Annotated in this window: 52 protein-coding genes and 3 tRNA genes (1 of these 55 running past the window's edge); 22 read left to right on the forward strand and 33 right to left on the reverse strand. The window is 63.5% G+C overall.

The genetic code is table 11. From position 1 onward, the window contains the following. The 5 genes from AB4Y77_RS03370 to AB4Y77_RS03390 all read right to left on the reverse strand — a co-directional run. A protein-coding gene (locus AB4Y77_RS03370; protein ID WP_442012944.1) for an aldo/keto reductase crosses the window boundary here: on the reverse strand, positions 1 to 316 show its 5' portion. 644 nt of this gene lie to the left of the window's left edge; the window shows 316 of its 960 coding nt (coding positions 1-316); it begins with the start codon at positions 314 to 316; the stop codon falls past the left edge of the window. A 24-nt stretch (positions 317 to 340) separates the two neighbouring features. Beyond that, complete coding sequence (locus tag AB4Y77_RS03375; RefSeq protein WP_442012945.1) at positions 341 to 2095, reverse strand: glycoside hydrolase family 13 protein; 1755 nt, start codon at positions 2093 to 2095, stop codon at positions 341 to 343. Between the two features lie 76 nt (positions 2096 to 2171). Beyond that, positions 2172 to 3032: a carbohydrate ABC transporter permease gene (locus AB4Y77_RS03380; protein ID WP_311213729.1), complete on the reverse strand. Its 861-nt coding sequence runs from the start codon at positions 3030 to 3032 to the stop codon at positions 2172 to 2174. Continuing rightward, entirely contained in the window at positions 3032 to 4003 is a 972-nt protein-coding gene (locus AB4Y77_RS03385; protein ID WP_442012946.1) for a carbohydrate ABC transporter permease, read from the reverse strand. The genes AB4Y77_RS03380 and AB4Y77_RS03385 overlap by 1 nt, the downstream gene beginning before the upstream one ends. 23 nt (positions 4004 to 4026) lie before the next feature. Then, the gene (locus AB4Y77_RS03390; protein WP_442012947.1) at positions 4027 to 5292 is read right to left on the reverse strand and encodes an ABC transporter substrate-binding protein; all 1266 of its coding nucleotides are present in this window, start codon (positions 5290 to 5292) and stop codon (positions 4027 to 4029) included. Positions 5293 to 5533: 241 nt separating this feature from the next. On the opposite strand from AB4Y77_RS03390, the gene AB4Y77_RS03395 reads away from it, so the two are divergent. Next, on the forward strand, positions 5534 to 6760 hold the full coding sequence (locus AB4Y77_RS03395; protein WP_442012948.1) for an ROK family protein: 1227 nt from the start codon (positions 5534 to 5536) through the stop codon (positions 6758 to 6760). Here the strand turns inward: AB4Y77_RS03395 and AB4Y77_RS03400 are convergent. From AB4Y77_RS03400 to AB4Y77_RS03440, 9 genes are all read right to left on the reverse strand, one after another. Continuing rightward, the gene (locus AB4Y77_RS03400) at positions 6757 to 8328 is read right to left on the reverse strand and encodes a Na+/H+ antiporter (protein WP_311213733.1); all 1572 of its coding nucleotides are present in this window, start codon (positions 8326 to 8328) and stop codon (positions 6757 to 6759) included. The two genes, AB4Y77_RS03395 and AB4Y77_RS03400, sit on opposite strands and share 4 nt — an antisense overlap. 141 nt (positions 8329 to 8469) lie before the next feature. Continuing rightward, a complete protein-coding gene (locus tag AB4Y77_RS03405) occupies positions 8470 to 9126 on the reverse strand; it encodes an NAD(P)-binding oxidoreductase (protein ID WP_442012949.1) in 657 nt (218 codons plus the stop codon). A 65-nt stretch (positions 9127 to 9191) separates the two neighbouring features. Next, a tRNA-Met gene (locus tag AB4Y77_RS03410) sits at positions 9192 to 9265 on the reverse strand. Between the two features lie 62 nt (positions 9266 to 9327). After that, a tRNA-Thr gene (locus AB4Y77_RS03415) sits at positions 9328 to 9399 on the reverse strand. Between the two features lie 151 nt (positions 9400 to 9550). Continuing rightward, a complete protein-coding gene (locus AB4Y77_RS03420) occupies positions 9551 to 10096 on the reverse strand; it encodes a LysM peptidoglycan-binding domain-containing protein (protein WP_442012950.1) in 546 nt (181 codons plus the stop codon). Positions 10097 to 10275: 179 nt separating this feature from the next. Next, positions 10276 to 12483 carry a DEAD/DEAH box helicase gene (locus AB4Y77_RS03425; protein ID WP_442012951.1) on the reverse strand — a complete coding sequence of 736 codons (2208 nt, stop codon included), beginning with the start codon at positions 12481 to 12483 and terminating at the stop codon, positions 10276 to 10278. A 391-nt stretch (positions 12484 to 12874) separates the two neighbouring features. Then, a complete protein-coding gene (locus AB4Y77_RS03430; protein ID WP_311213737.1) occupies positions 12875 to 13528 on the reverse strand; it encodes an MOSC domain-containing protein in 654 nt (217 codons plus the stop codon). Between the two features lie 39 nt (positions 13529 to 13567). Continuing rightward, complete coding sequence (locus tag AB4Y77_RS03435) at positions 13568 to 14242, reverse strand: response regulator (RefSeq protein ID WP_311213738.1); 675 nt, start codon at positions 14240 to 14242, stop codon at positions 13568 to 13570. Next, complete coding sequence (locus tag AB4Y77_RS03440) at positions 14239 to 15753, reverse strand: sensor histidine kinase (RefSeq protein WP_311213739.1); 1515 nt, start codon at positions 15751 to 15753, stop codon at positions 14239 to 14241. Before AB4Y77_RS03440 ends, AB4Y77_RS03435 begins: the two co-directional genes overlap by 4 nt. Before the next feature lie 151 nt (positions 15754 to 15904). Between AB4Y77_RS03440 and AB4Y77_RS03445 the strand changes: the two genes are divergently transcribed. The 3 genes from AB4Y77_RS03445 to AB4Y77_RS03455 are packed head-to-tail and all read left to right on the forward strand — an operon-like array spanning position 15905 to position 19361. Then, the gene (locus tag AB4Y77_RS03445; protein WP_442012952.1) at positions 15905 to 16630 is read left to right on the forward strand and encodes a Tat pathway signal protein; all 726 of its coding nucleotides are present in this window, start codon (positions 15905 to 15907) and stop codon (positions 16628 to 16630) included. Positions 16631 to 16632: 2 nt separating this feature from the next. Further along, positions 16633 to 17838 (forward strand): glutathionylspermidine synthase family protein, encoded by a 1206-nt coding sequence (locus AB4Y77_RS03450; RefSeq protein ID WP_311213741.1) that lies wholly within the window; start codon positions 16633 to 16635, stop codon positions 17836 to 17838. Continuing rightward, on the forward strand, positions 17835 to 19361 hold the full coding sequence (locus AB4Y77_RS03455) for an APC family permease (protein WP_442012953.1): 1527 nt from the start codon (positions 17835 to 17837) through the stop codon (positions 19359 to 19361). Before AB4Y77_RS03450 ends, AB4Y77_RS03455 begins: the two co-directional genes overlap by 4 nt. A 24-nt stretch (positions 19362 to 19385) precedes the next feature. Here the strand turns inward: AB4Y77_RS03455 and AB4Y77_RS03460 are convergent, their stop codons facing one another. Further along, positions 19386 to 20741: a glycosyltransferase 87 family protein gene (locus AB4Y77_RS03460; RefSeq protein ID WP_442012954.1), complete on the reverse strand. Its 1356-nt coding sequence runs from the start codon at positions 20739 to 20741 to the stop codon at positions 19386 to 19388. 132 nt (positions 20742 to 20873) lie between these two features. Here AB4Y77_RS03460 and AB4Y77_RS03465 point away from each other — a divergent pair, with 132 nt between their 5' ends. Beyond that, a complete protein-coding gene (locus tag AB4Y77_RS03465; RefSeq protein ID WP_442012955.1) occupies positions 20874 to 22049 on the forward strand; it encodes an acyl-CoA dehydrogenase family protein in 1176 nt (391 codons plus the stop codon). A 70-nt stretch (positions 22050 to 22119) separates the two neighbouring features. Here AB4Y77_RS03465 and AB4Y77_RS03470 read toward each other — a convergent pair whose 3' ends face one another. Beyond that, positions 22120 to 22731, reverse strand: coding sequence for a TetR/AcrR family transcriptional regulator (locus AB4Y77_RS03470; protein WP_442012956.1), 612 nt, complete (start codon positions 22729 to 22731; stop codon positions 22120 to 22122). Positions 22732 to 22878: 147 nt separating this feature from the next. On the opposite strand from AB4Y77_RS03470, the gene AB4Y77_RS03475 reads away from it, so the two are divergent. The 4 genes from AB4Y77_RS03475 to AB4Y77_RS03490 are packed head-to-tail and all read left to right on the forward strand — an operon-like array spanning position 22879 to position 29163. Then, the gene (locus tag AB4Y77_RS03475) at positions 22879 to 24213 is read left to right on the forward strand and encodes an ABC transporter substrate-binding protein (RefSeq protein ID WP_442012957.1); all 1335 of its coding nucleotides are present in this window, start codon (positions 22879 to 22881) and stop codon (positions 24211 to 24213) included. Continuing rightward, positions 24210 to 25157, forward strand: a complete 948-nt coding sequence (locus AB4Y77_RS03480; protein ID WP_311213747.1) for a carbohydrate ABC transporter permease — start codon at positions 24210 to 24212, stop codon at positions 25155 to 25157. Before AB4Y77_RS03475 ends, AB4Y77_RS03480 begins: the two co-directional genes overlap by 4 nt. Then, a complete protein-coding gene (locus AB4Y77_RS03485) occupies positions 25154 to 26068 on the forward strand; it encodes a carbohydrate ABC transporter permease (protein WP_442012958.1) in 915 nt (304 codons plus the stop codon). Before AB4Y77_RS03480 ends, AB4Y77_RS03485 begins: the two co-directional genes overlap by 4 nt. Next, on the forward strand, positions 26068 to 29163 hold the full coding sequence (locus AB4Y77_RS03490; protein ID WP_442012959.1) for a glycoside hydrolase family 2 TIM barrel-domain containing protein: 3096 nt from the start codon (positions 26068 to 26070) through the stop codon (positions 29161 to 29163). The genes AB4Y77_RS03485 and AB4Y77_RS03490 overlap by 1 nt, the downstream gene beginning before the upstream one ends. A gap of 159 nt (positions 29164 to 29322) precedes the next feature. On the opposite strand, the gene AB4Y77_RS03495 is transcribed toward AB4Y77_RS03490, so the two are convergent. Further along, the gene (locus AB4Y77_RS03495; RefSeq protein WP_442012960.1) at positions 29323 to 30738 is read right to left on the reverse strand and encodes an MFS transporter; all 1416 of its coding nucleotides are present in this window, start codon (positions 30736 to 30738) and stop codon (positions 29323 to 29325) included. After that, positions 30735 to 31265: a winged helix-turn-helix transcriptional regulator gene (locus tag AB4Y77_RS03500; protein WP_442012961.1), complete on the reverse strand. Its 531-nt coding sequence runs from the start codon at positions 31263 to 31265 to the stop codon at positions 30735 to 30737. The genes AB4Y77_RS03495 and AB4Y77_RS03500 overlap by 4 nt, the downstream gene beginning before the upstream one ends. Positions 31266 to 31465: 200 nt before the next feature. Here AB4Y77_RS03500 and AB4Y77_RS03505 point away from each other — a divergent pair, with 200 nt between their 5' ends. Beyond that, positions 31466 to 32146, forward strand: a complete 681-nt coding sequence (locus AB4Y77_RS03505; protein ID WP_442012962.1) for a hypothetical protein — start codon at positions 31466 to 31468, stop codon at positions 32144 to 32146. A gap of 127 nt (positions 32147 to 32273) precedes the next feature. After that, complete coding sequence (locus AB4Y77_RS03510; protein ID WP_442012963.1) at positions 32274 to 34439, forward strand: phosphocholine-specific phospholipase C; 2166 nt, start codon at positions 32274 to 32276, stop codon at positions 34437 to 34439. 99 nt (positions 34440 to 34538) lie between these two features. Here the strand turns inward: AB4Y77_RS03510 and AB4Y77_RS03515 are convergent, their stop codons facing one another. From AB4Y77_RS03515 to AB4Y77_RS03530, 4 genes are all read right to left on the reverse strand, one after another. Then, the gene (locus AB4Y77_RS03515; protein WP_311214616.1) at positions 34539 to 35792 is read right to left on the reverse strand and encodes a glycosyltransferase 87 family protein; all 1254 of its coding nucleotides are present in this window, start codon (positions 35790 to 35792) and stop codon (positions 34539 to 34541) included. A gap of 4 nt (positions 35793 to 35796) precedes the next feature. Continuing rightward, complete coding sequence (locus AB4Y77_RS03520) at positions 35797 to 36966, reverse strand: cystathionine gamma-synthase (protein WP_311214617.1); 1170 nt, start codon at positions 36964 to 36966, stop codon at positions 35797 to 35799. Positions 36967 to 37028: 62 nt separating this feature from the next. After that, entirely contained in the window at positions 37029 to 38414 is a 1386-nt protein-coding gene (locus AB4Y77_RS03525; protein WP_311214618.1) for a cystathionine beta-synthase, read from the reverse strand. A 50-nt stretch (positions 38415 to 38464) separates the two neighbouring features. Continuing rightward, positions 38465 to 38857, reverse strand: a complete 393-nt coding sequence (locus tag AB4Y77_RS03530) for a VOC family protein (protein WP_442012964.1) — start codon at positions 38855 to 38857, stop codon at positions 38465 to 38467. Between the two features lie 130 nt (positions 38858 to 38987). On the opposite strand from AB4Y77_RS03530, the gene AB4Y77_RS03535 reads away from it, so the two are divergent. From AB4Y77_RS03535 to AB4Y77_RS03545, 3 genes are all read left to right on the forward strand, one after another. After that, a complete protein-coding gene (locus AB4Y77_RS03535) occupies positions 38988 to 39959 on the forward strand; it encodes a DNA-3-methyladenine glycosylase family protein (RefSeq protein ID WP_442012965.1) in 972 nt (323 codons plus the stop codon). Between the two features lie 103 nt (positions 39960 to 40062). Continuing rightward, the gene (locus tag AB4Y77_RS03540; protein WP_442012966.1) at positions 40063 to 41031 is read left to right on the forward strand and encodes an ATP-binding cassette domain-containing protein; all 969 of its coding nucleotides are present in this window, start codon (positions 40063 to 40065) and stop codon (positions 41029 to 41031) included. Then, positions 41031 to 41843 carry an ABC transporter permease gene (locus tag AB4Y77_RS03545; protein ID WP_311214621.1) on the forward strand — a complete coding sequence of 271 codons (813 nt, stop codon included), beginning with the start codon at positions 41031 to 41033 and terminating at the stop codon, positions 41841 to 41843. The genes AB4Y77_RS03540 and AB4Y77_RS03545 overlap by 1 nt, the downstream gene beginning before the upstream one ends. A 35-nt stretch (positions 41844 to 41878) precedes the next feature. On the opposite strand, the gene AB4Y77_RS03550 is transcribed toward AB4Y77_RS03545, so the two are convergent. Continuing rightward, entirely contained in the window at positions 41879 to 43555 is a 1677-nt protein-coding gene (locus AB4Y77_RS03550) for an AMP-binding protein (protein WP_442012967.1), read from the reverse strand. Positions 43556 to 43638: 83 nt separating this feature from the next. Between AB4Y77_RS03550 and AB4Y77_RS03555 the strand changes: the two genes are divergently transcribed. Further along, a complete protein-coding gene (locus AB4Y77_RS03555; protein WP_062073318.1) occupies positions 43639 to 43917 on the forward strand; it encodes a putative quinol monooxygenase in 279 nt (92 codons plus the stop codon). 106 nt (positions 43918 to 44023) lie between these two features. Here the strand turns inward: AB4Y77_RS03555 and AB4Y77_RS03560 are convergent, their stop codons facing one another. Together AB4Y77_RS03560 and AB4Y77_RS03565 are read right to left on the reverse strand one after the other, a co-directional pair. Next, entirely contained in the window at positions 44024 to 44401 is a 378-nt protein-coding gene (locus AB4Y77_RS03560; RefSeq protein WP_442012968.1) for a thioredoxin family protein, read from the reverse strand. A 90-nt stretch (positions 44402 to 44491) separates the two neighbouring features. Then, positions 44492 to 46372 carry a GDSL-type esterase/lipase family protein gene (locus tag AB4Y77_RS03565; protein WP_442012969.1) on the reverse strand — a complete coding sequence of 627 codons (1881 nt, stop codon included), beginning with the start codon at positions 46370 to 46372 and terminating at the stop codon, positions 44492 to 44494. A gap of 124 nt (positions 46373 to 46496) precedes the next feature. Here AB4Y77_RS03565 and AB4Y77_RS03570 point away from each other — a divergent pair, with 124 nt between their 5' ends. The 3 genes from AB4Y77_RS03570 to AB4Y77_RS03580 are packed head-to-tail and all read left to right on the forward strand — an operon-like array spanning position 46497 to position 49010. Further along, complete coding sequence (locus tag AB4Y77_RS03570) at positions 46497 to 47174, forward strand: TetR family transcriptional regulator (RefSeq protein ID WP_442012970.1); 678 nt, start codon at positions 46497 to 46499, stop codon at positions 47172 to 47174. Continuing rightward, positions 47171 to 48217 carry an ABC transporter ATP-binding protein gene (locus tag AB4Y77_RS03575; RefSeq protein WP_442012971.1) on the forward strand — a complete coding sequence of 349 codons (1047 nt, stop codon included), beginning with the start codon at positions 47171 to 47173 and terminating at the stop codon, positions 48215 to 48217. Before AB4Y77_RS03570 ends, AB4Y77_RS03575 begins: the two co-directional genes overlap by 4 nt. Beyond that, a complete protein-coding gene (locus AB4Y77_RS03580; protein WP_442012972.1) occupies positions 48210 to 49010 on the forward strand; it encodes an ABC transporter permease subunit in 801 nt (266 codons plus the stop codon). Before AB4Y77_RS03575 ends, AB4Y77_RS03580 begins: the two co-directional genes overlap by 8 nt. On the opposite strand, the gene AB4Y77_RS03585 is transcribed toward AB4Y77_RS03580, so the two are convergent. Further along, positions 49007 to 49552: an acyl-CoA thioesterase gene (locus AB4Y77_RS03585; protein ID WP_442012973.1), complete on the reverse strand. Its 546-nt coding sequence runs from the start codon at positions 49550 to 49552 to the stop codon at positions 49007 to 49009. The two genes, AB4Y77_RS03580 and AB4Y77_RS03585, sit on opposite strands and share 4 nt — an antisense overlap. Before the next feature lie 178 nt (positions 49553 to 49730). On the opposite strand from AB4Y77_RS03585, the gene AB4Y77_RS03590 reads away from it, so the two are divergent. Further along, positions 49731 to 49952: a hypothetical protein gene (locus tag AB4Y77_RS03590; protein WP_089595880.1), complete on the forward strand. Its 222-nt coding sequence runs from the start codon at positions 49731 to 49733 to the stop codon at positions 49950 to 49952. Positions 49953 to 50038: 86 nt separating this feature from the next. Then, entirely contained in the window at positions 50039 to 50830 is a 792-nt protein-coding gene (locus AB4Y77_RS03595) for a potassium channel family protein (RefSeq protein WP_442012974.1), read from the forward strand. A 485-nt stretch (positions 50831 to 51315) separates the two neighbouring features. Here the strand turns inward: AB4Y77_RS03595 and AB4Y77_RS03600 are convergent, their stop codons facing one another. The 5 genes from AB4Y77_RS03600 to AB4Y77_RS03620 form a co-directional block, all read right to left on the reverse strand. Then, on the reverse strand, positions 51316 to 51699 hold the full coding sequence (locus tag AB4Y77_RS03600; RefSeq protein ID WP_442012975.1) for a hypothetical protein: 384 nt from the start codon (positions 51697 to 51699) through the stop codon (positions 51316 to 51318). Further along, a complete protein-coding gene (locus tag AB4Y77_RS03605; protein ID WP_442012976.1) occupies positions 51663 to 52070 on the reverse strand; it encodes a hypothetical protein in 408 nt (135 codons plus the stop codon). Before AB4Y77_RS03605 ends, AB4Y77_RS03600 begins: the two co-directional genes overlap by 37 nt. Then, positions 52067 to 52771 (reverse strand): hypothetical protein, encoded by a 705-nt coding sequence (locus AB4Y77_RS03610; RefSeq protein WP_442012977.1) that lies wholly within the window; start codon positions 52769 to 52771, stop codon positions 52067 to 52069. The genes AB4Y77_RS03605 and AB4Y77_RS03610 overlap by 4 nt, the downstream gene beginning before the upstream one ends. Continuing rightward, on the reverse strand, positions 52771 to 53019 hold the full coding sequence (locus AB4Y77_RS03615; RefSeq protein ID WP_442012978.1) for a hypothetical protein: 249 nt from the start codon (positions 53017 to 53019) through the stop codon (positions 52771 to 52773). The genes AB4Y77_RS03610 and AB4Y77_RS03615 overlap by 1 nt, the downstream gene beginning before the upstream one ends. Positions 53020 to 53239: 220 nt before the next feature. After that, a complete protein-coding gene (locus AB4Y77_RS03620; RefSeq protein ID WP_442012979.1) occupies positions 53240 to 53527 on the reverse strand; it encodes a hypothetical protein in 288 nt (95 codons plus the stop codon). 409 nt (positions 53528 to 53936) lie between these two features. On the opposite strand from AB4Y77_RS03620, the gene AB4Y77_RS03625 reads away from it, so the two are divergent. Next, positions 53937 to 54581, forward strand: coding sequence for a hypothetical protein (locus tag AB4Y77_RS03625; protein WP_442012980.1), 645 nt, complete (start codon positions 53937 to 53939; stop codon positions 54579 to 54581). A 25-nt stretch (positions 54582 to 54606) separates the two neighbouring features. Further along, on the forward strand, positions 54607 to 55821 hold the full coding sequence (locus AB4Y77_RS03630) for a tyrosine-type recombinase/integrase (RefSeq protein ID WP_442012981.1): 1215 nt from the start codon (positions 54607 to 54609) through the stop codon (positions 55819 to 55821). Positions 55822 to 55917: 96 nt separating this feature from the next. Here AB4Y77_RS03630 and AB4Y77_RS03635 read toward each other — a convergent pair. Continuing rightward, positions 55918 to 55999 (reverse strand) — tRNA-Tyr (locus AB4Y77_RS03635). 128 nt (positions 56000 to 56127) lie between these two features. After that, the gene (locus AB4Y77_RS03640) at positions 56128 to 56394 is read right to left on the reverse strand and encodes a hypothetical protein (protein WP_442012982.1); all 267 of its coding nucleotides are present in this window, start codon (positions 56392 to 56394) and stop codon (positions 56128 to 56130) included. Between the last annotated feature and the right edge of the window lie 77 nt (positions 56395 to 56471).

Here is a 56471-nt window from a genome sequence, read left to right on the forward strand (position 1 = left end):
CAAGGATGGCTTCCCGGCTGAGGTCGTAATGCGTTTCCAGCCCACGCTCCCCCAGCCTGATGCCGCACTTGGTTTGCAGCTGGATCTTCTCACGCAGGCCCCGCGAACGGGCAAGGACTTCACCGAAAACGGCCTCGGACTTTCCACTGCGGTAGATATCCGCATGATCGAAGAGCTCAATTCCGATGCCCAAGGCGGCGTCGACCACCGCGCCGGCCTGATCGATTTCAGCTGCGCCATAGGACGTGCCGTCCCACGGGCCGCCGAGTCCCATGCAGCCATAGATGAGGCGTCCCCGCCCGTTCGCATTCGTCATAACTTCAGTATTCTGCCGCAGCGCTTACGCGTTGCTGACAACCCAGGCAGTGGTGTCGGACGGCAGCTTGCCGTTCTCCAACGGACCGCTGGCTACCACCACGTCGCCTTCAGGCAGCTCAACAGGTTCGCCGCCGAAGTTGGTGACGGTGTGCCAGCCACCGGGGCGGCTGAAGTGCAGCAGGTCCTGGTTGCCGGTCTCAACCCATTCAAGCTCCTCGTCCGTCTGGAGTTCGCTGCGCAGGCCCAACGCCTTGCGGTAAAGCTCCAGCGTGGAACCGTCCACGCCGTCCAGGGTGGATACTGCGTAATCCTTGAACCACTCCGGCTGCGGAAGGTGCGCCATACCCGCACCGAAGCCGAACGACGGGCCTTCCGCTGTCCACGGCAGCGGCACGCGGCAACCGTCGCGCCCGATTTCCACGCCCGGGTTGCGGAAGAAGGACGGGTCCTGGCGTTCGGAGTCAGGAATTTCCGAGACTTCACGCAGCCCGAGCTCTTCACCCTGGTAAAGGTAGGCCGAGCCGGGAAGCGCAAGCAGCAACAGCGTCGCGGCGCGGGCACGACGCAAGCCAAGTTCGACGTCGAGCTCTTCAGCCGGTGCGCCGGCCAACAACCAGCCCTTGCCATCCTGGCCCTTTGGCTTGCCGCCGGTAATGTCCTGTGCCGCATTGGTCCCCTGCGCAACGGAGCCGCCCTTGGGCAGGCCGTACCGCGTGGCGTGGCGGACGACGTCGTGATTGGAGAAAACCCACGTGGACGAAGCGCCCGATTCCTTGGCTGCCACCAAGTTGTCCGTGATGATTTTCCGGAAGGATGCAGCGTCGAAGTCGGACTGCAGGAGATCGAAATTAAACGCCTGCCCCAGTCCTTCGGGGCTGGCATAGCGGGCGCGGCGGGACTCGTGGACCCAGGCCTCGGCGACAGCCGTACGGGGCGGGTTGTACTCGTTGAAGAGCTTGCGCCACTCCGCGTAGACCTCGTGGACCTCATCGCGGTCCCAGAACGGGTGGGAACCATCGGTGAAGCCATCGGTTCCGTGGGCCTTGGCTTCGAGGTCAGCCTTCATGGGCAGCGGCTCGGACAGATCCTTGGCCATGCCGTGGGCTACATCGATCCTGAAACCATCAACGCCGCGGTCCGACCAGAAACGCAGGGTCTTCAGGAAGTCCTCACGGATTTCCGGGTTGTCCCAGTTGAAGTCCGGCTGCTCCTTGGCAAAGATGTGCAGGTACCACTGGCCGGGAGTGCCATCCGGCTCGGTGATGCGATCCCAGATGGGGCCGCCAAAGACGGAATCCCAGTCCGACGGCGGCAGCTCGCCGTTCTCGCCCCGGCCGTCACGGAAGATGTAGCGCTCGCGGGCAGCGGAGCCCTTGGGTGAAGCCAAAGCTTCCTTGAACCACTCATGGCGGTCGGAGGAATGGTTGGGGACGATGTCCGCCACGATCTTGATGCCGGCGGCGTGCAGGGCTTCAACCATCTCGTCGAAGTCCTCCAGCGTGCCCAGCTTCGGATCAACATTGCGGTAGTCATCTACGTCGTAGCCGCCGTCAGCGAGCGCTGAGGGGTAGAAGGGGCTCAGCCAGACGGCGTCAATACCCAGTTCCTTGAGGTAGGGAACCTTGGCGGTGATGCCCTTGATGTCGCCGAGTCCGTCGCCGTTGGCGTCGTGGAAGCTGCGGGGATAGATCTGATAGACAGCCGCTTGGCGCCACCAGTTGGGGTCGGCCATGCGATCTACATCGGTACGGTGTGCCTGAGTGGCGGAAGTGCTCACGAAACTCCTTTGATTTAGTATCTAAATTTATATCCCGGACCAGTATGAAACGGCCGGACGTCGCAGGTCAACAGGCCTAACCCTTTACGGCCCCCTGGGTAACCCCTGCCATGACCCACCGCTGCGTAAACAGGTAGGCGATAATCGCCGGGGCCATCGCCATCAGGTAGGACGCGAAGGACACGTGGTAGTTGTTGCTGAACTGGGTCTGGAACAGGTTTTGCCGCACTGGAAGTGTCTGCAGGGAAGGGTCTGAAATGATCAGCGACGGCATCATGAAGTCATTCCACGCATAAAGGAAGGCAAAGATTCCCACGGTGGCGCTCATCGGTGCCAGGAGCGGGAAGATCAGCTTCCAGAAGGTCTGCCAAGTGGTAGCGCCGTCGATCCTTGCACTCTCTTCCAATTCCATCGGGATGGAACGGAGAAATGCGGTGAACAGGAGGACGCTGAAGCTCAGCTGGAACATGGTGGCCAACAGGATCACACCGAAAGGATTATCCAGTCCCAAGCGACCCGTGAGCTGGATTTGTGGCAGGGCCACCACCGGGAAGGGAATGAACATTGCCCCCAGCAGGTAGAAGAACGAGTACCGGAACAGACGGCGCTCCCAGTTGCGCACGATCGCATACGAAGCAAAGGCCGCCAGGATGATGGTGGCCACCACGGTTCCCGCAGTCACCAGCAAGGACATCGCGGCGCCCACAGGGAAGTTCGTCAGCGTCCAGGCCTGGACAAAGCCGTCAAGGCTGAAGGGGGCAGGGAAGGAGAAGGCGTTGCCATCCACCGCCTGGCCCTGGGTCTTGAACGCCATGGAGACAGTGACATACAGGGGAAGGAGAACGGTCACCGCGCACAGGACCAGGATGGTGGTGGCGGGCCAATTCACCCGTTCGACTGTGGAGCTGGATTTTTTGGTCATCGATTCGTTGGTCATCAGAGTGCATTCCGTCCGCGGGTCAGCGAAAGCTGTACGAGAGAGATCACGATGGCCACCACGAAGAAGATCGTCGCGTTGGCCATCTGGTAGGCGTAGTCGCCGCCGTTGAAGCCCGAGATAACAGTCATCGCGATGCTTCGGGTTGAGGTTCCCGGACCACCGTTGGTCAGGCCAACGATGATGTCGTACGCATTAAGGAACCCTTTGAAACCGAGAATGATGTTGATGACCACGTAGCCGGAGACCAGGGGAAGCGTGATCTTCACCAGTTGCTGGAACTTGCTGGCGCCGTCGATTTCCGCGGCCTCATACACATCCCCCGGCACTGCCACGAGGCCTGCGATATAGATCAGCAGCGCGCCCGGTACGGCCTGCCAGGCCGTCACCAGCACAATGGCCACCCATGCCAGATCCGGATTGGCCAGCAGGCTGCTTTCCAACCAAGGGATCCCGGCCGCAGCACCCAGCGACGGCAGGGAGTTCGAAAAAAGGAAGTTGAAGACGTAGGCAATGATGATGCCCGAAACCACCATCGGAATCACGAAGATGGTCCGCAGTGCCGACTTCATCCGGATGCGCGACGTCAGCCCGACGGCGAGGAGGAACGCCACGACGTTGACCGCAATCACCGTCACGATGGAGAACCCGAAGGTAAACAGGTAGCTCTGCAGGATCGCGGGATCACTGAAGATGGCGATGTAGTTGGTCAGGCCAACGAACTCCCAGTCACCGATTCCAATGGAGTCAGTGAAGCTGAAGAAGATGCCGATGATGCCCGGAACGGTGATGGCCAAGGTGAACAGAACAAGGCTGGGCACCAGGAAAAGGTAGAAGATCGGCTCAACCCGGCGCCTGTTGCCTCGCTGGTGACCGTTCCGCTGGGGACGGTTTTGCTTCCGGCCGGCATGCTTGGGGTCCCTTTGCGGGCCGCCCTGCCCGGACGTGGTGGGGGTAGTGATGATGGACATGATGTTGACTCCCTGGTTCGGCACTACTGGCGGAACGCCAGGCGCGCCCAATCTGCGTCGAGCGTGCTGAGGGTGGATTCCGGCTTGGCGCCGAACACGAGTGCTTGGGTGTAGTTCATGATCGGGATGGTGCGGGGTACCAGCACGGACGGACCCTGGTAGACCTGGGATGCGTCGTAATACTGCACCATCCCTTCAATCCGGGGATCCGGGGTAACCGCAGACTCCTTGGTGGGCGTGAACCCCAACTGCGACTTGTTGTAGGCGTCAATCACCTCGGGCTTGTAGAGGTACTCGAGGAAGTCGCGCGCAGCGTCCTTGTGCTTGGACGCCTCAGGTATCCAGGCCGCAAGGTCCACATTGACGCGGACCCGCAGGTCCTGCGGATCGTCTGTCATCGGCAGCGGAAAGGTTCCGAGCTTCAGATCAGGGGCGGTCTTGGCGATCTCACTGAAAGCCCACGGCCCCTGCAGGTACATGGCTGCTTTGCCTTGGGAGAACGCCAGGTTGCCGTCACCGTAGGCCCGGCTCGCAGCGTCCTTATTGACGTAGCTCGTGGCCAGCTTCAGCATCTTGGCCACTGGTTGCTCGAAGTCCTTTTGGAAGGAAACCGACGATTCCGGACCCACTTCCGTGCCTTCAGCGGCGAGTTTGTCGAAGAAGTCCAGGGTGTCCACCTGACCGCCCACAGAGTAGTCGAACCACCCTTGGGCTATGGTCCAGTCATCCTTCCAGGTGGCATAGAAGGGTGTGACTCCAGCCGCCTTGAGCCGCTCGCATGCGGCGATCAATTCGCTCCAGGTAGTGGGCACCTTGATGTTGTTGGCCGCGAAGATCTCCTTGTTGTAGATCACCGACGATGCCATCACCGAATAGGGAAGGGCGCTGGTCCGGTCCTGGTAGGTGCCGTACTGGTCCATGAGCGGTTGGAGATCCTCCCGGATCCTGGACGCGGCGTCCGTGCCGGAGAGGTCGCTCAACGCGCCGCGCTGAACAAAGCGGGACGTCTCCATGTTGTAGTTTGCGAGGGCAATGTCCGGCGGATTTCCACGTACGAAGCTGGCGGACACCACGTCCACGCCCGAAGTGTCCAGGACCACCTCGGTGTCGTTCTGCGAAGCGTTGTAGTCGGCAACGAGCTTGGTCATGAAACCAATGGCTTCACGTTTGCTGAACGTAAACCGGATGGTCTCCTTGCCCTGGTCTCCGGTGCACCCCGTGAGGAGGCCTGCCAGCAGGGCCAGCCCCAGGGTCACCGCCGCCAGGCGTTTCTTGCGCGTAGGTTTCACAGACTCCGTGGTCCTTTCGTCGTGCGGACCTCAGCGGCCGCCGTGCATCGGGCGGCGGTTACTGACCACCAGCCCGAAGTTTAGATAGGAGATAAATTTATGACCTATCGCAAGTTTGAGTGACCGGCGCCACAGGGTCAAGCTTTTAGACGAAATCCGTCGTCATCTAAATTTATGTACTAAATTTAGAGAGATCGTTCTATCATTCCCCGGCTGACTGCCCCAAGAGTTCGGAGTACCCATGGTGACTGGGACTGCACCATCAACACAGCTGGTGCGCCGGGTCAACGCCGGCGCAATGCTGAAGGCAATGCGTGGCGCCGGCGTCCTCACCGGGACGGAACTCATGGATTCCACCGGGCTCTCACGTGCAACGGTCATATCGATCTGCGACGAACTGGTCCGCCTCGGATGGCTGCAGGAACTTGAAAACCAGCGGGGTACGGGCGAATACGTCAAAGGCAGGCCCGCACGCCGCTTTGTTTTCGACGACGGTGCGGCCAGCGTGCTTGGAATCGACATCGGCGCCACCAAGATCACCACGATCGTGGCGAACATGGCCGGAACAGCGTTGTCCCAGGTCACCATGCCATTCCGTACTTACAACGTCCCGGCCGACGAACGCGCCGACGTGCTGGACAGGATCGCCGCAGAGGCCCTGAAGAAAGCCGGCGTTGCTGCTGATTCCGTTCTCGCGGTGTCCGTCGGAGTGGCCGCCCCGGTCAGCCGCGACGGCGAGGTACTCAGGGCGCAGGAATTCTGGAAATCCTTCGATGTCCGCCGGATAGTGTCCGAGCGGCACGGCTGGCACGTCCTCCTGGAAAACGACGCCAACCTCGCGGCCCTTGCTGAACGGTGGCAAGGGACCGCACAGGGAGTGGACAACCTTGTGGTCATGCTGGCCGGTGACCGCCTGGGTTCAGGCATCATGGAATCCGGCCGCCTGCTCCACGGGCAACTGGGTGGCTTTGGTGAATTGGGATATCTCGACCACGTGGACGGGGTGGGCGACACCTACGGCATTGCCCACTACGCTGCGCTGTGGGGACGGGAAGCCATGGACAGCAACCCGACAACGACGCTGCGTACATTGTGCGGCGGGAATCCTGAAGCCTTGACCGCTGAGATGGTTTTCACTGCAGCCGCGGACGGAGACGGGCCCGCCCGTACGGCCCTGGATCGCCTGGCGCAACGCATGGCCCGGGTCATCGGCTCGGTCAGTACGTTGGTCAACCCCGAGCTGGTGGTCATAGCCGGGGCCGTGGCAGCCTCAGCCCACGCGTTGATTCCGGGCATAGAGGAAAAGATGACGGAGTTCACCTTCACTCCCCCGCGACTGGCAACCTCACCTCTGGGAGACGGGATCGTGTCCCTCGGCGCGATCCGGCACGCACTGGATTATGTCGAGGAACATGCTTTGGACCTGTACCCCGCGTCGCTGCCGAAACACGAGACTGCAGTGACCTAGTCCGGCATCGACATGGTGCGCAGGTCCAGCTGCCTCAGCACGCGATCTGCCACTTCCGGGTCGGTACCCAGCTCGTTCCGGGCCGCCACCACTTCCTGCCGTGCAGCATCCAGGGCGATGGTCTGCACCGCGATGGACAACTCCCGTCCACGCTTGCGCTTTTCAGCAACCGTCTCATTCTGCAGTGTGCCATCGAGCAGTTCCGCATGCAGCCGGCGCATCTTTTCCTTGACCAGCGCCACCTTCTCCGCCGGGAGTTCCTTCATCAGGTCGTGGTCCTTCAACGCGGCTACTGCAGCAGACTGGGCGCGCTTGGCCAGGACCTTGGCGGCATCTTGCTCGTGCGTTCCGTCCTCGGTGGCCTTGAGCACCCGCATGAGCCATGGCAAGGTGAGGCCGGGAAGCACCAAGGTTGCCAGGAGGACGGCGCAGGCAATCACCAGGATCTCGTGCCGCGCCGGGAAATCACTGCCATCCGGCAGGGTCAAGGGAAGCGCCAACGCCAAAGCCAACGTAGCCAGGCCTCGCATTCCGCACCACGTCAGGATCAGCACTTCCTTGGGTGAGGTGGGCTGCAGCAGGTTCCTGCGCCTCCGGGCCGTCAGGGCAAGCAAGCCCAGCCACAGGAACCGGACAACGAACACCAGGATGCAGATGACCACGGCCATGCCGATCATCCCAAAGATCGCAGTCCCCTCGTCCCGGATAACGTGACGGATTTCCAGTCCCACCAAGCCGAAGGCCAGCCCCGTGGCAAGCAGTTCCACCACGTCCCAGAACGCCGTCCGCGTGATGCGTTCAGCGGCATCCTGCGGCCGCGTATGGCGCTGCAACTCCAAGGCGGTGACGACGACGGCCACCACACCTGAGGCGTGCAACTCTTCCGCGAGGATGTAAGCCGCGAACGGCACCACCAGGGTGACGGCACTGCGGGCCACCATGGACGTGACCAGCTTGGTGATGAACTTGGTCAGCCAACCCATGGCGATGCCGATCACCACGGCCAGCGCGGCTCCGATGACAAACTGCGGGATGACCTCCGGGCCCACTTCCTTGCCGGACATGGTGGCGGCCACGGCGGCCTGGAAGATCACGATGGCCGCGGCGTCGTTGAAGAGTCCTTCGCTCTGCAGGACCGTGATGAGGCGGCGCGGCATGTGGACGCGGCCGGCTACCGACTCAACGGCAACGGGGTCCGGCGGGGCCACCATGGCACCCAAAGCGATGGCCGCGGGAATACCGATGCCCGGGATCATGAGCCAGGCAGCACCAGCTACAACAGCTGTGGAGACCACCACAAGGGCTACGGCCAGGAGCAGGAGCGTCCGCCACCGCACCCTGAAGACAGCCCAGGAACTCTTCTGGGCCGTGGCAAACAGGAGGGGCGGAAGGAAGATCGGCAGGATCAGCTCAGGGGAGATCTCAAACTCAGGAAAGCCCGGGATGAACGTCAACGCCACAGCCAGCAGCAGCATCAGGACCGGATACGGAAGCCGGAGCCGGTCCCCCAGGCCCACTGCCACCACCGTTGCAAGCAGCAATCCGACAATGAGCGCCAACTGATCCATGTTCCTGCTTCCCCAGACGTTGTAAGGCCCTCCCCCGGGCGAAGCCGAAAAAGTTCCCTACCAACATATCCCGGGAGTGCAAACAGTCCACGCAGTGCAGACAGTCCACGCGGACTAACGGTCAGCGCCTCCGTTTCCGGGTCAGTCCTCCGTCAGGGCGTCCACCACGTCCGCGGTCCCATCCTTGAACGCAATGGTCCGGTGGATGGTGCCGGGCAGTTCCAGGACAGCCGCCGTGACCAACGCAACGTTGGCCCGCGACGTCTGCGTGCCGCTGCCGGGGTTCTCGGGGTCCGTCTGGATCAGGCCCGTAGCAGGCTCGTCGGTCAAGGCTCCCGGGCCCAGGACGGTCCAGTCGAGGTCGGTTGCACGCAGGTAGTCGTCAGCCGCTGCTTTGGCCTCCGCATAGGCGAAGAATGGGTTGTCAGCGGGCACTCCGTGGTCCGTCGCCGCGCCGATGTAGGAAACCATGACGTACCTCTTGATGCCTGCCTCTGCGGCGGCGTCCATCGAGCGGATGGCTGCGTCGCGGTCCACGGCGTAGGTCCGGTCCGGGTTGCCCCCGCCGGCCCCCGCTGACCAGACCACGGCGTCGTGGCCGTCGAGTGCCTGGGCGAGTTCCGCCGTCGTCGAGTTTTCCACATCAAGCACCTGCGCGTTGGCGCCGGTTTCCGTGACATCTGCCACATGATCGGGATTTCGGATGAGAGACGTGACGTCGTGACCTTCGCCACTGAGAATGCGGGACAGATGCAGGGCCACTTTCCCGTGGCCGCCAATGATTGCGATTCGGCTCATGAACCCATTCTGTCCCACGGAACGAAAAAAGACCCCGCAGGCGAAAGCTGCGGGGTCTTGCTCTGTAGCGGTGGGGAGGCTCGATCTCCCGACCTCACGATTATGAGTCGTGCGCTCTAACCAACTGAGCTACACCGCCACGAATGAGAAAAACCTGTGTCAAGCCGGTCAAAAACCGCCTTGACACAGGCCCTCATTCAGAGCCCCCCACCGGAATCGATCCGGTGACCTCGTTCTTACCAAGAACGCGCTCTACCACTGAGCTAGGGGGGCAACGAGTAAATACTCTACCGGACGTTTTCAGAAGCTACAAATCGGCGAAAGAACGCGGAAAATCGGCGTCGACACAATTTGCGAAGACGCATTTTTCCTGATCTATATTTCGCGCCGCCAGCAGTCGCCGCTGCCCCTTTGGCGGTTCACATCAGGGTAGTCGGAGCACCTGTCCCGGGTAGATCTGGTCCGGATTGGGGACGGTGTCAGCGTTGGCGGCAATCAATGCTCCGAGATCCACCCCGAACTGGGCAGCGATCCCACTCATGGTGTCTCCCTGCTCCACCACAACCTCCGTGACCCTTGGGGCCACAGGTCCCGGCTGCCCGGCCCCCGCAGCAGCTTCAGCGGCCGCCTCCTGCGCCTGCGGCTGGACTTCCGGGGCCTCGGGTTCCAGGCCCTCCTGGCGGGCCTCCTGGGCCGCTGCGGCGTCCGCGGCTGCCTGCTGCCGGGCCGCTTGGGCTGCCGCGGCCTCAGCGGCGTCCCGGTCAGCTGCTGAAACCTCGACGGCGGCAGCGTCCTCCGCGGCCTGGGTGCCGGCTGCTGGAGCTACTGGGGCTGCGGCCTCGGCGGGAGCTGCGTCGCTGGCAGCAGACCCAGTGTCATCCCTGTGATCTTTGTCGCCGTGCAGTAGTTGGTCGCCGCGCCCCTTGTCACCAAGGCCCAGGTTCTTCTTCAAGTTGTCCAGCAATCCCATGGAGCACCCTCCTGCGTTCTGCTTGCATGCTGCTTGCGTTCAGCCGTGCCTCGATCCTACGGCGGGGCGGTGGCGCATGTAACCCCGTTAAATGCCGCAGGGGGCCGGCTCGAAAGCCGACCCCCTGACGGGAACTACTGAGTGTCTAACATGCAGCGGTGTTTACCACCAGGAAGTGTTTACCACTTGCCCTTGCGGTTGAAATCGCGGTGTCCGCCTTCGCCGCCACTGCGGGGCTTGCGGGCGCCGTCACCGTGGCCGCCGAAGCGGGAACCGCTGGCCTGGCCGCGGTCGCGGTCGCCGAAGCTGCCCGCGGTGCGCTCGGAGCGGTCGCTGTAGGAGCGGCCACCACGGTCAGCGGAGGTACGCTCGCCGCCCTCGGACTTGCGGAAGTCCTTCTTGAATCCGCCGGCACCCTTGAAGTTTCCGCCGCCACGGTTTTCGCGGTCGCCATAGCCACCGCGTCCGCCGCCGCCACCACCGGAGTAGCTGCCGCGGTCGCCGCTGGGCTTGCGTCCGTTGTCCAGTTCGAGGTGGATCAGCTCGCCACCGATGCGGGTGCGGGACAGTGCGCGCAACTGCTCGGGGCTGAGGTCTGCGGGGAGCTCCACCAGGGAGTGGTCCGAGCGGATGTCGATGCCACCAATCTGTGCGGAGGAAATGCCGCCTTCGTTGGCAATGGCGCCAACGATGGAGCCCGGCATGACGCGCTGACGGCGTCCGACTGCGATCCGGTAGGTGGCGTTGCCCTCGGTGAGCGTACGGGTCGGGCCACGGGAACCGAAGCCATCCTTGGAGCGCTCACGCTTCTGGTACTCGGGAGCTGCAGGCAGTTCCTTGACGAGCAACGGCTGTCCACCCTGGGCCATGACGGCCAAGGCTGCAGCGATCTCGGAAGCCGGAACGTTGTGCTCTTCCTCGTAGGAGGAGATGAGGTCGCGGAACGCTGCAACATCCTCGGACGCGAGGGTCTCGGTGATGCGCTCGGCGAACTTGCCAAGGCGCAGCGTGTTCACGGTCTCGGCGGTGGGCAGGTGCATCTGCTCCACCGGCTGGCGGGTTGCCTTCTCGATGGAACGCAGCAGGTACTTCTCGCGCGGCGTCATGAACAGGATCGCGTCACCGGAACGGCCTGCACGGCCCGTACGGCCAATGCGGTGCACGTAGGACTCGGTGTCGTGCGGGATGTCGTAGTTGATGACGTGGCTGATGCGCTCAACGTCAAGGCCACGGGCAGCGACGTCGGTGGCGACGAGGATGTCGATGCGGCCTTCCTTCAGTGCGTCGACGGTGCGTTCGCGCTGCTGCTGCGGGATGTCACCGTTGATGGCGGCAGCCTGGAAACCGCGGGACTTCAGCTTGTCGGCGAGGTCCTCGGTAGCCATCTTGGTGCGCACGAAGGCAATCACGCCGTCGAACTCTTCAACCTCAAGGATGCGGGTCAGGGCGTCCAGCTTGTGCGGGCCCATGACCTGGAGGTAACGCTGCTTGGTGTTGGCGCCCGTGGTGGTCTTGGACTTCACCGAGATTTCAGCAGGGTTGTTCAGGTACTGCTTGGACATGCGACGGATCTGGCCCGGCATGGTGGCAGAGAACAGCGCAACCTGGCGGGTTTCCGGGGTCTGCTGGAAGATCTGCTCAACGTCATCGGCAAAGCCCATGCGCAGCATCTCGTCAGCTTCGTCCAGCACCAGGTACTGGAGTTCGGAAAGGTCCAGCGAACCCTTGGCGATGTGGTCGATGACACGGCCGGGGGTACCCACAACAACCTGTGCACCGCGGCGCAGTCCGGCGAGCTGCGGGCCGTAGGCCGAGCCACCGTAGACCGGGAGGACAGTGAAGTCGTCAATGTGCTTGGCGTAGGAGGTGAAGGCCTCGGCTACCTGGAGGGCCAATTCACGCGTCGGGGCCAGGACCAGTGCCTGGGTCTTGCGTGAGGGACCGTTGAGGTCGTGGAGTTCAGCCAGGCGGGACAGGGCAGGAACAGCGAAAGCTGCGGTCTTACCGGTACCGGTCTGGGCAAGGCCAACGACGTCGCGGCCTTCCAGAAGCAGCGGAATGGTGGCTGCCTGGATGGGTGACGGCTTCTCGTAGCCGACATCCTGCAGGGCGGCCAGGACGCGGCCGTCGATGCCAAGATCGACGAAGCGGACGCCTTCTTCTTCCTCGTCTTCTGCCTTGGGAGCAGGAGCTTCGGTTTCTTCTGCCTTGGGAGCAGGAGCTTCGGTGAAGGTGGGGGCTGCAGACTCGGCTGCAGCGTTCTCGACGGGGGCAGCGGCAGCGGCCGGTGCTTCAGCTTCGGCGGGCGCGGTGGTCTCTGCTGCTACAGCGGACTCTGCGGACTCAGGGGTCTGGGCGTCGAAGTTTTCGTTGAGATTTTCGGTCATAGGGGGAAATTCCTCATCCATAGGGCAGTCGGCGCGGCCCGGTTGGGCTTGGCCGCAGTACTCGTCGCGAAAACAGGCAAAGTGCCCTGCTCTCGCAAGAAGTCCGGCGCTATCGCAATCCCATGGCAGGACTTCCCGCTGCATCTCTTGGCTGCTATCCCAGCAGTCTGTACAGCGTTTTCTTTAGCCGGCTCTCCCTATGAAAATGCCCGCACACAATTGCGGGCCCCAACACTTACCAGTCCTGCCTCAAGAATTGGGCAGGATAAAGGGATTTCCGGAGTGGGGGATATTTCAAGTGTAGGGCACGGGGCGGCATCACCGCGACTTAAGCCCCCATGATGGCCGGTGAGCTTGTTCACACTCAGCCGCGACCGCTGCCCCGGAGCCCTCAGAGGCCGTGGCGGCGGAGGACGTTGTCGAACTTTGAGTGGTACTCGTCCTGGAGTCGGATCTCGCCGTCTGCCTCCGCGTCCAGCAGTACCTGGACGACGTCCGGCGTCGGCTCACTGAACCACTGGCCCACGGTGATGCCGTGCTTCGGAACGAACGTGCGGTGAATGTGGTCCCCGGCAGAAACGGTCCCTGTCCTGATGACGCGGAGGTAGGTGCCAATGCGGCCGGCCTGCGTGAACCGCTTCACCCACTGCGGCTCTTCGAGGACCCGTTGGAAAGTAGCGCAGGGCACGCGGGGGGACGTCACCTCGACCTCCACGTCCAGGCCGATCTTCCACCGTTCACCAATCACGGCGCCCGTGGTTTCAATGCCGGACACCCGCAGGTTCTCACCAAAGAGTCCTGCCCGCACCTCCCGCTGCAGCTCACCTGCCCAGTAGTCGGCATCCGCCTGCGAATACGCGTACAGGGCCTGGTCTTCTCCGCCGTGATCAATACGGTTTGCCTGCACGTCCCCGTGAAGCCCTAGTTTATGGACCTTGACCGGACCTTCCACCGGACGCTTGTCCATGGCAGTAACCCCCACGTTGCCGGGATCAGGCAACAGTTGGTGGACACGGCAGACGGCAAGGAGGGATGCGGTGTTCATGGGATCAGTCTACGGACGGTCCGGCGCGAATTGACGTTTTTAAGGATCAAAACGGTAGCCCATGCCCGCTTCGGTGTGCAGATGGCGCGGCTCTGCCGGATCCCGCTCCAACTTCCGGCGCAACTGGGCGATGTACACGCGCAGGTACTGGGTTTCCTTGGCATAGGCCTGCCCCCAGACCTGGGTGAGGATCTGCTGCTGGCTCACCAGCTTCCCCTTGTTGCGGACCAGCAGTTCCAGGATGTTCCATTCCGTGGGCGTCAGCCTGACTTCCACGCCATCCTTCACGATCCTCTTGCCGGCCAAGTCCACCAGGAAGTCGGCAGTGGCCAGCGTTGGTTCCTCATGGCCGGTGACCACACGGCGCGAGGCGACCCGAAGCCGGGCAAGCAGCTCATCCAAACCGAAAGGCTTGGTCACGTAGTCGTCCGCACCGGCGTCGAGCGCTTCCACCTTGTCCTCCGACGCATGCCGGGCAGAAAGCACAATGATGGGCATGCTGCTCCAGCCGCGGATGCGTCGGATGATCTCCACTCCGTCCATATCCGGCAGTCCGAGGTCCAGCACCACGATCTCCACGGGTTGCTTGGCAGCGGCCTGCAGGGCGTCGGCGCCGTTGCCCACGGACAATGCCTGGTAGCCGTGGGCCTGGAGGGTAACCTGCATGGCGCGGGCAATCCGGGCTTCGTCCTCGACGATGAGTACCAGCGTCATTGCGGGCCACCGGTCCACAACGGCAGAGTGACCACCATGGTCAAGCCGCCACCCGGCGTCGGTTCAGCATCGAGCCTGCCGCCCATGGCTTCACAGAACCCCTTGGCGACCGCGAGTCCCAACCCGATCCCACCGCCGGCAGTGTGTCCGGGCGCCGGCGAATCACCGAAGCGCTGGAACGGCTGGAACATGGTGAGGACCTCCTCCCGGCCTACTCCCCTGCCGTGATCCACAATCCGCAGTTCGCCGGCCGGCCGGTCCCCCAGGGTGATACCGGCACCGGTCCGCGCCGTCAGGACAACATCCGAGTCCGGCGCATACTTCACCGCGTTCTCCACGATGTTGGCCACCACGCGCTCCAGCATGCCGGCATCGGCCTGCACCGGCGGAAGATTGGGCGGAAGTTCATTGCGGAGATGCCCGGCCGGAACACCCCGGAGCGCCTGCGGCAGCACCTCAGCCCAGCCGATACCGGTCAGCAGCGGATTGACCGCATCAGCCGTAATGCGCGACATGTCCAGGAGGTTGTCCACCAGATGATCCAGGCGGTCCGCATATTCCTCGATGGTCTCCAACAACTCCCGCTCCACGTCCGGAGGAAAACTCACGTCCTCCTGGCGCAGGCTGCTGACAGCAAGCTTGATACCGGCCAACGGCGTCCTCAGGTCATGCGACACGGCGCGCAGGATGGACGTCCGCATCTTATTGCCCTCGGACAGCCGGACATTGTCCCGCCGGCTTTTCACCAACTGCTGCCGTTCGCGCACGGCAACCACGAACGCACCAAAGGCGGCCAGCAGCCGCTGGCGTTGCGGTGTCAGGGGTCCGCCGCGCAGCAGCAGCGTGTACTGCGGATCGACGACGGCGGCATGGTCGGCGGCGGCATGGGTCACCGGCGGGTTGGGGCCGGCGCTCGCCAGGACCTGCGATGCGGGAGCCGCCCCTGGCATGGCTGCCGCCCCCGGGGCCGCGGAGCCCAGCAACGTCACCGCTTCCATGCCCAGGTTCGCGCGGACCTTCTCAAGGAAAGTCTCCAGGCTTCCATCGGAACTCAGTATCCGGAGAGCCAACTCACTCAGGGCAGTGGCTTCGGCTTCGGACCGTGCCGCTTCCTGGGCCCGGCGGCTGGCCAGACCCACAGCGAGCGCCACACCGCAGGCCACTGCCAGGAACACCACCAAGGTGAAAAGCGTGGTGGGATCGGCAATGGACAGGGATCCCACAGGATCGGCCGAGAAATAGTTCAGCAGGAAGCTGCCCAAAACGGCGGCCACCACTGCAGGCCACAACCCGCCGATCGCGGCGACCGCGACCGCCACGGCCAACTGCAGCAGCATGGTCATGGCGAAGTTACGGAAATTCAGGACCGTGACCAAAAGTTCGACGGCGGGCGGCAGCATGAGTGCCAGTACCAGTCCGGTCGCCACACGTCCCCGGCCGATGCCTCGAACCGGCGGGAGCCGCAGCAGCACGCCGTCGTCGCCGTTGCTGTAGGTCTCCGGTGCCGCCATGGCTCCATCCTTACACGCTTCCACAGTGGGGAGTTCTCCCCATTTACCGCAGTCATCCGTGCCTGCACCGCTTGCAAGGACTAGGCTTGCTCTGAGCATTCTGGTCCGGCGTGGCGCCGGACACATCAACGGTCTATCCAGGGGGATATCCATGGGCCCGAAAGACAGCCCTGACGCAGCCGGCAACAACGGCGGCAGCAGGGACAACAACAGCGACTTCGGGGCGGGCAACAATCCGCCCAAACCCCCACCTTGGCAAGTGCCCAAGCCCGAACTCCACCCGGAGCTTTTCACGCCTGTCCAGGACGACCCCCAGCAGGGGAATCCGCAGCAGGGCAACCCTCAACAAGGCAAAGCGACGGGAAAGAACAAGAAGGTGCCTGCGGGGGCATCCCCCGGCGGAGCTCCACGTCCAGGACAACCCCTGCCTGTGGTGGACCCCTTCGCCAGGGAACGCGAACGCGGCGAGGCCGAGGCAGCCAAGAAGAAGAAGCGCTCGCAGCGTCGCACTGTGGTCGTCGGCCTTGGCGTGACCGCGCTGTTGGCCGGAACCATTACGGCAATCGTGGCCAGCAACGAGCAGGAAGCCGACTACGCCCAGGTCTGTTTCAACGAGGAAACCGGCGAGCGCGTTGATGACAACGACTGCAACAACAGCAGTTCGGCGGGCCGAAGCTCCGGTGTCTACGCGTGGTACTTCTACTCCCGCGGCGCCAGCGTGCCTGCTGTGGGCCAGAACCGTTCCGCCTACCCGAGCTACACCAAGAACGTCCCAACAGGAGCCAAGTCCTCCACCGGCTACAGCACCAAGGGCGGGACCGTCAGCCGGGGTGGCTTTGGCAGCAGCTCCAAAAGCGGCGGAAGCTCGGGAGGCTAGGCGTGCGTCGACTGCCCTCCGAGCCCAGGCCGGACTGGAAGCAAAAGATCGAAGAACAGGGCCTGGTTTTCTCCACCACCACCATGCCCAATGGCCGCAAAATCGAATACTGGAACGAATCGGCGTACTACGAATTCACCGAGGACGAGGTGGAGACCCTCGAGAAAACCGCGGAAGACATGCACATCATGTGTTTGGAAGCCGCCAAATACCTGGCAACCGGAGCCATGGGCGACCTCGGCATTGGGCAGCAGGCCCTGGAGCTGGCCGGCGAGTCACTGCTGGCCGCGGATGTGGACGTTTATGGCCGATTCGACTTCATCTATGACGGTAAGGGCGGCCCGGCCAAGATGCTGGAGTACAACGCCGATACCCCTACCGGGCTGATCGAAGCCTCCGTGGCCCAGTGGTTCTGGCTCCAGGACGTCTTCCCGGAGAAGGACCAGTGGAACGGAATCCATGAGGCGCTGATCCGGCAGTGGAAGAAGCTGCAGTTCCGCACCGGCATGAGCACGCTCCACGTAGCCCATTCCGAAGCGGAAGAATCCGGCGAGGACTGGATGACGGCAGCCTACATGCGGGATGTCGCAAGCCAAGGTGGCTGGACCACCATCGGCATCAACATGTCCGACATCGGCTGGGACCCCAACCTGAACCGGTTCGTGGACCTGGACAACTTCATGATCAGCACCATGTTCAAGCTGTACCCATGGGAGCTGATGATGAAGGAGCCGTTCGGACAGCGACTCCTGCAGCGCGCCCACAATCCGCGCTGGGTTGAGCCGGCATGGAAGATGCTGCTGTCCAACAAAGCACTGCTGGCTGCCTTGTGGCATCTTTACCCCAACCACGAAAACCTGCTGCCGGCCTACCTCGGCGATCCGGGTCCCCTCAAGGAATGGGTGGCCAAACCGCTGCATGGACGCGAGGGCGACAACATCCGCATCCATGCCCCCGGCATTGAGATCCAGCAGCCCGGCGGCTACGGCCGCGAAGGCTGGTGCTTCCAGCAGTACCACTCCCTGCCCGACTTCGATGGCAACCATCCGGTCCTGGGTCTGTGGGTGGTGGATGGCGAATCCGTCGGCTGCGGCATCCGCGAATCCGACGGCCCCATCACGGACTACTTCTGCCGCTTTGTCCCCAATACCATCGACGCCCCGGCGCCCATCGCGCCCCCTGCTACTTCCTACGGAGCTGCACTATGAGCACTGAAACCTCGACGCCGGGTGGCGGCTCAGCGGGCGGCGACCCTAACGCCGTCGTACCTTCCAAAGGCCTGCACGCCGGGATCCTTGACCTTGGCGACTCCGTCATGCTGGGCCTGGCATCCACCGCGCCTGTCTATTCGCTCGCGGCGACGCTGGGGCTCATTGTTGCTGTCAACGGCAACTACACCCCGCTGATCCTGATCCTCGGCTTTATCCCGGTCCTGTTCATTGCCTACGCCTTCCGTGAGCTCAACAGCGCCATGCCTGACTGCGGCACCACGTTCTTCTGGGCACGCAAGGCATTCGGCCCGTGGGCCGGCTGGCTGGGCGGCTGGGGCGTGGCCCTTGCAGGAATCGTGGTGCTGGCCAACCTGGCGCAGATTGCCGGCAAGTACCTCTGGCTCCTGATCGGTGATGGTTCCCTGGCCGACAACACGTGGCTGGTGACGGCCACCGGCGTGCTGTTCATCGTGTTCATGACGTACGTGAACCACCGCGGCATCCGGCTGGGCGAGCACGTCCAACGCACCCTGACCTACATCCAGTACATCTCGCTGGGTATCTTCGCGGTGGCCATTGTCTTCCGCATTGCTGGTGGCGCGCCTGAAGGACAGGCCTTCGACTTCGAATGGTTCAACCCGGCCGGCGCCTTTGCCGATCCCGGTGCTGTGGTCCATGGCGTGCTGCTGGCGTTGTTCATCTACTGGGGCTGGGACACGTGCCTGGCCCTCAATGAGGAAACCGAAAACCCTGCCAAGACCCCCGGCCGTGGCGCCGTCATCTCAGCCTCCGTGCTGGTGGCGATCTACGTTTCCGTTGCACTGCTGGTGATGATGTACGCCACGATCGGTACCGACGGCATCGGCCTGGGCAATGAGGCCAACCAGGATGACGTCTTCCTGGCCATGAAGGACGTAGTGCTGGGTCCTTGGGGCTGGCTGATCATCGTGGCTGTGCTGGCGTCCGTCCTGTCCTCCACGCAAACCACCATTCTGCCGACCGCGCGCGGGACGCTGTCCATGGGCGTGCACGGCGCGCTTCCTGCCCGGTTCGGCAAGGTCCACGAGCGCTTCATGACGCCGGGCTTCTCCACCCAGGTCATGGGTGCGGTGGCCGTGGTGTATTACGTGGCCATGAGTTTCCTCAGCGAAAACCTGCTCTCCGATTCGATCAGCGCCATCAGCCTGTTCATCGCGTTCTACTACGCCCTGACCGGCTTCTCCTGTGTGTGGTTCTTCCGCTCCACGCTCAGGGATTCTGCCCGCAACCTGTGGTTCCGCGGCATCCTTCCGTTCCTCGGAGCCCTGTCCCTGACGGCGGCGTTCTTCATCTCAGCAGTGCAGATGTGGGACCTGTCGTACGGGGACACTCAGATCTTCGGCATTGGCGGAGCGTTCGTCAGCGGCGTGCTGCTGCTGGCTTTGGGTGTCGTGCTGGCCGTCGTGTGCCGCTTTGCACCGTCTACCCGCGGCTACTTCACCGGTGAGCGGGCCGAGGCCGGGGTGGTACGCGGCGAATAGCTTCGGAGGCTCGTCGGACGGGGCCTAGCGTTGCCTTGAGGCCCACTGCCGCAGGCGGGTAGGCACATCAGGAACGTCCTCGATCCGAACCGAGTACCGACGCAGCGCAACGAACCAGCACATCAGGATGGCCACGGCACAGAAAACGCCCGCACTGGACGCCATGATCCATAGACCGGGCGTCTGGACATTCAAGTCAGCCGAACCCAGGGCGGTGCCGATGGTCTTGGGCGAGAAAAAGAACACAAGTGTTGAAACGGCCAGTACGGCACTCATCACTACCCGTTGGGCTTTGTGACGGGCCGGCGTTTCCTTGATGGTCCAAGCGAACGCCGGCAGGATGATGGCCATCCAGACCCAGTGGTGGGACCACGAAACCGGGCTGATGAGCAGCATGGCGAGTGCCGTCGTCGAGATGGCAATAACTCGTGCGCCTTGGGCGCTGGCCGCCCTGACAAGCAGAGCCGCCAGGACGACGGTCGCCAGGCTCAATGCGATCCAGGGCAAGGTTACGGTGTCGTGCGGGACACCGAAGTGCAGGAGGGTGCCCTTGATGGAGAGATTGTCCACATAGCCGGCACCGCCGATCCTTGAGGTATCGGGCAGGATTTCCAACCAGAACTGCAGGGACTCCGCAGGCCTCAACAGCCAGCCAAGCAGCACCGTGCCGGCAAAGCCGATTGCCATGTTCGCCAGCCCACGCCAGTCCTTGCGCATCAGGAAGTACAGGCCAAACACCAAGGGGGTCAGCTTGATGCCGGCGGCAACACCCACCAGGAAGCCCGTGCCCCGGAAGCCCCGCCGCTTGGACAGGCCGCCGAGGAGGTCGATGACCATCAGGCCCATGAGGATGATGTTGATCTGCCCGAACGCCAGCGTTTCGCGCCACGGCCCCAGGAACAGGACAGCAAGGAACAACGAAGCGGCTATCCAGCAGTTCCTGGTGGAGGACAGTGCACTCCTAAGATCGGGCTTCGATGACCAGTACCGGACGATCGTGACAGCCACCCAGGCCGCCAAGGCAACGCCTGCAACGTTGAACACCATGAGCGCCGACAGTTGTGGCAACCGCGCCAATAAACCAAAGACGAGGGCCGCGAACGGCGGGTAAGTAAAGGGGAGCTGCGGGCCACCGGCTGAAGCGACAGTGGGGCCGTACAGGTCCGACGGCGACGTCCCTGCCTGGTTCAGGATACTTCCGCCGAACCAGTAGACGCTGAAGTCCAGGCCCTGCTTGGCCCAGTCCGCGAGCATCATCCACACCGGAACCAGTACCACAGCCAGCGGCAGCAAGCGCAGGGCCGGAGAGGATGGTTGTACCGGCGTGCGCGGTGGTGCGGCCTCCGCCTTGGCCCTTAAATCGACGTCAGGCAGTGCCATGCAAAATCCCCCAAGTTAACCAAATCGCAGCGGGGGAAGTGTGCGACCCCCGCCTCCATACTACTGAAGGGGTTTCCCGGGCTTGCGGCCTGCATGGTCCCGGCGGGCGGGCCGGCCACCTAGGATGCTGGAATGAGCGATTCAACGACGAACACCTCCGACGTCCTGGCCCTCGATTCCCTGCTCACGGTGGAGGAGCTGGCTCTCCGCGACAAGGTCCGTGATTTCACGGCCCAGCGCATCCGTCCCGCCATCGCACGCTGGTATGAGGAGGCTCATTTCCCACGGGAGATCGCCCCTGAGCTGGGCGAGCTCGGAGTCCTGGGGATGCATCTGGAGGGGTACGGCTGTCCCGGCAGGTCCGCCGTCGAGTATGGTTTGGCGGCAATGGAATTGGAGGCCGGCGACTCCGGGATCCGCACGTTCGTCTCGGTGCAGGGTTCCCTCGCCATGACGGCAATTCACCGTTGGGGCTCCGAGGCGCAGAAGGAGCAGTGGCTTCCGCGGATGGCGGCCGGCGAGCTGATCGGCTGCTTCGCGCTGACGGAACCAAGCGCGGGTTCGGATCCGTCCTCCATGACCACGTTCGCCCGTGAAACAGCCGATGGCTGGGTACTGGATGGCGCCAAGCGCTGGATTGGGCTCGCGTCCATTGCGGACGTCATGGTGGTGTGGGCCAACACTGAGGATGGTATTCGCGGCTTCCTTGTCCCTGCAGGTTCTTCAGGGGTTACCGCCACGGCTATTGAGCCAAAGCTCTCCATGCGCGCCTCGGTTCAGTGCGATGTAACGTTCGACGACGTGCGGTTGGGTCCTGATGCCATCCTCCCGGGCGCCGCTGGACTTCGCGGACCGTTCACATGCCTGAACGAGGCACGTTACGGCATCGCATGGGGTGCCATGGGAGCTGCGCGCGACTCGTACGAAGCTGCGCTGGAGTATGCGGGCACCAGGCTCCAGTTCGGCCGCCCCCTGGCCGGTTACCAATTGACGCAGGAGAAACTGGTGAACATGCTGGTGGAGATCCAGAAGGGCACCATGCTTGCCCTCCACCTGGGCCGTTTGAAGGACGCCGGCCATCTTCATCCCGAGCAGATTTCCCTGGGCAAGCTGAACAACGTCCGCGAGGCCATCAAGATCGCCCGGGAGGCCCGCACCATCCTGGGCGGGAACGGCGTCACCTTGGACTATTCACCCCTGCGGCATGCCAACAACCTTGAGTCCGTGCGGACCTACGAGGGCACGGATGAGGTCCACACCCTGATCCTGGGCCAGCACATCACGGGCATCGGGGCTTTCCGCGGCTAACACACCAAAGTAGGTAGCAGTTGAGCGCGTTTTGAGGGCTCATAACGCGCTTAGCTGCTACTTAGTTGGGTCAGGGCTCGGGGAGGACCACCAACTTGAAGTAGCCACGCAGGCCCTTCACCACGTCCACCTCGTCGGGGGCCAGCAGCCATTGGGTCTGGAGGCCGTCCCACAGGGCTACCAAAGACATGGCAGCTTCGTCAGGATCAACTCCGGGCCGGAGCCTGCCCTCGGCGGCCAGCTCGGCGAAGCGCCGCGCGTAGCTGGTGCGCAGGCGTTCGAAGCGTTCGGTGAAGTACACCCGCCCGGGATGCGAGTCGGTGACGGACTCAGCGCAAAGAACGGTATACAGCTCAACCACGCCCGGGATGTTCTCGTTGAAGAGCGCCGTCCGGATCACGGAGTCAACCAGGCCTTCTTCCATGTCGTCCGGGAAGGCATCGCCGGTGATTTCGTCGCGGCGCTCCAGAACTGCCATCAGGAGATCGCGTTTGGACGGGAAATAGTGCAGCAGGCTGGTTTGGCTCAGTCCCACCCGGTCAGCAACATCCTGCAGCGATCCGCCGCGGTAGCCGTGGGCAGCAAACACCTCGTGGGCAGCATCCAGGATGGTCCGGCGCCGTTCCTCGGATTTCGCGTAGGGGCCCCGCCGCGCTGCGCGGCCCACGTCCTTTGTGGTCATGGCTAGTCAGTGTACATGCGCGTTACAGGCCGCATATGAAATTCGAGTGACTACTCGAATTTTCTGTTACCGTGGTCACACTTGCCTCTGCGGGACCCATTGATCCCGGCGCGGCATCGTCAACCTGACACGAAGAGGTGAAGGCTCATGACCCCATTCACGCGAAGACAACTCCTGGGCGCAGGCCTGGGAACAGCAGCCATGGGCCTGCTGACCGGGTGCGCTACTCCAGGAACACAGTCCGTCAATGCTGCACCCACCATCCCCGCCGCCGGGGACCCCGTGCGGCTGACCTATTGGGCTTGGCTGAAGGATTTCCAGAAAGTCGCTGACGTCTGGAATGCTGCAAATCCGAACATCCAAGTGGACGTGGTGTGGATCCCGGGCGGCAATGCCGGCGGGTATCAGAAGTTGTACTCGGCCCTGGCAGCCGGCGGTGGACCGGACCTGGCCCAGGTTGAACTGCGGTCCATCCCGGAGTTCATGCTGGTGAACGGGTTGGTGGATCTGACCCGCTACGGCGCCAACGATCACGCCCACCTTTACGATCCCACTCTGTGGAAGCAGGTCAGCTACACCGGGGGCGTTTACGGCATCCCCCAGGACGCCGGCCCCATGGGCATGTTCTACCAACCGGCCATCCTGGACAAGGTGGGCGGCAGCACTCCGAAGACCTGGGACGAGTGGGCTGCCCTGGCCGCCGAACTACGCTCCGTGGACAGTTACTTGGACTGCTTCCCCATCAGTGATGCCTCTCCGTTTGCCTCTTTCGCTGGGCAGGCCGGCGCGCAGTGGCTGCGCCCGGAGGAGGATGGCTGGGTCATCAACATGACCGACGACGCCACGCTCAACACCGCGCGCTTCTTCGATACGGCGATCGACGACGACCTCGTCACCACCGCGTACGGCGCCTTCTCCCCGGGCTGGTTTGCAGCAGCCGGCAAGGGTGGCATCGCCTCAACCATCACCGGTAGTTGGGGCGACGCCCTGGTGCAGGGTGTCAGTGGCTCCGAAGGTAAGTGGCGGGTCGCCCCCATGCCCACGTGGGGCGATACAGGGTTTGGCTCGAGCTACCTGGGCGGCTCAACGGCTGCAGTCCTGGCCAACAGCAAGCACCCCAAGGAAGCACTGGACTTCGCGGTGTGGCTGACCACGTCCACGGAGGGAATCGACGCCGAGATCAAAAACAGCGGCATCGGCTGGTCACCCAACCCTGACTTCATCGGCACCGATCGGCAGCAACCCTCGGCGTTCTTTGGTGGCCAACGCTACAACGAGGAAGTCTTTATCCCTGCCGCCCAACAGCAGAACCCTGACTGGTCCTGGTGGCCGGTGACCCAACAGTCCTTCAACATCCTCAGCGACGGCTTCCGCAAGAAGGCTTTCGGGACCTCATTGGTGGATTCCATCGCGGCTTCCGAGCAGCAGATCATCACCGTTTTCAAGAACAAGGGCCTCAGCATTCGAAAGGAAACGGCATGACGACCACCCGCACCGCACCCACAGCGCAGCGTCCCGCCGCCCCGGCACGTGGAGGCAAGCGGAACAGTGCTGCCACACGCGCCCCGTGGCTGCTGCTTGCACCCTTCCTGGCTCTTTTCGTCCTCACGTTCCTGCTGCCCATTGTGGTAGCCATCCTGTCCAGCTTCACTAAAGTGACCCGCAGCGGACTGTTCGGCGAGGCCGGCGTGAGGAGTGAGTTCGCCGGTTTCAGCAACTACGCCCAGGCCTTGGCCGACGGCAGCTTTGTTGCCTCCATCGGCAGGATGCTCCTGTTCGGCGTTGTCCAAGTGCCCGTCATGATCGTCCTGTGCACGGTATTGGCCCTCATGCTGGAATCGGCCTCGGCAAAGTGGCCAGGCTTCTTCCGGGCCGCCTACTTCCTGCCCTATGGCGTTCCCGGCGTCATCGCCACCATCCTTTGGTCCTTCTTGTATGTCCCCGGCCTGAGCCCCTTGTTCGACGCCGCGAAGATCGTTGGCCTCACCCCGGATTTCCTGGGCGCGAACAGCGTTCTCTGGTCCATCGCGAACATCGTCACGTGGAGCTACACGGGCTACAACATGCTGATCATCGTGGCGCAGCTCAAAGCCATTCCGGTGGAACTCTATGAAGCAGCCAAGGTAGACGGTGCTTCCACCTGGCGCGTGGCCCGGAGCATCCAACTGCCCTTGATCCGTCCTGCACTCATGCTCACCACGGTGTTTTCCATCATCGGAACCCTGCAGCTTTTCGCCGAAGCACAGGTCCTCAAGACCGTCGCCCCCGCCATCGACAGCCAGTACACGCCGAACCTCAGCGCTTACACCACGGCCTTCGCGTACAACGACTACAACGTCGCCGCAGCCCAGTCGGTCATCATCGCCGTGGCCGCGTTCGCCCTTTCCTTCGCCTTCCTCGCACTGACGAACAGGAAGTCCTCATGACCGCCACAGCTACCGAACAACCCACAGCCCCCGTCCGCAGCACACCATCCACGGGTCCGGACCGCTCAGCCGGACGACGGCGGTCATCCACCATCATCGTCACCGCACTTTTAGTGGTGGTGGCCCTGTACTTCCTCATTCCCGTGTACTGGGTGTTCGTGGCCTCCACGAAGTCCACAGAGGACCTTTTCTCCACCAACGGTTTCTGGTTCGCCCCAACGTTCTCCCTCTGGGAAAACATCGGCCGGGTGCTCAGTTACGACAACGGCATTTTTGGCCGCTGGTTCCTGAACTCTGCGATCTATGCCGGAGTCGGCGCCCTCTTGGCCACGTACTTTGCCGCAGCCGGGGGCTATGCCTTGGCCAAATACCAGTTCCGTGGCCGGAACCTGGTGTTCGGCACCATCCTGGGTGGCGTGCTGGTTCCCGGCACGGCCACTGCCCTGCCGCTCTTCCTGCTGTTCAGCCAGATGGGCCTGGCGAACACCTACTGGAGCGTCCTGCTGCCATCGCTGGTCTCCCCCTTCGGCTTGTTCCTCTGCCGCATCTACGCCCAGGCCACCGTGGATACCTCACTGATCGAGGCCGCCAGGATCGACGGCGCCGGTGAGCTCCGCATCTTCCACACGATTGGGCTGAAGGTACTGACGCCTGCCCTGGTCACCGTGTTCCTGTTCCAGTTGGTGGGCATTTGGAACAACTACTTCCTGCCGCTGGTCATGTTGTCCGACTCGGAGCTCTACCCCATCACGCTGGGCTTGAACAACTGGCTGAGCCAGGTTGACCGTTTGCCCGAATTCTACGAACTGACCACCGGTGGAGTACTTCTCTCCATCATTCCGCTCAGCATTGCCATGGTTGTCCTGCAGCGCTTCTGGCGCGGCGGGCTGACAGAAGGAGCCGTTAAGTAATGACCCCGTCACCCGACGTCAACTACATCACCGACACCGGCCCCGGTACCGGCAAGAGAGTCCCGGCCCGGTCCTGGCTGCACACTGACGCCCCCACACTGTCCCTTAACGGCCAGTGGCGGTTCCGGCTTCTCCCCGGCGCTCCCGGTACGCCGGGTGGACGCGGCGTCCTTCCTCCCGCAGAGGACATCGAAGGCATTGCACATGAAGCGTTGGACGACTCCAGCTGGGACACCATCCCGGTTCCGGCCCACTGGGTCTTGGAGGGTGAGGGCCGCTACGGGCGCCCCATCTACACCAACGTCCAGTTTCCCTTCCCTGCCAACGCGCCGCACGTCCCGGATGAGAACCCGACGGGTGACTACCGCCGCTCGTTCGAGGTCCCGGCAACCTGGGACGACGCCGGGAGGACAGTGCTGAGGTTCGACGGCGTCGAGTCCCGCTACAAGGTATGGCTCAACGGCGTCGAAATCGGTGTTGGGACGGGCAGCCGGCTGGCGCAGGAATTTGATGTGTCCGAGGCACTCCGCCCTGGCCATAACGTGCTGGCTGTCCGTGTCCATCAATGGTCGGCCTCGAGCTATGTGGAGGATCAGGACCAGTGGTGGATGCCGGGCATCTTCCGCGACGTCACCATCCAGTCCCGCCCTCAGAAGGGCATCGACGACGTCTGGTTGCGGACCTCCTACACCGCCGGCTCAGGCGTTATCGACCCTGAAATCACCGTGGATGACGCCGCCTACCCGGTTCGGCTGTCAGTTCCGGAACTGGACGTCGACGTCGTCTGGGACTCCCCTGCCGACGTCGCCCCGGTGGCGATCGCCGACGTCGAACCTTGGTCCGCAGAGGTTCCGCGCCTCTATAACGCCACCGTGCAAAGCGAAGGCGAGACCATCTCGCTGCGCCTGGGTTTCCGTACCGTGGAGATCAAGGGTGACCAGTTCCTGGTGAACGGCCGGCGTGTGGTGTTCCACGGAGTCAACCGGCACGAGACACACCCGGACCGCGGCAGGGTCTTCGACGAGGACTTCGCCCGGGCCGACCTTGCCCTGATGAAGCAGTTCAACGTCAACGCGATCCGGACCAGCCACTACCCGCCGCACCCGCGCCTGCTGGACATCGCGGATGAGATGGGTTTCTGGGTGATCCTCGAATGCGATCTGGAGACCCACGGCTTTGAACGGCACGGCTGGGTGGGCAACCCCAGCGACGACCCCGCGTGGCGCGAGGCCTATGTGGACCGGATGGAACGCACGGTGGAGCGGGACAAGAACCACCCCTCAATCGTCATGTGGTCCCTCGGCAACGAGTCCGGCACGGGTTCCAACCTGGCGGCAATGTCGGCGTGGACCCATGCCCGGGACAGCAGCCGGCCCGTCCACTACGAAGGCGATTACACCGGCGCTTACACGGACGTCTACTCGCGGATGTACTCCTCCGTTCCCGAAACTGAAGCGATTGGCCGCGACGATTCCGGCTCGCTCCTGCTGGGTTGCTCCGCGGCGGAGTCCGCCCGGCAGCGGAGCAAACCGTTCATCCTGTGCGAGTACGTGCACGCGATGGGCAACGGTCCGGGCGCGATCGACCAGTACGAGGACCTGGTGGACCGTTTCCCTCGGCTGCACGGCGGCTTCGTTTGGGAATGGCGGGATCACGGCATCCGCACCACCACGGCCGAGGGCACGGAGTTCTTCGCCTACGGCGGCGACTTCGGCGAGGTTGTCCACGACTCCAACTTCGTGATGGACGGCATGGTGCTCTCCGATTCCACGCCCAGCCCTGGCCTCTTCGAGTACAAGCAGATTGTCTCTCCCCTGCGCTTGGCCTTCTCCACGGAAACGTCCGACGGCGGCACGCGCCATTACGTTTCCGTCGCCAATCTGCGGCACACGGCTGACGCCTCCGACGTCGTGCTTCGCTGGCGTACCGAGCTGGATGGTGTCCTTGCTGATTCCGGTGAGCTCGACATCGTAACGCCCGCCGGCGGGCAGCTCGCTGCTGGTGCCACGACGCGGATCGCCCTGCCGGAGCCCGCATCCGTGGGAGCCGGTGAGCACTGGCTGACGGCGGAGGTGGTCCTTCGCAAGGACACCTCGTGGGCCGAGGCCGGCCATGTGATCTCTGCGGCGCAGCTGGAAGTGACCGAAGCCCGTCCCCGCCTGAGCGCCCCGCGCCCTGCGTCATCCTCCGAACGTGCGGCTGCCGTTGCCCAGGGAACGCTGTCGTTGGGCCCTGCTACCTTTGAGGACGGCCGCTTGGTCTCGCTTGCCGGATTGCCGGTCTCCGGTCCGCGGCTGGAGTTGTGGCGCGCACCCACGGACAACGACACCGGTGCGGGCCGCGGCAGCTACGACCTCGCCGATCCATGGCTCAACAACGGCAACGGCACCCCTGCCCCGTCCATGGAAGCTGTGTGGCGCGCTGCTGGCCTGGACCGGATCACAGCCCGCGTGGAGAAAATTTCTGCCGACGAATCCGGAGTTGTGGTCCAGACCCGCTACGCCGCTGCAGATGCTGCCCAGTGGGTGTCGGTAGAGGAAAACTGGCAGCTCTCCGGTGGCGAACTGTTCCTGCGCGTGGACATCGTCCCCAGCACTGGCTGGGACATCATCTGGCCACGGGTAGGAATCCGATTCGACCTGCCCGGGTCGGTGGACCAGGCGTCGTGGTTCGGTGCTGGACCACGGGAATCCTACCCGGACAGCATGCACGCCACGCTGGTGGGACGGTACGCGGCCGGCATCGATGACCTCACGGTGCCCTACGCCAAGCCGCAGGAATCGGGACACCGCAGTGCTGTCCGCTCGCTTGACCTGCAGCAGGCCGGGCATCCCTGGCTGACACTCGAGGCCGTCCCTGACTCCCGTGGCCGTTTACCCGGGTTCACTCTCGCCCGGCACACAGCGCAGGAGATCTCGGCAGCTGGTCACCCGCACGAGTTGCCGGCAAGCAAGGGCAGCTTCCTGTACCTCGATGCTGCCCAGCACGGCCTCGGGTCCAGGGCGTGCGGACCGGACGTTTGGCCGGAGTACGCGTTGCGCCCCGAAGCCCGGACGCTGACGTTCCGGATCACTGACGCGGGCCAGCCGAGCTAGCGGACGCGTTGTGGGGCCTGTTTTGCGTCCTTCCCGGTCGGGTTGGCACGCAGAGCGGGCCCCACAACAGGCTCAACCCCGCGTTGTGGGGCCTGTTTTGCGTGCTTAGTTGAGGAAATAGAGCGCAGAGCGGGCCCCACAACTTTCAGGAATGCAGTGTCAGGCAACCGCCACAGGTTCCTTCTTCACGGCGTCCTTGCGGATGGTGGCACTGATGACCGCAGCCACCGTGCACATGGCAGCCGCACCCAGCCATGCGTAGTTGTAATGACCGGTGGCATCCCGGATGAACCCGGCCAGGAGTGCTGCCACTGCGGCTCCGAGCTGATGGGCAGCGAACACCCAGCCGAACACTACGGAACCGTCCGCGCCGAACACTGACCGGCAAATCGCGGCGGTGGGAGGCACGGTGGCAACCCAGTCGAGCCCATAGACCACCACAAAAATGATCATGCTCGGCTCCACGGACGAACCCAGCAGCAACGGCAGCACCAGCAATCCGATCCCCCGGAATTGGTAGTACACCGCCAGCAAGACCTTGGGGTTGAAACGGTCGGTCAGCCAGCCGGAAGCAATGGTCCCCACGATGTCGAAAATCCCGACGACGGCCAACAAGCCCGCCGCTGTGGTCTCGGGCATGCCGTGATCATGCGCCGAGGGAATAAAGTGCGTGCCGATCAGCCCATTGGTGGTTGCTCCACAGATCGCGAAGCCCGCCGCCAAAGCCCAGAAGGTGCGGACTTTGCTGGCCCGTTTGAGGACCTGCAGGGCACGGACAGCCGCATTGGCGGAATCCCCCGTCGCCGTCACGGTCGAAGCGACCCCAGCGGCAGGCGTGCGGTCCGGCGTCGTGGTTGACCCGGCGTCGGCTGCTTGAGTGTCAGCCTCGGGCGCACGGGGCCCCCGCGCGACGGGTTCCTCGGCGCCGTACGGCAAGACCCCGACGTCTGCGGGAGAGTTTCGCAGCCAGCGCAGCACCAGCGGGACCACGGCGAGCGCACCGGCGGCGATGAGGAGCGAGGCCCCGCGCCACCCCGGGTTCTGGGCGAGGGCGGCGATGAAGGGAAGGAACACCAGCTGCCCGGCGGCGCTGCCGGCGGTCAGTATCCCGATCACCAGTCCACGGCTTTTGGCGAACCAGGTGTTGGCGATGGTGGCTGCGAACACGAGGGCCATGGAGCCTGTGCCCAGACCGATCAGCAGTCCCCAGGTCAGCAGGATCTGCCAGGACTGGTTCACGAACACGGTGAGGGCCGAGCCAAGGCCGATCAGGCACAGCGCCAGTGACGTGACCTTGCGGATGCCGAAGCGTTCCATGAGCGCTGCCGCGAACGGCGCCGTCAGTCCAAACAGGACCAGGTTGATGCTGACGGCAAGCGACAACACCGTGGTTGACCAGCCGAACTCCTTCTGAAGCGGGACCATGAGCACGCCGGGTGCCGCACGGAAGCCGGCTGCCCCCACCAAAGCAAGGAATGCCACGGCTGCCACGATCCAGGCGGGGTGGAGTCGTCGGCGCTTGCCGGTGGGAGCACCCGCTGGCTTGGCCTGGACTGTCTTTTCGGGCGGGGTCATGCGGGGATCTCCGTTTCAAGGGAAGCAGGAATGCGGGTTTCCGGTGCGACGGCCAGTGGCAGCGGATGCTCGCTGCGCGTAAAGCTGTGCCAGCTGGTGTTGGCTGCGGTCAGGTTGGTGCCGCAGTGAGTGCAGGTATCAGCTGAAGATGTGGCCTGACCGCAGTCCGTGTGGACCACCTTCATGTGGGACACCTCGGTGGGTGCGTCCAGGTTCCTCTCGGCCCAAATGATGATGGCGTTCAAGACGGGCAGCGCATCCTCGCCGCTGGGGGTGAGGACGTATTCCTGCCGGGTGCGGGTGCCGTCGTGATAGGGGCGCTGGGTCAGCAGTCCTGCCTCCACCAGCCAGCCAAGCCGTTTGCTCAGGACGTTGTCCGCAACCTCCAGGCGCTGCTTAATGGCCTCGTACCGGCCGTTGCCGAAGAAGATTTCGCGGAGAACCAGGCTCCCCCATGGATCGCCAAGGACGTCGAGGCCACGGGCCAGGCTGCACGTGCGGGAGGACCAGTCAGAGCGAAGAGGCATGGGGCCAAAGTAGCTGACTTTTCTAAAGAAAGCTACGGCGTCAGGCTTTCATGACGCGCAACCAAGTGGTGCACGACGGAAAGACGAGTATCCGCACCCGGTTCATATCGGCCCGGGAGTTCCTACAATCGAAAGTGTCTGGGGATTCCTGAATATCCGTTCCGGCTGTCACAGCGCATCCACTCCCGCTTGGAGTTCCCATGACTCTGCAGGGCGAACCACAACCGCACACCACTCCCCAGCCAGGCCCTGCCCTCCGGTCCCGCGGGACGCTGTTCCGGTCCCATAAGGCACCTCCCTGGTCCCGCAGGGCAGAGCCGGTCGGTACCGTGAAGGCCTTGGTGCTGGCCGGCGCCATGATCGCAGCCATCGCCATGACACCGCCACTCTCCGGTCAAGGAGCACCTTGGAGCCCGGTACGGCCTTCCGGGTTGGCTCTTGGCCCCGACGCCGTAACCTTCCAGCGCCAGGCGGCACCCGCCGTCGTGAATCCTCTGGCTGGGCAGCCCACGCCCGGCAACGAGTCGGTTCTTCACCTGCCCGGCAGCCGCGGCGAATGGACCATAGACGTTGCCGGATCGGGCGGCCAGGAACTGGTGGATGCGTGCATCGGTCCGGTCCACTACACCCCCACCGATGCCTTCGCGGTGTTCATCACTGAGCACGACTACTGCGGTGGACGGGACCGGTTCTCCGGCATCGACGTTGGTCAAACAGTCACACTGGCAGGCTTTGGAACGTACACGGTGCATGCGCGGGGACAGGTACCTCTGGGCGGTACCACCAGTGACGTCGCGGCAGTTTTCGGCGGCTTCCCCAAGGCCGTATTGCAGACCTGCATCCCGGGAACCAGCCAGATGCTGGTGATAGCCCTCAACTAGGCGTGGGCTGAGCTACTGGAGTGTGATCTGCGCGACACACCCCGCCGGTTTGCCCCTGTTTCACCCGAGGTTCATCCGGGCTGCTTAGGCTTACCCGGTCACCTCTGACCACGAAAGGCACCCCTGAATGTCCTCGAATTCCCCTGAAATGGTTAATCGTTCAACCGAAGTGCCGGGGCTCTCCCGCCGCGGCTTTCTCGGCACGGCAGCTGCAGCGACGGCGCTTGCGGCCACCGGGTCCCTCCTGCCGCCATCGGTACAGGCCGCCATGGCCAAACCGGTCCCGCCGGGAAGCCTGCAGTCCATCAAGCACGTGATTGTGCTGATGCAGGAAAACCGCTCCTTCGACCACTACTTCGGATCACTGCGTGGTGTCCGCGGCTACGGAGACAAAGCCGTCGCCCGCCTGCGGAGCGGCAAGTCTATGTTCGAGCAACCGCGTGCCACGGGCGAAACCGTGCTGCCGTTCTCCCTGCGCAAGGCAGCCGAGCTCGCCGGGAGGCCCGGCACTGACATCCAGTACCTGGGCGATCTGGACCACTCCTTCAATGGCACCACCACGGCCTGGAGCAACGGCTGGTGCGATCAGTGGATTCCCGCCAAGAGCGCTTCCACCATGACGTTCTACGAGCGCCAGGACATTCCCCTGCAATACGAACTCGCGGACACTTTCACCATCTGCGACGCCTACCACTGCTCCGTCAATGGCTCCACCAATCCCAACCGCAACTATCTCTGGAGCGGCACCACAGGTAACGAGCCCGTCAGCGCCAAACGTGCGGTCACCAACGCGGCGTACGGCTACGACCACGGCGGCTACGACTGGACCACCTATCCCGAGCGGCTGGAAGAGTCGGGCGTTTCCTGGAAGATCTACCAGGACTGGGACAACTTCACGGACAACGCCGTGGAGTACTTCACCACGTTCAAGGCGATCGGCCGCAAGATGCTTGCTTCCGTGGAAGGAAACCTCCGCACCACCGAAGAGTTCTACGACCACCTTCGGGGCAAAACACCCGCTGAGCAGGACCGTCTCCTTGCCCAATTGGAGCAGGGCCGTGCCGCCCTCACAGAAACCGAACGGGCACTGTTCGACAAAGCCATGTGGCGCGGCCGTCCGGACACCCTCCTTGAACGCCTCAGCACAGACATCACCGGCGGTACCTTGCCGCAGGTCAGCTGGCTTGTGCCGTCAGCGGCCGATTCCGAGCACCCTGGGGCCTCAACACCGGTGGGCAGCGCGAACTTCGTGTACCGCTTGCTGGATACAGTGGCCAGCAACCCGGACACGTGGGACAGCACGGCGATTTTCCTGAACTTCGACGAAAACGATGGCTACTTCGACCACGTCCCGCCGCCCGTCCAGCCGCGTCCGGCGTCGGGCGAGTCCACCGACTGGACCACCGCCAGGCCCATCGGCCTCGGACCGCGTGTGCCCATGACGATCGTTTCACCTTGGACAGTGGGCGGTTACGTCAGCTCGGAAGTGTTCGACCACACCTCCGTGCTGCGCTTCCTGGAGCGCTGGACCGGCGTCGAGGAACCGAATATTTCCCCGTGGCGCCGCGAAGTCTGCGGTGACCTGACCGGCGTCTTCAACTTCACCTCCCCGGGCACGCCGCCCGTCCTTGACCACCCGGGTGCAGTGCCGGCCAAGATCAGCCGCTGGCGCCCGAATCCCCCGGCCGTGCAGGTGGCCCCGATCCAGGAAACCGGCAGCCGCCCGGCCCGCCCGCTCCCCTACCGGCCGCAGGTTTCGGCCGCAGTACAGTCCGGCACAGTACAGTCCGGCACAGGTGCCGCCGCGCTGACGCTGACCCTGACGAACAAAGGAAGCCGGTCCACCCACTTCACGGTGTACGGCTACGCCGGCGAGGTCACCGAACCCCGTCACGTGGACGTGCTCGGAAGCCAGAAGGTGGACTTCCCCGTCAACTCCGGCGCTTTCGACGTCGTCGTCACCGGCCCCAACCGGTACCAGTACGAACTGCAAGGCACGACGACGGGTGCCGCGTCCGGCGTCGACGTCACCGTGACAGGGCGCCGCGGCAGGAAGTCCGTGGAACTGGAAGTGCGCAACAACGGCAAGGCAACAGTGACCGTGCAGCTGGAGTCCCTGCAGTACGCAGAGAACAACCAGACCGTGAAGCTGAAGGCCGGGCACACCAGGAAGATTGGCTGGGACACCCTGGAAGGTTGGTACGATCTCCAGCTCACCTCGGCCGATGATGAGTCGTTCAGGAGGCGCTTGACCGGACGTGAGGAGGACGGCCGGGAGGGTATTTCAGGCTAGGCGCTTATGGAGATCCGGCCCTTGTCCGCCCCACCCACCGTAAAGCGGTGAGGAGGGCGGACAAGGGCTGGATTCATCGGTTCGTGGAGGGCCCGCGGGCTATTTCCGGGTCCGGGAGGGATGGTATGCCACGGCCCAGTAGACCAGCATGGCAATCCCGCACACCACGCCAAGGCTGGAAATCATGAGCTGCCATTGGGTCTGCGGGTCCTTGCCCCACTCGGCCGCGCCGGCCCAGACTGCAAGGTTCTTCGGAGTCATGAAGAAGGCGACGGTGGAACAGGCGACGATCACCCATCCGGCGGTGCGCATCCGGCCGGAACGTGAAGGTACCCGGTGCATGGCGAAGGCCATGCTGGGGAGCGCGACGGCGACCCACACCCAGTGGTGGGACCAGGAGACCGGACTGATCAAGAGCATCAGGATGGCACTGGCCGATACTGCGATGAAGTTCTCGTCAGCTTCCACGGCCCACTTAATGATGAGCCCCGCCAGGACCACCAGCCCCAGGGACAGAACCATCCACACCACATTGGTGAGGGAAGAGTCCGGCATACCGAAATGCAGCAGCAGGCCCTTGAGGGAGAGGTTGTCAACGTACGCCGGTCCGCCAATACGGCCGGTGTCGGGCAGGATCTTGGTCCAGAAGTCCATGGAAGCCTGCGGCAGCACAGCCCAGGCAAACGCAATGGATCCGAAGAAGCCTGCAGCCATCCAACCGAGGGCTTTGAAGTCGCGGCGCACCAGGAAGTACAAACCAAACGCCAGCGGCGTGAGCTTCACCCCGGCAGCCAAGCCAATCAGGAGGCCTGCCGGCCAACGGATTTCGCCTGCACGGACTTTCCCATACAGGGCGAAGTCAGCCAGGATGACGCCCATCAGGATGATGTTGATCTGCCCGAAGACGAAGGTATCCCGCCAAGGCCCGAGCAACAGGATGGCCCCTGCTCCCACCAAGGCTGTGGTCCGGAACCGGTAATCGGCAAACGCTGAGCGCCAGCCCGTCAAGCCGAAGTAGTGCCGTGCCAGCCATGCAGCAACCACTCCTGCACCCACCAAGGCAGCGAGGATGAACACCAGGCTGCTGGCGAAGAAGCCCATGGCCGCCAAGCCCGTAAAGAGGAGCGCGGCGAACGGCGGGTAGGTAAACGGCAGGCCCTCCCGAACAGCGTAGAGATCGCCGCCTTCCAGGACTTTGCCACCGCCGTAGAAGTAGACCTCAAAGTCGTTCAGTGCCGGCTCGTAGTCCGTGTAGAGGAACCACACCGCCACGGCGAGGGTCAGCGCACCCGCCACGGTGAGGATCCAGCCCCGCTGCGTGGTGGAAGCCACCGTGTGTGAAGGAGAAGCCACAGTGTCAGCCGTTACTGATCTTGGCAAAGGCCTGCTCAAGGTCGGCGATCAGGTCCTCGGCTTCCTCGATCCCGCAGGAAAGGCGCAGGAGGTTGACCGGAACCGCCAGTTCGGTACCTTTCACGGAGGCGTGGGTCATCTCCGACGGGTAGTTCATCAGGGACTCGATGCCACCCAGGGATTCCGCCAGCGTGAACACCGACGTGGATTCGGCGACCGTGCGTGCCGCAGACTCGCCACCCTTGAACTGCACGGAGACCATGCCGCCGAACTTCTTCATCTGCTTCGCTGCAAGCTCGTGTCCGGGGTGGTCCGGGAGGCCCGGGTAGAGCACCGCTTCCACCTCGGGACGCTGCAGCAGCCATTCAGCCACTGCCTGGCCGTTGTCGCTGTGACGATCCATGCGAACGCCAAGTGTCTTCAGTCCGCGGGTGGTGAGGAAAGCGTCCATGGGACCGGAAACCGCGCCCACCGCGAACTGGATGAAGCCGATCTTCTCTGCCAGCTCATCGTCCTTGACCACGATCGCGCCACCCACAACGTCGGAGTGGCCGCCGATGTACTTGGTGGTGGAGTGGACCACCACGTCAGCGCCCAAGGCGAGCGGGGTCTGCAAGTAGGGAGACGCAAAGGTGTTGTCCACCACCAGGAGGGCACCGGCGTCGTGCGCTACAGCGGCGAGGGCCTCAATGTCGGTGATCTTCATCATCGGGTTGGACGGCGTCTCCACCCAGACGATCCTGGTGTTGTTCGCGGCGACGGCTGCTGCCACGGCGTCGAGGTCCGACATGTCCACGGGAGTGTTGCCGATACCCCAGTCGCCCAGGACCCGGTTGATCAGGCGGTAGGTGCCACCGTAGGCGTCATTGCCAAGGACGATGTGGTCACCGGGGCGGGCGATCGCACGGATCAGCGAGTCCTCGGCAGCCAGGCCCGAACCGAAGGAAAACGCTGCGGTACCACCTTCGAGGGCGGCCAGCTGCTCCTGGAGGGCGTCGCGGGTCGGGTTGCCGCCGCGACCGTACTCGTACCCGGACCGCAGGTTGCCGATGCCGTCCTGGGCGTAGGTGGAGCTGAAGTGCAGCGGCGGCACCACAGCACCGGTCCGGGGTTCGAAGGCCTGTCCGGCGTGGACGGCGCGCGTGTTGAACCCGGCGTTGTTGGTGGCAGACATGGAAGCTCCTCTTGGGTCGTTGGACGATTGGACAGGGGCCGGGGTTGGACCGGCGCCGGCGCCTAGTTGCTCAGGTACGCCAGAAGGTCGTGGCGCGTCAGGATACCTACCGGGGCGCCCACGAAGGTCACCATGACGGTATCGACGTCGGACAGCAGCTCGCGCGCGGCAGAAATGGTTTCCAGCGAGCCGATCACGGGGAGGCGCTCCCCCATGTGCTCCGAGATCATGTCCGTCAGTTTCGCTTCGCCACGGAACAGTTTGCTGGTGAGGCTTCGCTCATCCACGGCTCCCATGACCTCGCCCATCACTACGGGTGGTTCCTGTGAGAGGACCGGGATGTGGGAGACGCCGAATTCGTTCATGATGTTGATGACATCGCGGACGGTCTCGTTGGGGTGGATGTGGACCAGGTCCGGCATCTCGCCTGTCTTGGACTTGAGGACCTCACCCACGGAGGACTCTTCACCGCCGGAGAGGAAGCCGTAAGAGCGCATCCACTGGTCGTTGAAGATCTTGGCCAGGTAGCCGCGGCCGGAATCCGGGAGGATCACCACCACTACAGCTGACTCATCCAGGTCCTTGGCAGCCTGCAGTGCAGCCACCACGGCCATTCCGGACGAGCCGCCCACCAGGAGGCCCTCCTCGCGGGCAAGGCGGCGTGTCATGGAGAAAGAGTCGGCATCGGAGACGGCAAGGACGGCATCCGGAACGGAGGGGTCGTAGTTGCCGGGCCACATGTCCTCGCCCACACCCTCCACGAAGTAGGGCCGGCCGGTGCCGCCTGAGTACACCGAACCTTCCGGGTCCGCGCCGATGATCTTGACCCGGCCGCCGTCGGACTCTGCACGGTCCGCGGAGACTTCCTTGAGGAAGCGGCCGGTCCCGGTGATGGTGCCGCCTGTTCCGGCGCCGATGACCACATGCGTGACCCGGCCGTCGGTGTCCTGCCAGATTTCCGGGCCCGTGGACTCGTAGTGGCTGCCGGGGGCGGCGGGGTTGGAGAACTGGTCCGGCTTGAAGGCACCCGGGATTTCGCTGACGAGGCGGTCCGAAACGCCGTAGTAGCTTTGCGGGCTGTCAGGGGCCACGGACGTGGGTGTGACCACTACCTCGGCTCCGTACGCCTGCAGGACGGCACGCTTGTCCTCGCCCACCTTGTCCGGCACAACGAAGATGCACTTGTAGCCCTTTTGCTGGGCTACCAGCGCCAAACCCACTCCGGTGTTGCCCGACGTCGGCTCTACGATGGTTCCGCCCGGCTGGAGCCGGCCGTCCTTTTCGGCATCCTCGATCATCTTCACGGCGATCCGGTCCTTGATGGATCCGCCGGGATTAACATATTCGAGCTTCACCAAAACGGTGGCTTTGATGCCCTCCGTGACGTGGTTGAGCTTGATGAGCGGCGTATTGCCGATGAGGTCCAAGACGGACTGGGCGTACTTCATAGGTACAAAGTTACCGCCTGCCACGTGCGGGGCTTGCTTCGGCCATCTGGCTACGTGCCGGCGGAGGTGTCGGTCTGCCACACACCCAGGACGTTGCCCTCAGTGTCCTTGAAATAGGCATACCAGCCCATGGTGGGGACGGCGTCCTTGGCCTGGACCACGCTGCCACCAGCGGACTCCACCTGCGCGAGGGCAGCATCGATGTCCTCCACATCCAGAGTGAGGATGGGTGTCTTCAGCGCGTCCGTCCGCGGGAACAGGGCCCCGTTGATGGCTCCGGGCTCCTTCGGCGTGCCGGTCTGTTCGTCGGAGGGTGCCGTGATGGCAATGGTGTAGTCCATCCCTTGCATGGGGCTGAGGTTCCAGCCGAAGGCGCTTTCGTAGAAGGTGTTGGCACGGTCTTTGTCGTCCGTAGGAATCTCGAAATGCACTATTGCGGCCACGATTCGCGCTCCTTGTTCCTGGGATGTGGCGCGGCCCACCCACGCCACATCAGGGAGTCTAGACCCGGGCGGCCGCTGCCGTAAGGGGTTCGGCCAGCAGATTGTCAGCCGGACGTGGGACCATGAAAACATGACCATCGCAGACGCCCCGCCCGTTGTTGCGGCCGCGGCAGACGCAGCCGTCAGGTGGCATCCGGGCGGTTCCTTCCGCTTGGACCAGACCATGTTTCCGCTGATGCGCGGCAACGCCGATCCGTCGTTCGCCAGCCACACCAACGGTTTCTGGATGGCCTTCACCGCAGCTTCGGGTCCGGTCACGGTGAGGCTTTCCGCAGGCGGTTTGGGCGCTGATTCGTTTGTGGACGCCCAGGCTTGGGGGCCCGGGGCCCAGGACGGAATCGCTGGAGTGCCGCGCTTGCTGGGCGCCCATGACGATTGGTCGGCCTTCGACGAGCCCGCTTTCCATGCCACGCTCCCGCGGCGTGTCACAGAAGCACGACGCCGGAACCTGGCCCTGCGGCTGCCCTCCACCGGGCGCGTGGTTGACTCCCTGGTGCCCACCATTTTGGAGCAAAAGGTCACCACCTTGGAGGCACGTCGAGGGTACCGGTACTTGATGTACCGCTACGGAACACCCGCCCCGGGCAGGGCCCCAACGGGGCTGTTGGTTCCTCCTACCGCCAGGGAATGGCTGGCCATCCCGTCGTGGGAGTGGCACAAAGCCGGGGTTGGACCACAGCGCTCGGCGACGGTGATGCGGGCGCTGCAGTCCGCCGTCGCGCTTGAACGGCTGGCCGGCTTGGACTCAGCGCAGGCGAGCGCCAGGATGCAAACCATCCCGGGGATCGGGATCTGGACGGCGTCCGAGGTGGTCCAACGGACGCACGGCTGCCCGGACTCGATTTCCGTGGGCGACTACCACTTGGCCTCGTACGTGGGCTACGCCCTGACGGGGCAGAAAACGGATGACGCCGGCATGCTGAAACTGCTGGAACCGTGGCGCGGGCAGAGGCAGCGGCTGGTCAGGATGCTCTATGCGAGCGGCTTCCGCAAACCCACTTTCGGGCCACGGATGACCGTTCAGGATCATCGCCGGCACTGACTTTTCATTGCGGACGGGAGCTGTCCGCAGAGTCGTGGACTGGCCGAAGGCGCGGGTATAGCGTGACGTCTACGAGCCATCACCAGCCCTCCTTGGAGCCACCGTGATCCACACCAAAAAACTCAACAAGACTTTCACCGTGAAGAAGGAAACCGTAGAGGCCGTCAAGGGCGTGGACATTGACGTCGGGCCGGGAGAACTGGTCGCCTTCCTTGGTCCCAACGGGGCCGGCAAATCCACCACCTTGCGCATGCTCACCACCCTGCTGAAGCCCACCTCCGGGTCGGCCACCGTTGCGGGCGTCGACGTCGCCAAGGACCCTGCCGGCGTTCGGGCGCGGATCGGCTACATCGGCCAGGGCAACGGCGGCGGCCACAGCTACCGCGTGATCGACGAACTCATCATGCAGGGCCGCTTCTACGGAATGAACACCACCGATGCCAAGGCACGCGCCGAAACCCTCATGGCATCCCTGGACCTGGCCGACCTCGCCAAACGCACCGTCATCAAGCTCTCGGGCGGCCAACGCCGCCGCATGGACGTTGCCTTGGGATTGATGCACTCCCCCGGGTTGCTGTTCCTCGATGAGCCGTCCACCGGAATGGACCCACAAAACCGCGCCAATCTGTGGGAGCACATCATGCGGATGCGCGAGGAACACGGGACCACCATCGTGCTCACCACGCATTACATGGACGAAGCCGATTCGATGTCGGAGCGCGTGATCGTGATCGACCACGGCACCATCATCGCGGACGATACCGCTTCCCGGCTCAAGGCGAACCTGGCCGGAGACCTGATGGCCGTGGAAGTTGCGGCCGGTTCCGCGTCTGAAGTCCGCGGCCTGTTGGGCCGGGCCGCCGCCGAGGGCGACATCCAGGAAAATGCGTACGACGGCGTGGTCCGCTTCCGTCTTCGGCTGGCTCACGGTTCCCGGCTGGCGCCCGGGTTGTTGAAGGACATGCACGACGCCGGTGCTCCCGCCCAGTCGCTGGAATTGAAACCACCAACGCTGGACGACGTTTTCCTGGAACTCACTGGCCGCAGCCTGCGGGAAGGAGCTGAAGTCTGATGATTGAACAAGCCGTGGCGCCTGGAGTCGCCGTGCAAAAACGAGGTGCCGGAAGCATCGTGACGGACACCTGGTTCGTGTTCTGGCGTGAGATGCTGTTGCCCCTGCGGGATCCGTTCTCGCTGATTTTCTCCCTCATCCAACCGCTGGTTTTCCTGGGTCTCTTCGGTCCGCTCCTGGGTGCGGCCGTAGGTGCCCCGGCCTTCGGCGGCCAGTCCACCCTCCAGTGGTTCCTGCCGGGCGTGGTGGTGATGATCGCCCTGTTCGGTACCTCCATGACCGGGTCCAACCTGCAGTATGAGCTGATGACCGGCTCCTATGAACGGATCCTGGCCACCCCACTGTCCCGGTCCTCGCTCATGATCGGCCGGGCCCTGAAGGAGTGGGCTCCCTTGGTGGTGCAGGGCCTGCTCATCTCCGTGGTGTGCATTCCGTTTGGCTTCGTGTTCCACCCCCTGCATGTGCTGCTGGGGTTGGTGATCCTGGGCATTTTCGGCATCGGACTCGGCGCGTTGTCCTACGCCTTGGCCTTGGTTTCGCAAAACAAGGAATGGATCTTCTGGGGCGTCCAGCAAACCCTGCTGTTCCCGCTCATGATCCTGTCCGGGATCATGCTCCCCATCGAGGCGGGCCCCGGGTGGATGAAGGTGGCCAGCCTGTTCAACCCCTTGACCTACCTCGTCAACGCCGAACGCGAACTCTTCTCCGGGACCATTGGCATGGACACGTTCTGGGGACTCGTGGCCGCTGTGGTGACTGCCGGCGTCGGACTTGCCGTCGGAATCCGGACCATCAGCCGGAACACCAACTAGGTCCGCTGCCCGCTTAGGGGCGCCGGCGTCAGCGCCTACAGGTGCAGGCGGGACACCGCTTCCTGCCGCATGTCCACCTTCCGTACTTTGCCGGAAACCGTCATGGGGAAGCTGTCGCGTACATCCACGTAGCGGGGAATCTTGTAGTGCGCCAGCTTCCCACGGCAGTACTCGGCCAAGTCCCCGGCGGTCAGGGCCGCAGCACCGGGTTTGAGGATGATGCAAGCCATGAGTTCCTCACCGTACTTGTCATCCGGAACGCCGATCACCTGCACGTCCTGGATGGAGGGATGAAGATACAGGAATTCCTCGATTTCACGCGGGTAGATGTTCTCGCCGCCACGGATCACCATGTCCTTGATCCGGCCTTCGATCACCAGGTATCCGTCCTCTTCCATGCGGGCGAGGTCGCCGGTGTGCATCCATCCCTCGGCGTCCATCGCTCCGGCAGTCTTGTCCGGCTGCCCCCAATAGCCGCTCATCACCGCATAGCCCCGGGTGCACAGCTCGCCGATCACGCCCCGCTCCACCACCTCTGCCGAACCGGCATCCACAATGCGGCTTTCCAGGTGCGGCATGGTCCGCCCCACCGTGCTGGTCCGGTGTTCAAGGGTGTCCCCAGCGCGGGTCATGGTGGACACGGGCGAGGTCTCAGTCATGCCATAGCAAATGGCGACGTCCACCATGTGCATCTCCTCGATGACCCTGCGCATCACTTCCACGGGACACACCGAGCCAGCCATCACGCCGGTTCGCAGAGTCGAGAGGTCGTAGGAGCCAAAGTCCTCCAAGGCCAGTTCCGCAATAAACATGGTGGGCACCCCATACAAGGACGTCCCACCGAAATCCTGCACCGCTTCCAACGCCGCAGACGGACTGAATCCGCGACTGGGGATGATGGCGGCCGCACCGAAACTGAGCGCGTTCAGGTTCCCGATCACCATGCCGAAGCAGTGGTAGAACGGTACCGGAATCACCACGCGGTCGCGTTCGGTGTAGTTCAGGAGCCGGCCGATTGAGTGTCCGTTGTTGAGGATGTTGTGGTGCGTCAGTGTCGCGCCTTTGGGAAAGCCCGTGGTGCCCGAGGTGTACTGCAGGTTGATGGCGTCGTGCGGGTCCAGTTCGGCCATCCGGTCCTGAACCGCGGAAGGCCCGACGCCGTCAGCCCGGGTCAGGAGCTCGGCGTAGGTGAGTTCGTGGCTGGCTTCCGGTTCGCCCACGATCAGCCCGAGAGCAGGGTCTCCCGGGAGGAAGACGATCTCCCGGAGTTCCGGACAACTTCCTGCCGCATTCCGGGCCATACCCACGTAGTCGCTGTTCTTGTCCGAAGGCGCAGCCACCAGCATCCGCATGCCGTTCTGCTGCACCACGAACTCCAGCTCGTGGCTCCTGTAGGCAGGGTTTACGTTGACCAGGACCGCGCCGACCTTGGCTGTTGCGTACTGCAGGATGGTCCACTCGGCGCAATTGGGGCTCCAGATACCGATCCGTTCGCCCTTGGCCACACCGATAGCGAGCAGTGCGCGGGCGAGGCGATTGACGTCGTCGTTCAGTTTTTCGTAGCTCCAGCGGCGGGCGTCACCGCCGGGCGTCGCGGCCGCTTCAATCAGGGCGTCCCGCAAGGGGAATTGCGCCGCGATGCGCTCAAAATTAGCGCCGATGGTCTCTTCGAGCAGCGGGACGTCAGTGTCTCCGGCAGTGTAGGACAACATGACGGAACGCTACCAAGGGACGGGGCGCAACAGAACCGTAACCACCTCCAGCGGGGCCGTGTCCTGCCGGTAGGGTTGGATCCATGAGTGCACCCATTGACCTGCAGGCCACGTTCATCCCCAACGACGGCGAATTCTTCCGCGTGAAGCTCGCCTTGGAAATCGCCATCGACGAGGTCGTGAACGAGCCCGGCTGCATCCGCTATGAACTGACCGAGGCCACCGAGGAAAAGCTCGTCCTCACGGAGCGCTGGGAATCTGAGGAACTCCTCGAGAAGCACTCCAAGGGCATCGCCGTCCAGGACCTGAACGAGTCCCTCAGCGCCCTGCTGGCTGAGCCCGTCAAGCTCGAACGACTCTGATCGCCGCAAATCTGCGGGAACGCCTTAAAGCCCCGAGGTCGCCGGAAATTTCCGGCGACCTCGGTGCGTTTCCGGCGGTTTCAATGTTTCACACCGCCGCTCGTTCTTAGTTTTCCTTGGCCTCGGCACGTGCTTTGGCGACGTGCGCGTGGACCTCTTCCATGTCCAGGCCCTTTACGGCTTCAATGACCTGCTCAAGCTGCTGGCCGTTGAGTGCTCCGGGCTGCGAGAAGACCAGGACCTTTTCGCGGAAAGCCATGAGCGTGGGGATGGACGTGATCCCGGCTTCGGCGGCCAGTTGCTGCTCTGCCTCGGTGTCTACCTTCGCGAAAACGACGTCGGCGTGCTTGTCCGAAGCTGCCCCGTACGTGGGGGCAAACTGGCGGCACGGGCCGCACCAGGCGGCCCAGAAATCTACCAGGACAATGTCGTTGTCCTCGATGGTCGATGCGAACTGTTCTCCAGTGATGTCAACTGTAGCCATGGTTCCACGGTACGCGACCCTGCCCGCTAAGTCCCGCGGAGTAGGGCCCTGTTCGCTTCCCGCGTTACCGGGAATAAAGCACGGTTTCCCCTACTTGCCCAACACGAGCTTCAGTGCGGACGCATAGAGCGGCGCCACTTTGTTGTGGCCGGTCTGGTTCATGTGGGTGTCGTCGAGGTAGTTGCCGGCGGCTCCCGCAATGGTCGCCGTGCCGGCCATTGAAATCCGCGGCCAACCGCGAAGTGCGGCTTCACGGGTCACGAGTCCATCCACCCACCGGCGTTGGACGTGGTTGGAGTCGTACCGGGACAGGACGCCATTGATCAGGATGGTGCTGCGGGGGTACTTGCGCCGAAGTTCGTCCCACAGCCGGTTGGCCTGGGACAGGATGGCTGCATCCGTGGCGCCGATCCTGGCGTCGTTGCCGCCCAGGGTTACCACCACCAGCCCGGGGTTGCCCTGCGGCAGGAGGATCCGGTCCTGCGCCAGCGCATCAGTTGCGGAGCCACCCCCGACGGCGGGACTCCCGGAAACGTAGCCGAGCCCACCAATGCTCCGGACTACTTGGCGCGGGTACCCGGCCCCGCGGGCACCTTGCTCGCCCCAGGAATCCAGGTCCAGTTGGGAGTCACCCAGGAAAACCACGGTGGAAGCGTCAACGGCCTCGGCCGAGTAGAGCTCCTCCGTAGCGTCGTTCCAGATGGTTTCCAGCTTCTGGAAGGACACGTGGGTTCCCCTGGTGTCCGTCCAGGTATCGCGAACCGGCCAGCCGAACTCGCCAGGGTTGGCGGACCACACTTTGTAGGTGGGGTGTCCAACGATCCGTGTACCGGTGGACGGCCCCCACACCAGCCAGCCGTTGACGAACTGCTGCACGAGTCCGCCGGCACGCGGAAGCTTGTCCGTGAGCGGGAGCCCCAACTGCCCGGCCGCTCCGCCCAGCGAGTTGTAGCGGTTGTGGACATCGCCGTGGGTGGTGGAATGCGCCCCCGTCGCCGCGGACCAGTAGACCGTGCCGCCCTGGAAGAGTTGGTAGACAAACCCGTTTTGCCGGACTTCCTCACCCACCGGATATCCGAGGGCACCGTTTTGGCCTCCCGTGGAGGACCAGTAGCTCCGGATGGCACCGGTCAAAGCCCGCGCACCGGTGGCCGGTGACCAGGTAATGGTTCCGCGCTGGTACTGCTGGGATGAGCCGCCATTCTTCAGGCCCAGGGCCTCATCCGTGGCAGGGTACCCCAGTTCGCCTTCTTCCATACCTTCTTTCCGCCAACGTTCACGGATGGCGCCCATGGACGGATGCGCCCCGGTGGCAGGCGACCACACCACAAAGCCTCGTTCAAAAGCCTGCCAGGCGCCGCCGTCGCGCAGTCCCGTACTTTCCCCGGTCACCGGGTACCCAAGGTAGCCGGCTTCGAAGCCGGCACGGCCCCAAGCCAGATGGATGGACCCGCTGGTCCGCTGCGCTCCCGTTCCCGGCGAGTACGTGATGGCTCCGCGTTCGTACGTCTGCTTGGACCCTCCGTTGCGGAGCCCGGTGGTGGTATCGGTTTTTGGATAGCCGTGAAAACCGGAAGGACCGCCCGCGGCCCACCATGATGTGCGGACCGGTCCGTTGACCACCACGCGCGCTCCTGTGCGTGCGGACCAGGCAATGTCGCCGCCGGCAAACCGCTGCACGCAACCGCTGGTGCTCCCGCTGCCGGAACATTCCTCGGCACTGGTGGGGCGGAGCAGCACGCTTCGTGCCCACGCACTGGTGTTGTAGAGGTTGCCGATCGCACCGGTGACGGGCGGCGTCGAGGTCTGCGACTGGACGGACAGCGGGACTGAAGCTTGCGCGGGAAGTGCCGCGCCCAGCGCGCCAGGAACCAACAGCGCTAACGCTGCCGTGCCCAGAAACCAACGCCGCACCGGCCCCAGTGCCGTCTTGTTAAAGCCCACTTCGCCAACCCCCACCTGCTGCCCCATCAAAAACTCTGAGGCAAGTATCCGCGACGCCGGCACTCTCAACACCGGCGACCCAGCCAATGGTGTCACATCGTTATGTCCCAGCTACTTGATAGACATTGAACAGGTGTTTAGTGTTTGAAACATGCGTTCAAGCGCAGAGGATCTCACCACCCGGGCCCGCATCCGCGACGCTGCCATCGGACTGTTCGGCCGCGATGGATTCACCCGCGCCACGGTCCGGGCAGTCGCCACGCTGGCCGGAGTCAGCCCGGGCCTGGTCATCCACCATTTCGGCAGCAAAGAAGGCCTTCGCACCGCCTGCGACCAGCACGTCCTCGCCCAAACCGCCAGCCAGGGCCTCGAAAAGACCAACCCAGGATCAACACGCCAGCTGATCCAGGACTATCTGAACGACCCGGAGCAATACGCCCAGGAGATCGCCTACATCCGCCAATCACTGGGTGACGAATCCGACGCCGGCGATGCCTTCTTTGATGCTGTCGTGCGGCAAACGGAGGACATCATCAGCGCCGGCATCGCGGCAGGCACCATCCGGAAGTTCGACGACGTCCGATCCACCGCCGTCGTGATTGCCTCCAACAGCCTTTCCATCCTCATGCTGGGCCGGCATCTCTCAAGGACGCTGGGCGCAGTCACTCCGGAACCCCACGGAATCGGACCCGAGGTGCTGCGACAACTCACACTTCCGGCACTGGAGATCTATACCCACGGCTTCTATACGGACTCGCGGTTCCTTGATGCAGCCCGCGACGCTTTGCAGCAAGACACCATCAACCACGGAAGGGAGCATGCCCCGTGACCCAGGCAATCGTCGTCGAGGGGTTGCGCAAGAAGTTCGGTCACCGCGAGGTCCTGCACGGACTGGATTTTGCGGTGGAAGCCGGAACGGTATTCGGCGTCATCGGGCCCAACGGTGCCGGCAAGACCACCACGATGCGCTGCCTGCTGGACATCATCCGGCCCAGTGCGGGTTCCATCTCGGTGCTCGGACAAAATCCCCGCAGCGCGGGCACTTCCCTCCGCCGCAGGATCGGATACCTCCCCGGCGAGCTGCACCTGGAGAACCGCACCACCGGCCGCCGCACACTGGAGCACTTTGCCGCCATCAGCGGCCCAGTGGACCCTCACCACGTCAACGACCTCGCAGACCGCCTGAACCTGGACCTGGACCGCCAAACCCGGAAACTCTCGAAAGGCAACAAACAGAAGCTGGGGTTGCTGCAGGCCTTCATGCACCAACCCGAACTCCTGGTGCTGGACGAACCAACCAGCGGCCTTGACCCCTTGGTCCAACAAGTTTTTCATGCCATGGTCCGCGAGGCAGTGGCCGCAGGTGCCACGGTGTTCCTCAGCTCCCACGTCCTCAGTGAAGTCCAACAAGCAGCCGACGCCGTCGCCATCCTCCGCGACGGCGAAATCGTGACGGTGTCCACGGTGGAGGCCCTGAGGATGGCGGCCGTCCGGCAGCTCCGTTTCAACAGCACCGGCACCGCAGCGAACGACGTCGGGGCGCTGCTGGCCCGGGTGCCTGGCGTCGCCAACGTCGCGGTGCGGGAGCTCCCTGCCGACGGCCACGCCGCCGGGACAGTGGTGGCCACGGCGACGCTTTCCGGGCACGTCCAGTCCTTGGTCCAGGAGTTGGCGCGACTGAACCTGACGGACCTCGTCCTTGAAGAACCAGACCTCGAAGAGGCCGTGCTGACCTTGTACACCGGAGGCGCCGGCACCGAACCCGCTGCTGATACGGGCGCTGGCGGTTCGGCGGGCACTGCCGGTTCGGCGGGTTCCGCCGGCAACGCGGCCGCCTCTCCCCGTCGTACGGAAGGAGCGCACCGTGCCTAGGATCCTGCCCCTCTTCACCAAGGCCCTGACCGACTCCTGGCGCTCCACAGTGGCTTGGGCGCTGGGCCTGACGGCGGCGTGCATGCTGTACCTGCCGCTCTACCCCTCTATCGGCGGCAGCGCGCAGATGCAGGACCTGATCAACGCGCTTCCCGCCGAGATGACCAAAGCCCTGAATTACGATCAGATCGCGTCCGGCCCCGGCTACACCCAAGCCACCATGTTCGGCCTGATTGGTTTTCTGCTGATGTCCATGGCCTCCATCGGCTGGGGCGCCGCGTCTGTCGGAGGAGACGAAGAATCGGGGTTGCTCGAACTGACACTCGCCCATAGCGTCACCCGCGTGCAGGTGGTGCTGGAACGCGCCCTCGCCATCCTGGTTCGGATCGCGTTCCTTTCCGTCCTCGTCTTCCTGTTGGTGCTGGGACTGAACGGGCCTGCGCAACTGGGTATCGACGTCGGACATCTCGCCGGAGCAGTGCTGCTGTTCGCCGCTCTTGCCCTGCTCAGCGGAACTGCGGCCCTCTGCGCGGGAGCAATGACCGGCCGGAAGATGTACGCGGTTGCCGCGGGGGCCGCCGTCGCTGTCCTCGGGTATGTTTTCAACGCTGTGGGGAGGCAAAGTCCCGACGTTGAGTGGTTGCTGAATCTTTCGCCCTACCACTGGGCCTACGGCAACTCCCCGGTGGCCAATGGCGCCGACTGGGGAGCTGTCGCCGGACTCTTCGCTGTCTCGGCCGCCCTTATTGCACTCGGTGCCGTGGCCTTGCGGCACCGCGATGTGGGTGTCTAGCTCCAGACGTGCGGGGCGGGGCGACGTGCTCCGGGCAGTGCATTGTTCTCGCGCCACTCATGGATCCATTCGGGCAACTCAAGGCCTGCTGGAGGCGCGCCGAACTCCGCGATGATTTCCTCCTGGGTGACGGGTTTGCCCTTGGCCACCAGTCGGGTGGCAATGTGGGCGCGGGCGTAGATTTCGCCGTCCACCACCATCCGCTGCTCAAAGTAGATGGCCTTGGTATCCAGACCGATGATGCGGGTTTCAATGGTGTAGCGCTGCCATAGTTGCAGGGACTTGCGGAAAGCGATGGTTTCGCCGGCAGCCACTGGACTCCACCCTTTTTGGCGCATCTTGGCCCAAATGCCACTGCGGACCATGAGGTCGAAGCGGCCAAGGTCCATCAGCGAAAAGTACATGCCGTTGTTGACGTGCATGGCAATGTCAATGTCCGTCGGCAGGACTTTCAGGGGCAGGGAGGACTCATCCCAGACTCCCAGCGGCGAGCGCTTGGAGGAGGTGAAGAGCAGCATGAGGGTGCGAAGAAGCAGATGCATGCCCACAATGTTACCCGCCGGTAACTTCACGCGAAAGGCGGGGACCGCATGATGGACAGACCGGTAGTCCATGACGTGCTTTATGTCCAACGTTTGCACTAACGTTTACCGCCGGTTCATCAAAGCCATGCAGAATATCTGAAACTCGTCTGTTGAATGACCATACAAGGGGGACCCTTTGAGCACGCTGCAAACCACCAGGCCACAGGGCCAGGTCTGGCCCGAACTTTCACGCCACCAGAACGTCGTCCTCCAGGACGCCCGCGGCAACCGCATCGAGGGAACCATCGACGGCATGACCGAGGACCGGAGCACGCTGTGGATCCAACTCAAGGGCGGCCTCGGCAGGCAGCTGATCCACCACCTCGACGGATACTGGCTGGAGACTCCCGCCGCCTGAGCTTGTACGGCGCAGGCCTACCCCCCAAGAGGCCCGTCCTTTCGTCCCGTCCGGGCTGAGGCGCTTGCGGTGGCTAGTATTCCCCTATGACACAAGCGCGATACCGGGACCTGGTGGAATGGCCCCTCATGGCCACGGCACTGATTTTCCTCACTGCCTATGCATGGCAGGTCATCGGCCGCGTGAACGGCGCCGCTGCGGTGCCATTCGAGATTGTCCTCTGGATTACGTGGGGCATCTTTGCGCTGGACTACTTCGTCAACCTCTGGCTTGCCGAAGACAGGATGCGGTGGTTCCTCTGGAACCTGCACGAACTCCTGATCGTGGTACTCCCCTTTTTCCGGCCCCTGCGGCTGCTCCGCCTGGTCACTTTGCTGTCCGTTCTTCAGCGCACCGTGGGCGAAACCCTGCGCGGGCGGGTTGCCACCTACGTGGCAGGTGCAGCCGCGATGCTCATCCTCATCGGCGCACTGGCCGTACTGGATGTCGAACAGAATGACCCCGACGCCAAGATCCTCAATTTCGGTGACGCCGCCTGGTGGGCCGTCACCACCATCACCACCGTTGGCTACGGAGACCTGTATCCCGTGACCCCCATCGGCAGGATCGTGGCCGCGGCCCTCATGATGAGCGGCATCGCGGTGCTCGGTATTGTCACAGCATCCATCGCTTCCTGGCTGGTTCAACGGATTGAGGAGAATGCTGAGGGGGTGGCAGCGGCAGCCGAAGTGAAAGCCGCCGCAGCCGAGGAACCCGTTCGGGCAGAGATGGCTGACCTGGTAACCGAGATCGCGGCCCTGAGGATGGAGATCGCCGAGCTCCGGGAAGCCACGTCGGTCAGGCAGACCACGGAATTCGGGCGGGAGCGAGAGGTTTAGGCGGGGCGTCCCGCTGGATCCCGTACCGTCACCACCGACATTGCGAGCCCAGATGGCATGACACACCGGTGATTACGGCGCGTCTCCCTGCTTCCAGCGTCAAAGTGGGTGGTGGCGGCACGGCCGGACCCACGATCGGTCGAAGGACCGGCCGCACAACGGGTGCGCCGGCGAACAACGCCGGGATCTTTGGACTGGGAAGCCGCCGGCCAAGAGGTTCCCAGACAAGAGGTTGCTGGACACACAAAAAATCCCCGGAACCAGTGGTTCCGGGGATTTTCTTTGGGTGGCAGATGAGGGATTCGAACCCCCGTAGGCGTTGCCAGCTGATTTACAGTTGTCACCGCTGAGTTATCAGCACTTAGCAGGACTACACAGGAGCGGCTTGTTTTCAGGGGATCTCCCGGAAGGCAAGCCGCTCCTGTTCTCTCCTGTTTTCCCCAACAAACGGCTCTTCCCCCACAATCCCCCAACAAAAAGAGGCCTCACAGATGGCCCCTCCTCACCAACTCGTCAAAGAGTGCCAAAGCATCCGGATGCTTGTCCGCCTGCCATCGATGGCCAATCTGCTTGGGCAGCGTGGGGCTGAACATGGCCCGCAGTTCGCCCCGGAGCCTTTCCGTGATTTGCTCCGGATAGCTCATGGCCGCCTGAGCGAATGACACGGCCCGCAGGAGCTGGTGGGCGCTCGCTTCCTGCCCGCGCTCCCAGCGGATCCGCTCAAAGGTCACAAAGGCCTTTGCAGTGAGCTTGCCAAGCTCTCCGAAGTCCCGCAGCCGGAGCCTGCGCCCCGCCCTTCCCGCGAGCACGCCACCCCTAAACTCCAGTGCGCTCAGCCTCTCCTGACGAGTTCGTTTGATTGCTGCCATGACGCGGCCCTCCTCTCAAGCTCTTCTAGCCGTTCTTCGATGTCGTGCTCCCGAACCTTCAAGCCGATTTCCAGCAGCCGAGAAGCGGCACGGATGCGCGTTGGTATGGAGTCAGCGGCAAGCCCGTCCCTGAGGACCTGCACGGCCTCTTGCTGAGCCGCCATGAGGCTCTGCAGAGCATGGGCGCTGACTTCCCGCGTTTGCGCCCTGTAGGCCGCCATAAACGCGGCCTGCCCCATCCAACGCCTGAGAGTCCGCTCACTGACTCCCACCCGCGCAGCCGCCTCTCTGGTGCTGCTGGTGACGGCCAGAGCTTCAAGCCCTGCGAGCTGATTTCTCGTAAGGCGGTCATTCTGGCCTATTTCGGTCAAAGCCATCTCCTTAGCCCGCCCTGTCGGGCATGGGCGCGCTTTGCAGCCTCTTCACGAGAGGTGAAGCGCTCTTCCTCCTGGACTCCTGAACCGGTTACCGGTGTCTGGTCTGGCCGTAGAAGCTGAGTCACTGGCTTCAGCACGTCCGACCCTGCTGCCAGCTCCGCGAGATCCAAGATGGTTAGGTCTCTCCTCATTCGCTCAGCTGGTCCATTCGATGACCGCCGACCACTGACCAGCATTTCGGCCCTTCGGGCCTCCTTGAGCAAGGAACTCCAGTCCCTGAGCACGGCAAGGAGATCTTCGACTGGCTTGAGAGCTTCCTGCGCCGCAGCTGCAAGGCCGGGTAGGGAGCGGTTCCATTCGGATTCGATTTGAAGCCGATTAGCACCGAGCGCACGCCGTTCCATGCTTTCCGCCCCATCCTTTGCGACGAGCATCCTGTGCAGTAGCGCGCTTTCCTGTCGTATGTCTGGCGGCTCCGGCGCCATAGGTTCGGGCTGGTAGGCCTCCCGGGCCTTTCGCGCCTTCTCACTATGGGCTTTGGCAAGAACGCTGAAGGCCGCTTCCTTCTTGTCGATGCTCTCCCGGGCCTGCCTTTCGGCGTCGGCGATCCGTGCCCGTTCAGCCGCTACATCCCGAAGGATTTCGGCCCGCAGCTTTGCTGCCGTGGCAGGCGCTGGGCGCTCCTTGTCCGCCATTATTGGATCCCCATTCCGCGCCTGATGATCTCCTCCAGAGGGTCTGCGGGTTTGGTGGGCTTGCCCGTAGCTGGGAATCGATGCCCAGCGCTTTCGATAAGCCTCTCCCGGCGCATGTTCTGAGCTGGTGTTCCGTGCATCTGGACGTGCTTTAGGAGGCCGACGGCCGACCGTGGATCTTGCCCCTGAGCAAGGGCCTGCTCGAAGCCGGTAAGCAGCTCGTCAATCTTCTGTTCAGTCGTGCTCATGATGTTGCTTCCTTTCAAGTGCTCCGGACCTACCCGGAAGCGGTGAGCGCAGCTCGCGCGTTACGGTTCTTTCTTGTCCGAACCCTCCGGGATTCGGACGAGGATTTTCTGTTGTTCTCTGTTCCTTCTCTGTTCTTCTCTTTAGGCCCCGCTGAATCGTTGGGGCACTACCCCGCTGGACCGTTGGGGCACTACCCCGCTGGACCGTTGGGGCTGACCCCTACGTTTCGTTGGGCTTGTCCGGGTCCATGACAAGCGCGTAACGGGCATTGCTTCCCGTTCTTCCCCGGCCTTCGGGCCTGATGGCTCCCGCCCGTACCAGCTCCGCGACGGCCCTGCGAACGATCTCCTGCTGTGACTTCACGGCGCTACGGGTGGCTTGCTCAAACTCAGCCTCGGGCATACCGGGCGAGCGTTCCGGAAGGCATTTGCCGAGAGCTTCAGTGGCGAGTTTTCCCCAGCCTCCCCAGTACACGGGGCTTCCCTCGTCGCGTGCTTCCTTGGCCATGTAGACGAGCACTCGGAATGCCCGGTCTGACAGCTTCGGCCACTGTTCAAATGCGGCGTTCACGTTGCGGTAGCCCAAGCCATTAGCCGTTGGTTCCCGACACTGCTGGATCCAGACCGAGCACCCGCAACAGACCGGGCTTGGGGACTCGGATCACGCGACCCAGCCGGAATACAGGACAGGGGAAGGCATTGGCCTTCACCAGCCTGTAGCCCGTGGCCTTGCTGATGCCGAGCGCCTTGCACGCAGTATCTAGCTCTATTGACGGAGGAAGGTCTAATACCTCTTGGGTAGTCAGTGATGTGTTCACGCATCCATTGTTACCCTATGATTGTCAGAGAAGCCGTCCAATTTAGGTCCACTTATGCGGACCAATACCCTGACGGTTCAAATGGTCTGAAAGGCAGCAATGACAGAGTCATACGAAATTGGCGTCCCCGTTCGACAAGGTGGCAGGAGGGCCGGGACGTTCGCAGAGTGGCAAGCAGTATTCGAAGCGCTTGAATTGCCCCCGGACGGCGCTTTGCTCGTCGGCACGGAGGATGAGACGGCCCCTTGGGAGATCACCGTTAGGTGGCGCATCGAACCGGACACCGGAACGGCGACCCCGGCAGCCGTATCGGCCGAATGGCGACCCGTCGACGGCGCCCCCGTTTCGGCGGAAGGGTGGCGGACAGCAAACATTGGCGCCGCTATCCGGGAGACGCGGCACCGGCTTCAGTACATGCTTCACCGGATGGGCACTGACGCCGCCGACGCCTCCCCGTTCGAGGCAGCCGCAACGGCCCTGCAGGAGCCAAGGAAGGCAGGACGCCCCTCCCACTACGGCCCCGACCATTACGCGACCGTGGCCAGGATCTATAACGCGGCACTGAGAGGCGGGGAACGGAACCCCGTGCGGATCGTGGCTGAGCGCATGGCGGCGGAACTTGGGGACCCCGGCCTGACCGACGGAAGCGACAAGCGGGCAAAGTACTGGGTCCGGACGGCCCGGCAACAAGGACTCTTGGAAGGCACCCCGGAGCGCGGGCGCCCCAAGAACGTCAACGAGTAAGAAACCGGCGAAAGGAAGTAAAGAAATGGCTAGAGCAACTGGCGTCTACCAACGCTGCAAGGCCGATTGCCCGGCACGCTGCAAGCGTCACAAATGGGCATTCACCGTGGAGTTCCCGCCCGGGCAGGACGGCAAGCGGATCCGCGTTGCAGAGTCCGGCTTCCCTGATCAGGAGGCAGCCAAGGACGCCCGCGCCAAGGTGATCCGAGCACACAAGGAAGGCACCCTTGAGGCGGACCGCAGGAAAGACACCGTGGCCGATTACCTCCGCCAATGGCTCACCGCCAAAGAGTCGGCCAAGTCGATCCGCCCGGCCACGATCCGCTCATATCGCGGGCACTTGGACAACTACCTGATTCCCGAGCTGGGAAAACTCAGGCTGACGGAGCTGAAGGCGTCCCATATTGACGTGATGTTGGTGAAGATCCGCAAGGCGAATGCCGGGAAGCCGCTCAATCAGCAAGTGAGCGCGTCAACTGAGCGCCGGATCATGGCCACGCTCCGCTCAGCAGCCCGCGACGCTCTCCGGAAGGGTCTTATTCAGCGTGACCCCACGATCGGCGCTCACGTGGCCAAGGCTGCCGGTGAACGGCGGGACGTCTGGACTCCTGAACAGTTCACCGCGTTCCGGCAATGGATGGAAGGCCAGGAATCGGAAGGGCGCCCGGAGCGGCTCGCCCCGTTGATTCTGCTTGCTGTGGGGACCGGCCTCAGGCTCGGGGAGGTGTGCGGACTTCGCTGGTCAGATGTGGATCTCGAGTCCGGCGCTCTGGTGGTTCGGCAGCAAGCTCAGCTTCAGGCTAAGGAGGTTGTGTTTCAGCCGGTAAAGACCAAGGCGGGGCAGGATCGTTGGGTGCCCCTCGCCGGGTGGGTCCCGGACGTCCTGAAAGCCCGGAAGGCTCAGCAGGCCCGTGAACGGCTCGCTTCGGGGGAGGCTTGGCAGAACGGTCAGGATCTGGTGTTTACGGACGCGTTGGGTGCCCCGCTGGTTCCGGCCAATGTATCCAAGACTTTCGGGCGCATGGCAGAACGCGCGGGACTGCCCAAAGTGGTTTTCCACAGCCTCCGACACTTGGCCGCAACAATCATGCTTCAGAACGGCATCCCGCTCCCCGTCGTGTCCAGGTTCCTCGGTCACTCGACAATCACGGTCACCTCGGACCTGTACTTTGACGTGGTGAAGGACGAACGTCTGAAGGACGACGTGACCGCAGCCTACGCACGCGCGTTTGGTGCCTGATTCGGACACTTCCCCCACATTTTCCCCAACAAAAAGACCCGCCCGGACCTCCGAAGAGATCCGAACGGGTCTAAATTCCCCGGTATTCCGGGATTGTGGCAGATGAGGGATTCGAACCCCCGTAGGCGTTGCCAGCTGATTTACAGTCAGCCCCCTTTGGCCGCTCGGGTAATCTGCCGAACTTCAAAAGAAGATCACTTCCGGACACCGTTTCTTTTAGATCCGGTAACCGAAGGCAGAGACAACCTTACAGAACTTTCTGCGAAGAATCTAATCGAGGGAAAACGCCCGGGATTTCGCGGTAGGTCAGGCTTCCCCGAGGATCCGGCCGGCGAGTTTCGCTTCGAACTTCTCGGCCTGCTCGGCGGTGATCTGGTTGAGTTGCACAGCCCGCAGCAGGTCGGCGTGCACCCCGTCCATGCGTGCAGTGGCATCGGGTACCGGGCTCAGGACGATCGAAGCCGCAACAGCCGCCGCCGCAACAGCGCTGGCTGCGGCAACTGCAGCCGTGCCAAGGAAGCCCGCTGCTGCAGATGCGGATTTACTGATGGACTGGACGGCCTTGCTGCTCATGCTGATCCTCCACTATGCGTTCTTCCAACACGTACAACTCTCAACCGGCAGCCTCAGTTCCAACCTTGCATGTGCTG

Origin of the sequence: Paenarthrobacter sp. YAF11_1 (genome assembly GCF_052113445.1) — a bacterium.
Lineage (GTDB): Bacteria > Actinomycetota > Actinomycetes > Actinomycetales > Micrococcaceae > Arthrobacter.

Coding starts and splice junctions, on each gene's coding strand:
- AB4Y77_RS03405 (WP_442012949.1), bottom strand. CDS start 9,126: ATGAGCCGAATCGCAATCATTGGCGGCCACGGGAAAGTGGCCCTGCAT.
- AB4Y77_RS03570 (WP_442012970.1), top strand. CDS start 46,497: ATGCGTTCAAGCGCAGAGGATCTCACCACCCGGGCCCGCATCCGCGAC.
- AB4Y77_RS03510 (WP_442012963.1), top strand. CDS start 32,274: ATGTCCTCGAATTCCCCTGAAATGGTTAATCGTTCAACCGAAGTGCCG.
- AB4Y77_RS03550 (WP_442012967.1), bottom strand. CDS start 43,555: ATGTTGTCCTACACTGCCGGAGACACTGACGTCCCGCTGCTCGAAGAG.
- AB4Y77_RS03495 (WP_442012960.1), bottom strand. CDS start 30,738: ATGACCCCGCCCGAAAAGACAGTCCAGGCCAAGCCAGCGGGTGCTCCC.
- AB4Y77_RS03565 (WP_442012969.1), bottom strand. CDS start 46,372: ATGGGGCAGCAGGTGGGGGTTGGCGAAGTGGGCTTTAACAAGACGGCA.
- AB4Y77_RS03420 (WP_442012950.1), bottom strand. CDS start 10,096: ATGGGATTGCTGGACAACTTGAAGAAGAACCTGGGCCTTGGTGACAAG.
- AB4Y77_RS03585 (WP_442012973.1), bottom strand. CDS start 49,552: ATGCATCTGCTTCTTCGCACCCTCATGCTGCTCTTCACCTCCTCCAAG.
- AB4Y77_RS03480 (WP_311213747.1), top strand. CDS start 24,210: ATGACGACCACCCGCACCGCACCCACAGCGCAGCGTCCCGCCGCCCCG.
- AB4Y77_RS03595 (WP_442012974.1), top strand. CDS start 50,039: ATGACACAAGCGCGATACCGGGACCTGGTGGAATGGCCCCTCATGGCC.
- AB4Y77_RS03455 (WP_442012953.1), top strand. CDS start 17,835: ATGAGCACTGAAACCTCGACGCCGGGTGGCGGCTCAGCGGGCGGCGAC.
- AB4Y77_RS03615 (WP_442012978.1), bottom strand. CDS start 53,019: ATGAGCACGACTGAACAGAAGATTGACGAGCTGCTTACCGGCTTCGAG.
- AB4Y77_RS03460 (WP_442012954.1), bottom strand. CDS start 20,741: ATGGCACTGCCTGACGTCGATTTAAGGGCCAAGGCGGAGGCCGCACCA.
- AB4Y77_RS03395 (WP_442012948.1), top strand. CDS start 5,534: ATGGTGACTGGGACTGCACCATCAACACAGCTGGTGCGCCGGGTCAAC.
- AB4Y77_RS03545 (WP_311214621.1), top strand. CDS start 41,031: ATGATTGAACAAGCCGTGGCGCCTGGAGTCGCCGTGCAAAAACGAGGT.
- AB4Y77_RS03470 (WP_442012956.1), bottom strand. CDS start 22,731: ATGACCACAAAGGACGTGGGCCGCGCAGCGCGGCGGGGCCCCTACGCG.
- AB4Y77_RS03630 (WP_442012981.1), top strand. CDS start 54,607: ATGGCTAGAGCAACTGGCGTCTACCAACGCTGCAAGGCCGATTGCCCG.
- AB4Y77_RS03475 (WP_442012957.1), top strand. CDS start 22,879: ATGACCCCATTCACGCGAAGACAACTCCTGGGCGCAGGCCTGGGAACA.
- AB4Y77_RS03535 (WP_442012965.1), top strand. CDS start 38,988: ATGACCATCGCAGACGCCCCGCCCGTTGTTGCGGCCGCGGCAGACGCA.
- AB4Y77_RS03640 (WP_442012982.1), bottom strand. CDS start 56,394: ATGAGCAGCAAGGCCGTCCAGTCCATCAGTAAATCCGCATCTGCAGCA.
- AB4Y77_RS03400 (WP_311213733.1), bottom strand. CDS start 8,328: ATGGATCAGTTGGCGCTCATTGTCGGATTGCTGCTTGCAACGGTGGTG.
- AB4Y77_RS03435 (WP_311213738.1), bottom strand. CDS start 14,242: ATGACGCTGGTACTCATCGTCGAGGACGAAGCCCGGATTGCCCGCGCC.
- AB4Y77_RS03385 (WP_442012946.1), bottom strand. CDS start 4,003: ATGTCCATCATCACTACCCCCACCACGTCCGGGCAGGGCGGCCCGCAA.
- AB4Y77_RS03620 (WP_442012979.1), bottom strand. CDS start 53,527: ATGGCCAAGGAAGCACGCGACGAGGGAAGCCCCGTGTACTGGGGAGGC.
- AB4Y77_RS03440 (WP_311213739.1), bottom strand. CDS start 15,753: ATGGCGGCACCGGAGACCTACAGCAACGGCGACGACGGCGTGCTGCTG.
- AB4Y77_RS03555 (WP_062073318.1), top strand. CDS start 43,639: ATGAGTGCACCCATTGACCTGCAGGCCACGTTCATCCCCAACGACGGC.
- AB4Y77_RS03430 (WP_311213737.1), bottom strand. CDS start 13,528: ATGAACACCGCATCCCTCCTTGCCGTCTGCCGTGTCCACCAACTGTTG.
- AB4Y77_RS03490 (WP_442012959.1), top strand. CDS start 26,068: ATGACCCCGTCACCCGACGTCAACTACATCACCGACACCGGCCCCGGT.
- AB4Y77_RS03425 (WP_442012951.1), bottom strand. CDS start 12,483: ATGACCGAAAATCTCAACGAAAACTTCGACGCCCAGACCCCTGAGTCC.
- AB4Y77_RS03600 (WP_442012975.1), bottom strand. CDS start 51,699: ATGGCAGCAATCAAACGAACTCGTCAGGAGAGGCTGAGCGCACTGGAG.
- AB4Y77_RS03500 (WP_442012961.1), bottom strand. CDS start 31,265: ATGCCTCTTCGCTCTGACTGGTCCTCCCGCACGTGCAGCCTGGCCCGT.
- AB4Y77_RS03380 (WP_311213729.1), bottom strand. CDS start 3,032: ATGACCAACGAATCGATGACCAAAAAATCCAGCTCCACAGTCGAACGG.
- AB4Y77_RS03505 (WP_442012962.1), top strand. CDS start 31,466: ATGACTCTGCAGGGCGAACCACAACCGCACACCACTCCCCAGCCAGGC.
- AB4Y77_RS03445 (WP_442012952.1), top strand. CDS start 15,905: ATGGGCCCGAAAGACAGCCCTGACGCAGCCGGCAACAACGGCGGCAGC.
- AB4Y77_RS03525 (WP_311214618.1), bottom strand. CDS start 38,414: ATGAAGTACGCCCAGTCCGTCTTGGACCTCATCGGCAATACGCCGCTC.
- AB4Y77_RS03485 (WP_442012958.1), top strand. CDS start 25,154: ATGACCGCCACAGCTACCGAACAACCCACAGCCCCCGTCCGCAGCACA.
- AB4Y77_RS03610 (WP_442012977.1), bottom strand. CDS start 52,771: ATGGCGGACAAGGAGCGCCCAGCGCCTGCCACGGCAGCAAAGCTGCGG.
- AB4Y77_RS03560 (WP_442012968.1), bottom strand. CDS start 44,401: ATGGCTACAGTTGACATCACTGGAGAACAGTTCGCATCGACCATCGAG.
- AB4Y77_RS03625 (WP_442012980.1), top strand. CDS start 53,937: ATGACAGAGTCATACGAAATTGGCGTCCCCGTTCGACAAGGTGGCAGG.
- AB4Y77_RS03465 (WP_442012955.1), top strand. CDS start 20,874: ATGAGCGATTCAACGACGAACACCTCCGACGTCCTGGCCCTCGATTCC.
- AB4Y77_RS03520 (WP_311214617.1), bottom strand. CDS start 36,966: ATGTCTGCCACCAACAACGCCGGGTTCAACACGCGCGCCGTCCACGCC.